The organism is Pseudomonas rhizozeae, assembly GCF_031583775.1.
In the GTDB taxonomy this organism is placed as follows: Bacteria; Pseudomonadota; Gammaproteobacteria; order Pseudomonadales; family Pseudomonadaceae; genus Aquipseudomonas.
On record NZ_JAVLSB010000042.1, the window covers coordinates 1 to 57671 of the forward strand.

Consider the following 57671-nt stretch of genomic DNA (forward strand, 5'->3'; position numbering starts at 1 on the left):
CCTTTGCTTACTTTGGGGCGTTTGCCAAAGTAAGGCGCCGTAAGGGCGCAACCCTAGGCAGCCGTTACCGCAGCAACGGATATGTACACCCAAAAAAGCCCCATCGACATCGCCAAGTCAAATCATCGCACCACAGCTCCCACAGGGATCTGAAGTGCGAAAAGCCACCTACCCCCGAATATCCAGCGGCGCCGACATAAACTCACTAATGCGCGAGCGCAACCAGCGCTCCGCCGGGTCGTTGTCATGCACCCCACTCCAGGCCATCGACAACTGCGCCGGCTCAATCGGAAACGGCGGATCCTCCGCGCGCAACGCACAGCCCTCCACCAAGGCACACGCTGCGTAATCCGGCACGGTCGCGATCATCTCGGTGCCCGCGAGCAACGCCCGCAACCCGCTGAACTGCGGCACGCCGAGCACCACCTGGCGACAACGCCCGACCTTGGCCAGGTCAAGATCGATATTGCCGCTCAAGTCACCGGAGAACGACACCATCGCGTGCGGTCGCGCGCAGTAGTCATCCAGCGTCAGCGCTCCGGGCCGCGAGTCGCCGCGCAAGACCTTGCAGCCGATATCGCGCAAGGTTTTGCGCTTGGCATTCGCCGGCAGGTCGGTGGTGTAGCTGACGCCCACCGAGATTTCACCGGAGGCCAGCAGCGCCGGCATCAACAGGTAATTGGCGCGGCGCACCACGACGATGATCCCCGGTGCTTCCTCGCGCAGGCGACTGAGCAGCGGTGGAAACAGGCCAAACTCGGCGTCGTCCGAGAGGCCGATGCGGAACACGTCGCGGCTGGTGGCGGGGTCGAATTCCTTGGCCCGGCTGACCGCGCCGGAGATCACGTCCATCGCCGGTTGCAGTTCTTTGAGAATGCCCAGCGCCCGTGCGGTCGGTTCCATGGCCCGGCCGTTGCGCAGCAGCAACGGGTCATCGAACAGATCGCGCAAGCGGGCCAACGCGGCGCTGACCGCCGGTTGGCCCATGAACAGTTTTTCGGCGACGCGCGTCAGGTTCTTTTCGAACATCAGGGCTTCGAAAATCACCAACAGGTTCATGTCAACGCGGCGGAGGTCGTTTCGGTTCATCGGCGCAATCCTGGCGATTAGAGAAGTGTGCGGGGCGCCTACTCTACCAACGGAACGTGAGCAGCGCGCTGGTAAGGACCCTATTCAACCGGCAGCCATTGGAAATGCCCATTTCGAACAGCGCGGGGCGTTGCCGCTTGCGACGGCCAACAGCAGGCTGCAACCGCCAAGTAGGGAAGCAAAGGAATGTCGCATGGGATCGCCTGTGTGAGTGGGATTGCCTGGCCACCGGGGCGGCGCTCGAGCCCCCGCAGACTGAACGAATTCGTCACCGCTGACTTGCAAGGATGTGCTGAGTTGAAGCGCCGGCCGGAGAATTAACAACGATTAACTCGCGCCCCGAGGCGGTCGACGCCAAGAATGAAAGCCAGCGTACAGCGCTTCCCTACGGCTACACGGGAAGCCCACTGACCGAGGGCCGATCCGCCCGTGCCTTCCCCCGACGACGGACAGTTGCCATGGCTCAACGACTTCCCACCACCCTCACCCCTTCGCCCACGCTTGAGCCGCTGCCCTCTGGCGCGCGCGTCGCCGGCGCGCTCAGTCCGTGGCGCGAGCAACTGGTCAAACGATTGATTCTCGAAAGGCTCGGCGAGAGCCTGGAAGTCAGTGAATTGGCGCGGGCCTGCGCCTTGTCGCGCAGCCATTTTTCCCGGGCATTCAAGCGCAGCACGGGGGTGTCGCCGCAGGACTGGATTCGCGATCAGCGCCTGGCGCGGGCCAAGCACATGATTCAATCCACCGACCTGACCCTCACGCAAATCAGCCTTGAGTGCGGCTTTTGCGACCAGGCGCATTTCTGCCACATCTTCACCCGCAGCGAAGGCGTCAGCCCGTTTGCGTGGCGGTGTCGGCGGGTGCGGTTGTCGTCGTGCAACCCGCCCTGTGGGAGCGAGCCTGCTCGCGAAGAGGCCATCACCGTCAACATCAATGTCGACCGTTACAGCGCTTTCGCGAGCAGGCTCGCGCCCACCATTGAACGGTGTTAATTACACCAACGGCGAAAGTCGCTCCAACGCATCCGCCACGCCATGCCCATAGGCCTGGTCAGCCTTGGTGCAGTTGTCGATGTGCCGTTGCCGAATGGCGCGCGGCACGCCGGCCATCGCCCGTGCGGTGTTGTCGAACAGCAGTTGCTGGCGCTCCGGGGTCAACAGGCGGAACAGGTTGCCCGGTTGCTCGTAGTGGTCCTCTTCCAGGCGATGGTCGTAGTGCTGGGCAAAGCCTTCCAGCGCCAGTGGCGGCTCGGCCTGTTCCGGTGAGTCCGGCCACTCGCCGACACTGTTGGGGAAGTAACTGGCGGTGCCGCCGAGGTTGCCGTCGGTGCGCATGGCGCCGTCGCGGTGGTAGCTGTGATGCGGGCAGCGCGGGGCGTTGACCGGGATGTGATTGAAGTTGACGCCGAGGCGATAGCGCTGGGCGTCGCCATAGGAAAACAACCGCGCCTGCAGCATGCGATCGGGCGAGAAGCTGACGCCCGGCACCACGTTGGCCGGCGAAAACGCCGCTTGTTCGATTTCGGCGAAGTGGTTCTCGGCGTTGCGGTTAAGCTCCATCACGCCGACTTCAATCAGCGGAAATTCGCCGTGCGGCCAGACCTTGGTCAGGTCGAACGGATTGTGTCGATAGTTCAGCGCCTGCGCTTCTTCCATCACCTGGATGCACAGTTTCCAGCGCGGGAAGTCGCCGTTTTCGATGGTCTCGTAGAGGTCGCGCAGGTTGCTTTCGCGGTCCTGGCCAACCACCGTCGCCGCTTCGGAATCCGACAGGTTCTGGATGCCTTGCTGGCAGACAAAGTGAAACTTCACCCAGACCCGCTGGTTGTCGCGATTGATCAGGCTGAAGGTGTGGCTGCCGAAACCGTGCATGTGGCGGAAACTGGTGGGGATACCACGGTCGCTCATGACGATGGTCACTTGATGCAGCGCCTCCGGCAGCAAGGTCCAGAAGTCCCAGTTGCTGGTGGCGTTGCGCAGGCCGGTGCGCGGGTCGCGTTTAACCACGTGGTTGAGGTCAGAGAAACGCAGCGGGTCGCGGAAGAAGAACACCGGGGTGTTGTTGCCGACGATGTCCCAGTTGCCTTCGTCGGTGTAGAACTTCACGGCAAAACCCCGGATATCACGCTCGGCATCCGCCGCGCCGCGCTCACCGGCCACCGAGGAAAAACGCACGAACAGCGGGGTCTGCTTGCCGACCGCGTTGAAGATGCTGGCCTTGGTGTAGCGGCTGATGTCGTTAGTCACGGTGAAGGTGCCGTAGGCGCCGGCGCCTTTGGCGTGCATGCGGCGTTCGGGGATCACTTCACGGTCAAAGTGGGCAAGTTTTTCCAGTAACCAGATGTCTTGCAACAGCGCCGGGCCACGAGGACCGGCAGTCTGAATATTCAAGTTATCGACTACCGGCGCGCCGGTGGCGTTGGTCAACTTCTTCATGGTCGGGTGCTCCGTTGGGGGTGTAAAACCCTGAAAGGCCCGCCGTTCGCGGGACCGATCTACGTCGGGCGCGGGGCGAGCCAGGCAAGGGGTTCATCAGGCCACGAGGAAGGCTAGCAGATCTTCGTTCGATTGCTTTTCTGTGAGCGACGCGGCTGCACCTGGTCGAGCGGGCCTTGAAGGGCGACAGTTTTGGGCGTAGACCAGAACCGGCACGAGTTAAATGTTGTTAAATTTGTCGTGACCCTACGGTGTCGGTGCTTAAACCTGAGAACATGGCTGGATAACGCGAAATAGACGCCCGCCAGCCACCCGCAACGGGCGCATCTGCCCTCCTTCGCCGGAGGCTGAAAACAAGTTCGACAGGAGCGAGTGTTTGAGTTTTCCCACCGAGCAGGCCGTGCGGTTCGGCCCCTACCGGATTTATCCTGACCAACGCCGAGTGCTGGAAGGCGATCAGCCGCTGCGCCTCGGCCGGCGGGCGCTGGACATTCTATTGGTGCTGCTGGAACACGCCGGCAGCGTAGTCAGTAAGCAGGTGTTATTGGCGCGGGTCTGGCCCACCAGCGTGGTTGAGGAGATCAACCTGCGGGTGCACATGGCGGCGCTGCGCAAGGCCCTCGGCGATGGCCAGGCCGGTCAGCGCTACATCATTACCATCGCCCAGCGCGGCTACAGTTTCGTCGCGCCGATTGCCCTCGAACACGCCGAGCCCGCCCCCGCGCCGACACTGCCCAGTCCATCGCGACACAACCTGCCGCTGCGCCGCACCCGGATGATCGGGCGCCAGCCGCTGGTCGACAGCCTGATGGCGCAACTGGCGCGGCAACGGTTGGTGACCCTGGTCGGCCCCGGCGGCATCGGCAAGACCACCGTCGCCCTGCGGGTTGCCGAACAATTGCTCGACCGTTATCGCGACGGCATTCGCCTGCTGGACCTGTCGCCGATCACCGACCCGGCGCTGATCGCCGGGCACCTCGCGGCGCTGTTCGAATGGTCGCTGGACGACGATGACGCCTTGGGTAGCCTGTCGAATTTGCTGCACGGGCAACACCTGCTGCTGGTGATCGACAATTGCGAGCACTTGATCGACAGCGTCGCGATGCTCTGCGAACAACTGCTGCGCGCGGCGCCACAGGTGCACATTCTGGCCACCAGTCGCGAAAGCCTGCGCGCCGAAGGCGAGTTTGTGCAGCGCCTGGACGCCCTCGACTGCCCGCCACCCAGCAGTGCACCGGACTGCGACGAGGCGCTGGGGTTCTCCGCGCTGCAACTGTTCGTGGAACGGGCGATGGTCAGCCACGAGGGCTTTGAACTCAACGACGCAGCGCTGCCGCAAGTGATCGAGATTTGCCGGCGCCTCGACGGTATTCCGCTGGCCATTGAACTGGCGGCGGCGCAGGTCGGGCAGCTGGGCCTGGACGGTTTGCTGGTGCGGTTACTCGGCAGCTTCCGCCTGAACGGCCCGGGGGACTCCAGCAGCCAGGGCCGCCATCAGACCTTGCGTGCCACCCTCGACTGGAGCTTCGAACTGCTCAACTCTTGCGAGCAAACCTGTCTGCGACGGCTGGCGGTGTTTCGCGGCGGTTTCACCCTGGAATCGGCAGCAGCGGTGATTGTCGGCCAGCACATCGCCCCCGGTGAAGTGCTGGGATCGATCACGCAATTGGTCGCCAAGTCCCTGCTGACGGTCGAGGTGGGCGACGAAGAAGTGTTCTATCGCCTACTCGACACCACTCGCCGCTATGCCCTGGAAAAACTTCGCGATGCGGTGGAGCTGGCCGAAACCCTCGACCGTCATGCCGAGCGTTGCCTGGCGCTGATGCATCAAGCGCAGAACGACTGGCCGCACACGGCGACGCGGACGTGGATCGAGCGTTACAGCCGCAGCCTCGAAGACCTGCGCGCCGCCCTCGACCGCGGCTTGGGCGCTAACGGGCCGCATGGCCTGGCGATCCGCTTGACGGCGGTTTCAACGCCGCTGTGGCAGGAATTGTCGTTGCTCAAGGAACACGGCAATTACGTGCGCCGGGCCCTGGCGCTGCTGCTCGCCAGCGCCGCGCCCTGCCCGCGCCTGACAATCAATTTGAAGCTCGCGTTGGGCAGTTCCTGCTATCACAGCCAGGGCGGCAGCGCCGAGACGGTCGAGGCGTTTGTCAGCGCCAAGGCCCTGGCCGATGAACACCTCGACACCGCCGGGCAATTGCGCGCGGTGTCCGGACACATGGCGGTCAACCTCAGTTGCGGGCGGTATCAAGAGGCCCTGGCACAGAGCCTTGAATTCGATCGGCTGGTGATGCACGGCGACGCGCTGGTGGCCCTGAGCACTCACCGTTTGCGGGTATTGGCGCTGCATTTCGCCGGCCAACAAACCCTGGCCCGCAGCAACGCCGAGCAGGTGTTGCAACGGATGGCGCAAAGCGGCCACCTCAACCGCTTTACCCACGGCTTTGGCGTGCAGTACGACCAGAGCGTTGCGGCGTTGACCATCCTGGCGCGCATCCTCTGGCTGCAAGGCCAGCCGCAACGGGCCTGGCTGACCGCGCGCCAGGCGTTGGACATCGCCCTGCAGATCAATCACGGCACCTCGATTTGCTACACCCTGGCGCTGGCCGGGTGCCTGATCGCTCACTACAACGGCGATGCGCCGACTGCCCGCGAGTTGCTACGCCTGCTGCTGGAGCAATCGCAGAAACATTCGGTGCCGCTGTTCCAGCTTTGGGCGCGGCACTATGCGCAGGTCATCGACCCCGAGGCCGAGCACCCGGCGCCGACGCACGGGAGTGGACTGGTCAGGGACGTCATGGTCACCCTCGATCCGCGCCGCGTCGATTACGTGTTGCTGGCTCGAGCCGAAGATGGCAGCGCCGGTTGGAGCAGCGCGGAGATTTTCCGCGCCGAAGCCGAGCGCGTGTTGAGCCACAACCCGACGCAGGCCGAAGCGCTGCTGCAACGCTCGCTGGCGGTGGCTCGCCAGCAAGGTGCGCGGGCCTGGGAACTGCGCAGCGCCACCTCGCTGGCGCGCGTGTGGCAAAGCCAGGGCAATGCCCCGCAAGCGTTCGCACTGCTCGCCCCAGTCTATGCCGGATTCACTGAAGGCTTGGCCACGCCGGACGTGCTCGCCGCGCAGCAAGTGCTCGAGCCGCTACACGGTCAGCGGCGGGCTTGAGGCGTGGCGCTGGCGGCTGAGGTAGCGCGAATGGCGTTGTTCCAGCGTGCGTAACTCGCCACTGTGCTCAAGCCTTTCCACGGCGTAGCAACGAGTGGTCTTGAGCAAGCGAAAACGCTGGCTGCCGTGAACCTGTTCCACCGTCAGCAACGACTGATCCGCCAGGCGTTCGAGCGCCTGGCGCACGGCACTGGGCGGCAACGCGGCGCAACTGATGACGGCGATTACCGCATCAAGGGTGAAGGCCACTTTGAACACCGCCAGACGTTGCAAAACGGTTTGCTCCAACGCGCTCAACCGCTGGTAGCTCCAGTCCAGCGCCGCTTTCAACGACTGGTGCCGCGCCACCGCCGTGCGCCGACCGTGGCTCAGCAGTTCGACACAGTTATCCAGTTGCGCTTGCAGCCCGACCAGGGCAAAGGCGTCGATTTGCGCAGCAGCCATTTCAATGGCCAACGGCAAACCATCGAGCCGCCGGCAGATATCACGCACGATGGGCAAATCCTGCTCACGCAAGGTGAACCACTGTTGCCGCGCACGAATCCGCCCGACCAGTAATTGCACGGCGGAATAACTCATCACGTCCTCGACCCGCTGCAGCGCCGACACGGGCGGAATCGCCAGGCCGGGCAAGCGCTGCACAAACTCTTCGGCGAGGCGCAACGGCGCACGGCTGGTCGCCAGAATCGACAGCCGTGGGCAGGCCTTCAGTAGTGCGGCGATGGTCTCGCGGCAGGTGTCGAGCAGGTGTTCGCAGTTGTCCAGCACCAACAGGACGTGATGTTTTTGTAGCGCATCGCACAGCGCCGCCAACGACAGATCGGCGCCCAGCGACAGGCTGCGCGCCAACTGCACGACCACCTGTTGTGGCGCCTGCGAAGTGGAAAGATCGATCAACCACACGCCATCCTGATAATGCTCCAACAGCAATTCCGCAACCCGCAAAGCGACTGTGGTTTTGCCGATGCCGCCCGGGCCGGTCAGGCTGAGCAGGCGACGGCGCGGCACTTGTCGCACGAGGCTGCCGACCAGGCCATCGCGGCCGATGATTGAAGTCAGGCGTGCGGGCAGGTTGTGCGGGATGGGTAGCGCACCGGTGACGGTGGTCGGCGGGTTTCCTTGCGGTCCGGCGATGGCCCGTTGCACCGGGGCGATGAAGCAGTAGCCGCGCTGCGGCACGTTGACGATGTAGCGCTGGCCGTTCTGGCCGTCGCCGAGCGCGCGACGCAATGCGGCGATGTGCACGCGCAGGTTGGCCTCCTCAACCACCGAACTCGGCCACACATGCGTGATCAGGGTTTGCTTGCTGACCACGCTACCGGCGCGCTGCAGCAGCAATTGCAGAATGTCGAGCGCCCGCCCGCCCATCGCCAGGGGTTGGTCCCCGCGCAAGATCAGGCGCTGCCGGCCATTAAACTCATAAGGGCCGAACCGCAGCACTTCGTCATGGTTAAAAGTTGTCAGGCTGTTCATCGGCTACACCCGCTTTGATCCACAGACGCCAAAAGGCTGCATTCGGCAGTCGATCGGCGTCCCAGGGCTGCGCATTCTCCTTTGCCACGCGTCCACGGCTATCTTGGCAGCTGCTGAAGACGGTACAACGGTCTAGGGCGGAACGGTACGGCCAATTCGATGCCCGAGACGGACAACCGGGCGCTAACTGAACTGTTCACGGTACTGCGTGGGGTTGAGGCCGAGTTTTTCACTGAACAGAAAGCGCATGTGCCGCACGCTGCCAAACCCGCTGCGGTAGGCCACGGTCTTCAGTGGCAGCTCGGTGGTTTCCAGCAGGTTGCGGGCAAAATCGACACGAGCGTTTTGCAGGAACGCCATCGGCGTCATGTTCAGTTCGCGGGCGAACAGCCGGGAAAAATGCCGCGGGCTCATGCTCACCAGCGCCGCCATGCGTTCGACGGTGAAGGTTTCGTCGAGGTGGTCCAGCACGTAATGCTGCACCCGGGTGACAGCGGTTTCCTGCGGCGCGACGGCGGCCATCAGCGGGCTGAACTGCGCTTGCCCGCCCTGGCGCTTCATCACCACCAACAGCACTTTGGCCACGTCCTGGGCGACTTTTTTGCCGTGGTCTTCAGCGACCACCGCCAGCGCAAGGTCGATCCCGGCCGTGACCCCGCCGGAGGTGATCAGGTTGCGGTCGAGCACGTAGATCTGGTCGGTTTCGACTTGGGCGCCGGGGAAGCCTTTGATCAGCCGTTCGGTGTAGTGCCAGTGGGTGGTTACGCGATAGCCGTCGAGCAGCCCAGCAAATCCCAGCACAAACGCCCCGGTGCAGATCGAGCCGTAGCGTTTGGCCCGCCGCGTGGCATCCGGCAACCAGGCCTGCAGCGGCGGGCATGGCTCGTTGTAAGCGCCGGGGCCGCCGGGTATTAGTAGCAAGTCATAGGCTGCGGTGGCCTGCTCGAGGTACAGATCGGGTTGCACGCTGACCCCGTTGGACGCGCGCAACGCGCCGGGCTCGGTGCCGATGGTCGATAGCTGATAAGCATCCTGCGGCGCCAGGTAGCGGTTGGCGATGGAAAACACCTCCATCGGGCCGGCCATGTCGAGCAGCAGGAAATCCGGGAACAGCACCATGGCTATGGTTTTCATGGGATGGGCATCGCTGAGGGCAAAAAATAACGGTGAACACTGCCCAATGTGGGAGCGGGCTTGCTCGCGAAAGCGTTCTATCCATCACCAGAGATAGTGAATGTGCCGACGCCTTCGCGGGCAAGCCCGCTCCCACAGGGACTGTGGTTCGACTCAAGAATTGTTGCAGCATACCTGACTCTGCCCTGCACCACTGTCAACCGCAAAGGGACAGTGTTACGGATTCCACCTACTTATTGCATGCCTCAGTAACCATTAACCTTCTCCTCACTCGGACGAATTCACGTCCTGACAGGAGATTTCATCATGCTGACCCTTCGCAAAGCAGCCGATCGCGGCGCGGCCAATCACGGTTGGTTGAAGTCGTTCCACACCTTTTCCTTCGCCAACTACCGCAACCCGCGGGAACAGGGTTTTTCCGACCTGTTGGTGATCAACGATGACCGCGTCGCCGCCGGCAAAGGCTTCGGCCAGCACCCGCACCGTGACATGGAGATTTTCTCCTACGTACTTGAAGGCGCTCTGGAACACAAAGACACCCTGGGCACCGGATCGGTGATCCGCCCCGGCGACGTGCAACTGATGAGTGCCGGCAGCGGCGTGGCGCACAGCGAGTACAACCATTCGGCCACCAAACCGGTGCACTTCCTGCAAATCTGGATCGTGCCCGAAGTCAGCGGCGCCAAACCGCGCTACCAGCAGGAGCACTTCAGCCAGGAACAGAAACGTGGCCAACTGCGCCTGATCATCTCGCCGGACGGCAGCAACGGCTCGCTGAAAGTGCGCCAGGATGCGCGGGTCTACGCCGGGCTGTTCGACGGCAACGACACCGCCACCCTGAAACTCGGTGAGCACCGCTACGCTTACGTCCACGTGGCCCGAGGCAGCGTGCAGCTCAACGGCGAGCAACTGCAGGAAGGCGACGGCGTGCGCGTCCGCGAAGAACAACTGCTGACCCTGAGCAACGGCGTTGACGCCGAAGTGCTGGTGTTCGACCTGCGGCCACAGGAATTGCCTGAGATGCCTTGATTGGCATCAAAAAATGCAGGAGCAGGAACGCTCCTGCTCGCCGGACAATCCACCTTGCTCGCGATCGCCTTTCTTTCATTGCCTTATGAACTGGCTTGGAGAACGTTATCGCGGGCAAGTCCGCTCCCGCAGTGGAGTTGTGCTTGGCCACGGCTCACCGATCACCACTAAACCCTGTGGGAGCGGGCTTGCCCGCGATGGCGTCCGTTGATTCAGCACATCAGTAACTGTTCTCGAGCAACACCCTCTCAGGCGCTTGACGCCGCAAACTCCTCCACAATCACTTCAATCACCGCGCGCACTTTGGCGGTGTGGCGCAGGTCGGCGTGGGTGACGAGCCAGACGTCGTAGGGCAATGGCCGGGTTTGTTCGGGCCAGAGCCGGACCAGGCCGTCGCGCTCGCCCATGTACACCGGAATCTCCCCCAGGCCGATACCGGCTGCGATCGCCCGTCGTACCAGCAGGCCGGAGCTCAGGCTGGAAACGATGCGTCCGCGGGTCAGCGGTTCAGAGACCAGGGTCAGGTCTTTGTTGCTTTGCAGGTACGGCTGATAGACCACCAGGTCATGCCCGTCAAACGCTGAACCTGGCGCGGGCACGCCGTTCGTATCGACATAAGCCTGCGAGGCGAACAAGCCCACCGGCCAGCGCGCGATGCGTCGGGCGATCAGGTCGGGATTGTCGGGGCGGGTATTACGCACAGCGATGTCGGCCTCGCGCTTGGCCAGGCTGAGAATCTGCGCCGAGGCGTCCAGTTGCACGCGCACGTCTGGATGGCGCTGGTGCAAGCGGGCGATGGCCGGGATCAGGAAGTCGATGGCCATGGAGTCGGTGGTGCTGACGCGTACGATGCCGGTCAGGCGATCATCGAGACCTTGTATCTGCCGTTGCAACTCCAGCGCCGAGCGCTCCATTTTCTCCACCGAGTGCAATGCCGCTTCGCCAACCGCGGTGAGTGCATAGCCTTCCGATGTGCGCAGGAACAAGGTCGCGTCGAGGGATTTTTCCAGCGCCACAATCCGCCGCCCCACCGTGGCCTGGTCCACCCCCAACACCCGCGCCGCGCCGCGCAATGTCGACTCACGGCAGACCGCCAGAAACACCCGAGCGTCATCCCAATTCATAGCGTTATCCCGCCAATGCAAATTTGCATCACTCTAACGCGGAATCGCTGCGATTGCGCATCGAGCTTCGTGGGTATGCTGGAGGTCAGAGAAATTCCACAGGACTGATCCGATGCACCACTCGACGCTCCACACCGCTCCACCGCGCAGCGCGATCTGGCTGCCGATCATTGCCGGCCTGTGCGCCAGCCTGGTCAGCATCGGCCTGGCACGTTTTGCCTACACGCCGTTGATTCCTTCACTGATCCAGGCGCACTGGTTTTCCGCCAGCGACGTGGTGTACCTCGGCGCCGCCAACCTGGTCGGTTACCTGGTTGGCGCACTGATCGGCCATCCCCTCGCCCGGCGAGTTGGCAACGCCACGGCCCTACGATTGATGATGGCCGCGGTAACCCTGTCGTTTTTCGCCTGTGGCTTTCCGCTGTCGGTGAGCTGGTTCTTCGGCTGGCGCCTGCTGTCGGGGATTGCCGGCGGCGCGATCATGGTGCTGGTGGCCGCCACCGTGCTCCCGCATGTTCCGGTCAACCGTCGCGGTTTGGCCAGCGGCGCGATTTTCCTGGGCATCGGTTTGGGCATCGCCGCGTCTGGCACGCTGGTGCCGCCGCTGCTGAGCCTGGGTTTACAAAACACCTGGTTCGGTCTTGGTTTGCTGGCGTTGATGTTGACCGCCGCCAGTTGGTTTGGCTGGCCGCGTGCCGTAACGCCGGCCGTTGCCGTGGCGACTGAACACAGCCAGCAATCGCCGACCCCGCCGGCCCTGTACCTCCTGTTCGCGCAGTACGCGTTTATGGCTGCGGGCCTCGTGCCGGCCATGGTGTTTCTGGTGGACTTCGTCGCTCGCGGCCTCGGTGCCGGGGCGCATGTCGGCGCGCTGATCTGGGTGATGTATGGCCTGGGGGCGATTGTCGGGCCGGTCAGCTACGGTTTTCTCGCCGACAAACTCGGTGCACGCTTGAGTATTCGAATCGTGTTGGTGGTGCAAGCGATCACCTTGGGGCTGCTGGCGATCTCCCACGGCTTCCTCGCCCTGGCCTTGCTGGCGGTGATCCTCGGCTCGTTTCCGCCGGGTATCGTGCCGCTGGCCCTGGCGCGGGTGCACGAACTGGTGCCGAACCATCATCAGCAACAGATTGCCTGGAGCCGTGCCACCGTGTCGTTCGCCACCTTTCAGGCGGTTTCCGGGTTCGCTTATTCGGCGCTGTTCAACGCCAGCGGCGGGCAGCACGCGCTGCTGTTCGAAGTGGCCGGCGGGGCGATTGTCGTGGCGTTGTTGTTGGAACTGGCGCTGCGGTTCATGAATCAGACAGGGACTTGCCACCGAGCACAAATCGCCTGAGTACACCCAATTTCTTGGGAGCGAGCCTGCTCGCGAAGACGGCGGTTTAGCCCGCATTCATGTCGCTGACAGGACGCTTTCGCGAGCAGGCTCGCTCCCACAGGGGCTCGACCTTTTTTTCCAAGGAATTCAAACATGCCATTGCCGCAAACCATGACCCACATTGAAATCACCCAACCTGGCGGCCCCGATGTCCTGCAGCCGCGCGAGGTTCCTGTACCGCGCCCCGCTGCCGGTGAAGTGCTGATTCGCGTGCATGCTGCCGGGGTCAATCGCCCAGACGTACTGCAGCGTGCGGGCCACTATCCGATGAAACCCGGCATGAATCCGATCCCTGGTCTGGAAGTGGCGGGCGACGTGGTTGCGGTCGGTGATGGCGTCAGCACGTATAAGGCGGGCGACAAAGTCTGCGCGCTGACCAACGGCGGTGGTTACGCCGAGTACTGCGCGGTGCCCGCCGGCCAAGTGTTACCGATGCCGCAGGGTGTGGATTACGTCAGCGCGGCAGCGATTCCAGAGACCTTCTTTACCGTGTGGGCCAACCTGTTCGGCCTCGGTGGCGCCAGCAAAGGCCAGCGCGCCTTGATCCACGGCGGCACCAGCGGCATCGGCACCACCGCGCTGATGCTGTGCCGCGAGTTCGGCATCGAGACCTTTGCCACCGCCGGCAGTGCCGATAAATGTGCGGTGATCGAAAGCCTGGACGCTACGGCAATCAATTATCGGGATGAGGATTTCGTTCAGGCCATTCAGGCGCAGACTGCGGGTAAAGGGGTCAATGTGATCCTCGACATCATGGGCGGTTCGTATTTGAACCAGAACATTGCGGCCCTGGGCATGGACGGACGGTTGGTGATGCTGGGCTTCCTCGGTGGCGCCAAAGCCAATGATGTCGAGTTGCTGGCGATCATGGCCAAGCGCGCCAGCATCACTGGCTCGCTGCTACGCCCGCGCACGGATCAGGAAAAAGCCGCGATCGCCGCGCAACTGCGCGAAAAAGTCTGGCCGGCACTCAGCGCCGGGCGGTGCCTGCCGATGATCGACCAGGTGTTCGAACTGAAAGACGTCGCCAAGGCCCATACGCGGATGGAGGCTGGGGATCATGTCGGCAAGATTGTCTTGCGGGTGATTTGAGCTGAGTGTCGGGCGCTATCTTTGCTGAATGACAGGGCTTCTTCGCGAGCGAGCCCGCTCCCACAGGGTTTTGGGCTGGACGCGATTCCCGGATCACCTCAATAACCTGTGAGAGCGGGCTTGCCCGCGATGGCGTCAGGTCAGTCAGTACATCATTCGCTGACCCACCGCTTTCGCGAGCAGGCTCGCTCCCACTGGGGATTGTGTGGATGGCTGCGATTCCCGGATCACTGACCTTAATAGGCACTATTGGCACAGGTGTTTTTTCATCGTGGGCGGCGGGTTTTAAAGTGGCGACATCTTCCCGACTTAACCGCTTCCCTTTGAACGATGGAGTCCATCATGAAAAACATTCTTGGTTTGAGCTTCGCGCTCACTGTGCTCGCCGCCACTTCCGCTTACGCTGCGCCGTCCCAGACGCAGATCAGCTCGCAGGCCGTTGCCGCGTTCAACGTCGACCAGCAGGCCGTGCAGAACTTCGACACCGTTAGCCTCGACCGCCAGAACAGCGAAAGCAAAAACCCAATGCTGCGCCCACCGGCCGAGTCGGAACTGACTGTTGCCGAGAATCGCCCCGAGTTCGGCTCCAAATATCAGCGCTATTGATGAACCTGCCTTGAGCCGCCGCACACCTTGAACCCCGCGTTGGAAAGACCAACGCGGGGTTCTTGCATTCCACCTCCCCGCTCCAATCCCCCGAGTTGCTGCTTTACTTAGGTTCTTCGCCCATCGAGGTAGCCGGAATGAACCGCAACGACCTGCGCCGCGTTGACATGAACCTGCTGGTGATATTCGAAGTGCTGATGTTCGAGAAGAACCTGACCCGGGCCGGGGAAAAGCTGTTCCTCGGGCAACCGGCGGTCAGCGCTGCGTTGGCGCGCTTGCGCGATCTGTTCGACGACCCGTTGCTGGTGCGCAATGGCCGGGTGCTGGAGCCAACGCAGCGCGCGCTGGCGATCCTGCGGGAGTTGCAACCGGCCATGGATACGATTTCCGGCGCGGTCAGCCGGGCCAAGGATTTCGACCCGTCGATCAGCCGCGACGTATTCCGCATCGGTTTGTCCGATGACGCCGAATTCGGCCTGTTCCCGCCGCTGCTCAACCAGATCCGCGAAGAGGCGCAAAACGTCGTGGTGGTGGTGCGGCGGGTGAATTTCCTGTTGATGTCGTCGATGCTCAGTACCGGGGAGATTTCCGTGGGTGTGAGCTACACCACAGAGCTGCCGGCCAACGCCAAGCGCAAAAAACTGCGCGACCTGGGCTGCAAGATCCTGCGCGGCGACAATCGCCCCGGCCCGCTGACCCTTGACGAATACTGCGAACGGCCCCACGCACTGGTGTCGTTTTCTGGAGACCTGAGCGGCGCCATCGACAACGATCTGGCGCGCATCGGTCGCTCCCGCCGGGTGGTGCTGGCGGTGCCGCAGTTTTCCGGGCTACGGGCTTTGCTCGCGGGCACCGAAATGCTGGCCACGGTGCCGGATTACGCGGCCTGCGCGCTGATCGACGGCAGTGACGTGTTACGAGCCGACGAGCCGCCCTTCCCGATTGTGCTGTCGGAATTGTCGATGGTCTGGAACGGCGTCAACGACAACGATCCGGCCGAGCGCTGGCTACGGGCGCGGATTGCTGAGCACATGGCAGTCGAACTGCCGATTCCCTAACGTCCGGGAAACTCTTGGTGCACATCCCGCAAAAACACCGGCAAATCGGTAAAGGGCGGGCGCGCCGGGATTTCGAAATACATCTGGCAGATCCACCCTCGGTGGTAGCTGGCGTGGTTGACCACATGCAGCAGCATCGCCCCGGCGCTCATGACGCCGGGCGCACCGGATAGAAAGGTGAAGTCCACCGGATGGGTCAGCGACTCATCGCTCTGGTCCTGGGTCCAGTCGCGGAACCAGCGGTTGAGTTCGCCTTGGGCCAATTGCAGGTCGTTAAGCTCGGCGTGGGACGTTTCGTGGGAGGTTTTGTAAGGATGCGCCTGGCCTTGCAGGTGCGCCTGCCAGATGCGATCCACCGCGTAGATATGATTGAGGGTGCCCACCATGTTCTTGAACACCGATTGGCGCTCCCTGACCACTTCTTCGCGGGGCAACTCAGCAAGGCTGGTAAACATTTGCTGATCGGCCCATTCCTTGTACTCGGCCAGCAGGCAGGCAGTGTGTAGATTGATCATCAGACGTCTCCGAGGACTGGGCGCTCAAGGGCGTACTCACCAAGGATAGACCCTGTGCCGACGAACGGGAGCAGCGCTGATAACCGGCGCGGCGGTTAACGATACCAGATGTGTCGATGAACGCTTCGGGCTCCTTAAGCTCGGCGGTGTCGCGCCACGCAGAAAGCTTTATCATGGCCGCAGTTTTGCTGACCGAGTCCGTTATGAAGTTCGCCATCGCGCTGTTTTCTGCCGCCCATGCGCCCTCCTCGCGCCGCGCCTTGCTGTTCGCCCAGGCCGCGCTGGCCGGTGGGCATGAAATCGTCCGGCTGTTTTTCTATCAGGACGGCGTCTACAACGCCTCGAACAGCGTGGTCACACCTCAGGACGAACAGGACCTGCCCGGGCAATGGCGGGCCTTCGTCGATCAGCATCAGCTCGACGGCGTGGTGTGCATCGCCGCCGCTTTGCGCCGTGGCGTGCTGAATGACGAGGAAGCCCAGCGCTATCAGCGCAACGCCGTGCAGGTTGATAGGCCGTGGGAATTGTCCGGACTCGGCCAATTGCACGACGCGGTGCAAGACGCCGACCGCCTGATCTGCTTTGGAGGCGCGTGACATGGCCAAATCCTTATTGTTGATCAGCCGCCAGGCACCCTGGTCCGGCCCCGGTGCTCGCGAAGCGCTGGACATCGTGCTGGCCGGCGGCGCCTTCGACCTGCCCATTGGCCTGCTGTTTCTCGACGACGGCGTGCTGCAACTGGCCGCCGGGCAAAAGGCCAGAGCGTTGCAACAGAAAGACCTGAGCGCCAACCTGCAGGCGCTGCCGATGTTTGGCGTCGAGGAGCTGTTCGTTTGTGCTGCGAGTGCCGCCGAACGCGGGCTCGACGCCTCGGCCCTGGCGCTGGATGAAGTGCAGGCCCTCGATGCCGGGCAAATCCGCGAGCTTATTGACCATTACGACCAGGTGATGACCCTCTGATGTCGACTTTGCATGTGTTGTCCCATTCGCCGTTTGGCGACAGCCGCTTGAGCAGTTGCCTGCGCCTGCTCGGCGATACCGATGCGCTGCTGCTCAGCGGTGACGCGGTGTATGCGTTGCGCCCTGGCACCGCGCCCTATGCAGCGCTGCAAGCGCAGGGCGAGCTGAGCCTCTACGCACTGGCCGAAGACGCCGAGGCCCGCGCCTTGGCGATTCCCGCCTGGGCGACCGCCATCGACTACGCGGCGTTCGTCGAGCTGTCGCTGCGCCACCCCAAGGTCAACAGTTGGCTATGAACGCCCTGACCGTCGGCGCCCGCGCCATCGAACTGGACAAGGACGGCTTTCTGGTCGATCTCAACGACTGGTCCGCCGAGGTCGCTGCCGGCCTCGCCGCCGCCGAACAGATCGAGCTGACCGCCGAGCATTGGGAAATCCTCGAACTGCTGCGCGCCTTCTATCAGGAATTCCAGCTGTCGCCGGCCACCCGCCCGCTGATCAAGTACACCGCGCTGAAACTCGGCGCGGACAAAGGCAACAGCCTGCACCTGAACAAACTGTTCAAAGGCACCCCCGCCAAACTCGCCGCGAAACTGGCGGGCCTGCCCAAACCGACGAATTGCTTATGACCGACTTCCCCCCGCTGACCCTCGACACCCCGGCCGAACATCCCTTCGCCCAGTTCGTGCGCATTCTCGGCAAGGGCAAGCGTGGCGCCCGCAGCCTGACCCGCGAAGAAGCGCGGGAAGCCATGGGCATGCTGCTCGACGGCAAGGTCGAAGAATCGCAACTGGGTGCCTTCCTGATGCTGCTGCGGCACAAGGAAGAAAGCGCCGAAGAACTGGCCGGGTTCACTGAAGCCCTGCGCGAACGCCTCAGCGCGCCAGCGCTGGCGGTCGACCTCGATTGGCCGACCTACGCCGGCAAAAAACGTCACCTGCCGTGGTACCTGCTGGCGGCCAAGTGCCTGGGGCAGAACGGCGTGCGCATCTTCATGCACGGCGGCGGCGCCCACACCGCCGGGCGGTTATACAGCGAACAACTGCTGCACACTCTGAACATCCCACTGTGCCGCGACTGGTCCCAGGTCGGTAGCGCACTGGACAACGGCGGCCTGGCCTTTATGCCACTGGTGGATTGGGCGGCGCCGCTGCAACGGATGATCGATCTGCGCAATACGTTGGGCTTGCGCTCGCCGATCCACTCGCTGGCGCGGATTCTCAATCCGCTGGGCGCGCGCTGCGGCCTGCAAAGTATTTTCCACCCCGGTTACCAAGCGGTGCATCGCGATGCCAGCGGCTTGCTGGGTGACACGGCAATCGTGATCAAGGGCGATGGCGGCGAAATCGAGATCAACCCGGACGCCGACAGCCATTTGTACGGCACCACGGCTGGGCAGAGTTGGGATGAAGAGTGGCCACAACTATCGGCCCAGCGCCACGTCAAACCGGCGAGCCTTGACCCTGAGCACCTCAAAGCGCTGTGGCGCGGCGAGGTCGAGGATAGTTACCCGCAAATGGCCCTGATCGCGACCATGGCCCTGGCCTTGCGCGGCCTCGGTCAGCCCCGCGAGCAAGCCTTCGAAACCGCCCGGCAATACTGGAACGCACGGGATAAATCGATTTAATCGATCATAATCCCGCAACCTTTGCGCTTTTTGTTCGAACTCATAGGACTAGACTCGGCTCCAACGTTTATCAGTTCTGGAGCAGTCGAAATGGGTTTATTAGTCGAAGGTAAATGGCACGACCAGTGGTACGAAAGCAGCAAGGACGGCGCCTTCCAGCGTGAACAGGCACAGCGCCGCAACTGGCTGACCACTGACGGCAGCGCCGGCCCGACCGGTGTCGGTGGCTTCGCCGCCGAAGCCGGGCGCTATCACCTCTACGTGTCCCTCGCCTGCCCCTGGGCGCACCGCACGCTGATTATGCGCAAGCTCAAAGGCCTGGAAAGCCTGATCGACGTGTCGGTGGTCAGTTGGCTGATGCTGGAAAACGGCTGGACCTTCGACCGCGACTACGGCTCGAGCGGCGACAAACTCGATGGCCTGGATTTCATGCACCAGCGCTACACCGCTGACACCGCCGACTACACCGGCCGCGTCACCGTGCCGGTGGTCTGGGACAAACAGCAGCAACGCATTGTCAACAACGAATCCTCGGAAATCATCCGCATGTTCAACAGTGCGTTTGATCACCTGACCGGCAATGACCTGGACTTTTACCCGCCGCACCTGCGCAGTGAAATCGATGCGTTGAACGAGCGCATCTACCCTGCCGTCAACAACGGCGTGTACCGCGCGGGCTTCGCGACGTCGCAGAAGGCCTATGAACAGGCGTTCGACGAGGTGTTTGCCGAACTCGATCACCTTGAAGGCTTACTGGATGAGCGTCGTTACCTGGCGGGGGAATACCTGACCGAAGCGGATATCCGTCTGTTCACCACGCTGATTCGTTTCGATGCGGTGTACCACGGCCACTTCAAGTGCAACCTGCGGCGCATCAGCGACTACCCGAACCTGTCGAACTGGCTGCGTGAGTTGTATCAGTGGCCGGGGATTGCCGAAACCGTGGACTTCACCCACATCAAGAACCACTACTACGGCAGCCACAAGACCATCAATCCGACGGGCGTGGTGCCGAAAGGGCCGGAGCAGGACTTCAGCGTGGCGCATGACCGGGATCGATTGAGCGGCAAAGGGGTTTGGCGTAAGGCCTGAAATTGATGTCGCGGGCCAGACGCTTTCGCGAGCAGGCTCGCTCCCACAGAGGAATGGTGTTCTTCAGTGGGAGCGAGCCTGCTCGCGAATGGATGCTACTCGATGTTTAGACCTGCGACTGCGCCCCTTCGAACCACGCCAGTTTCTCGCGCAGTTGCACCACTTCACCGACGATGACCAGGGTCGGGGCATGGACTTCATGCTCTGCCACCAGTTGCGGCAAATTCGCCAGGGTGCCAGTGAAAACCCGCTGGTTTGAGGTAGTGCCCTGCTGGATCAGCGCCGCCGGAGTATCGGCGGCGCGGCCGTGGCGGATCAGTTGTTCGCAAATGATCGGCAACCCGACCAGGCCCATGTAGAACACCAGGGTTTGCGCTGGCGCCACCAGGTCGGCCCAAGGCAAGTCGCTGGTGCCATCCTTGAGGTGACCGGTGATGAAACGCACCGACTGCGCGTGGTCGCGGTGGGTCAGCGGAATCCCGGCATACGCCGCGCAACCGCTGGCGGCGGTGATGCCCGGCACCACCTGGAACGGGATGCCATGGGCCGCCAGTTCTTCGATTTCTTCACCACCACGGCCGAAGATGAATGGATCGCCGCCCTTCAACCGCACCACGCGTTTGCCGGCCTTGGCCAAGTCGACCAGTTGCTGGTTGATTTGCTCCTGCGGCACCGCGTGTTCGGCGCGGCGCTTGCCGACGTACACCCGCTCGGCATCGCGGCGGCACAGTTCGAGAATCGCCGGCGCCACCAAGCGGTCGTACAGCACCACATCGGCTTGCTGCATCAGGCGCAAGGCGCGGAAGGTCAGCAGGTCGGGATCGCCCGGCCCCGCGCCCACCAGGTAGACCTCGCCGGTGCCGCTCGGCGCTTCACCGTTGATCTTGTCCAGCAACAAGCGCTCGGCTTCAGCCCCCTGCCCGGCCAGTTGCCGGTCGGCAATCGGCCCTTGAAAGACTTCTTCCCAGAACGCCCGACGCTTTTGCACATCCGGCAGCAGGGTCTTCACCTGATGGCGGAACCGCGCGGCCAGTCCGGCCAGTTGCCCGTAAGTCGACGGAATCCAGGTTTCCAGTTTGGCGCGAATCAAGCGTGCCAGCACCGGCGCGTCGCCACCGCTGGACACCGCGATCACCAGCGGCGAACGGTCGACAATCGCCGGGAAGATCACGCTGCACAGCGCTGGCGCATCGACCACGTTGACCGGCACGCAGCGCCGATGGGCGTCGGCAGACACCTGGGCGTTGAGCGGTTCGTCGTCGGTGGCGGCAATGATCAGGCCGCAGCCATCCAGGTCGCTTTCAAGGTAACCGCGCAGCAGGCAGTCACCGCCGCTGGCGGCGACCAGCTCACTGAGCTGCGGCTCAATCTCGGGAGCGACCACCCGCAGCAGCGCACCGGCATCGGCCAGCAGGCGGGATTTGCGCAAGGCAATCTCCCCCCCACCGACGACCAACACACGACTGCCGCGCAGGTTGTGGAACAGCGGCAGAAATTCCATTTAACCGATGACCTCGAGGCCACCCATGTACGGCTTGAGCACGTCTGGCACGCGGATCGAACCGTCGGCCTGCTGGTAGTTTTCCAGCACCGCGACCAGGGTACGACCGACCGCCAGGCCGGAGCCGTTGAGGGTGTGCACCAGCTCGGGCTTGCCGGTTTCCGGGTTGCGGAAACGAGCCTGCATGCGCCGTGCCTGGAAGTCGCCGCAGTTGGAGCACGAAGAAATTTCGCGGTACTTGTCCTGGCTCGGGATCCACACTTCCAGGTCGTAAGTCTTGACCGCGCTGAAGCCCATGTCGCCGGTGCACAGCGCCAGGGTGCGGTAAGGCAATTGCAGCAGTTGCAGGACTTTCTCGGCATTGGCGGTGAGGCCTTCGAGGGCTTCCATGGAGGTCGATGGCTCGACGACCTGGACCATCTCGACCTTGTCGAACTGGTGCTGGCGGATCATGCCGCGAGTGTCACGGCCCGATGCGCCGGCTTCACTGCGGAAGCACGGGGTGTGGGCGACGAACTTGATCGGCAGCAGTTTCGCGTCGACGATTTCGCCGGCGACGATGTTGGTGAGCGACACTTCGGCGGTCGGGATCAGGTACAGATCGGCCTCGCCTTCGCGGCTGATCTTGAACAGGTCTTCTTCGAATTTCGGCAACTGGCCGGTGCCTTGCAACGCCGGCGCCTGCACCAGATAAGGCGTGTAGGCCTCTTCATAGCCATGTTCGCTGGTGTGCAGGTTGATCATGAATTGCGCGAGGGCGCGATGCAGACGAGCGATCGGGCCGCGCAACAGGGCAAATCGGGCGCCGGACAGCTTGGCGGCGGTTTCGAAGTCGAGCCAGCCGAACTTCTCGCCCAGGGCCACATGGTCCAGAACCGGGAAATCGAACGCGGTCGGCGTGCCCCAGCGGCGCACTTCAACGTTATCGTCTTCATCTTTACCCACCGGCACCGATTCGTGCGGCAGGTTGGGGATACCCAGCAGGATCGAATCCAGATCGGTCTGGATCTGGTCCAGTTCGACCTTGCCGGCGCTCAACTCGTTGGCCATGCGCTCGACGTCAGCCATCAACGGGGCGATGTCTTCGCCGCGCTGCTTGGCCTGACCGATGGATTTGGAGCGCGCGTTACGTTCAGCCTGCAGGGCTTCGGTGCGGGTCTGGACGGTCTTGCGCTGTTCTTCCAGCGCTTCGATGCGCGCCACATCCAGCACAAAGCCACGGGATGCGAGGCGGTCCGCTACGTCCTGGAGGTTGCTACGTAACAGTTTGGAATCGAGCATGTCGGTCTCTCGTTTATCAAAGTTTGGTCAAGGACAGGCCGGCCCAGGTCGCGAGCAGCCCGCCGAACACGCTGACGGCCAGATAACCGAAGGCTATCGCGGCCTGGCCGCTTTCCAGCAAGCGCAGCGTGTCCAGTGAAAAGGATGAAAACGTGGTCAGGCCGCCGACAAAACCGACGATCAGACCCGCGCGAATTTCAATCGGCACTTCCGGGCGCAGCAAAAACCAGCCGTACAGCAAGCCGATGATCAGGCAGCCAACGAGGTTCACGGCCAGGGTTGCGGTGTAGAAATGACGCGGCCAATTGGCGCTGACCCAAGTCCCGGCGGCGAAACGCAGTAATGTACCAGCGATACCGGCCACCGACACCGCAAGAATGGTCTGAATCACTATTTTCTCCGCTGTCTGGGGCTGAGCCGGTCAAGTTGGGCAAGGTGGTTGAGTTTTTCGCCGATCTTCAACTCCAGGCCGCGGGGCACTGGCTGGTAGAAATGCAGCGGTTCGAGTTCTTCAGGGAAGTAGTCTTCGCCGGCGGCGTAAGCGTCCGGTTCATCGTGGGCATAACGATACTCTTCGCCGTAGCCCAACTGCTTCATCAGCTTAGTGGGTGCGTTGCGCAGGTGCAGCGGCACTTCCAGCGAGCCGTATTGTGCGGCGCTGCTCAGCGCGGCCTTGAAGCCCATGTACACCGCGTTGCTTTTCGGCGCGCAGGCCAGATAGGTAATAGCCTGGGCCACAGCCAACTCGCCTTCCGGGCTGCCGAGCCGCTCCTGCACTTCCCACGCTGCCAGGCACAGGCTGAGGGCTCGAGGGTCGGCGTTGCCGATGTCTTCACTGGCCATGCGCACCACGCGCCGGGCCAGGTACAGAGGGTCGCAACCGCCATCGATCATCCGCGCGAACCAGTACAGCGCGCCGTCCGGGTTGGAACCACGCACTGATTTGTGCAGCGCGGAAATCTGGTCGTAGAAGGCTTCACCGCCCTTGTCGAAACGCCTCCGGGTATCGCCGAGCAAGCTTTGCAGGAGCTCGATACCGATCTCGCTGTCGTCTTCGGCGAGGTCCGAGGCGTTTTCCAGCAGGTTGAGCAGACGCCGACCATCGCCATCCGCCGCCGACAGCAGCATCTGGAAGCCTTCATCGCTCAGAGTCAGGTAGCGCTTGCCGAGACCACGTTCTTCAGTCAGCGCACGTTGCACCAGTTTGCGCAGGGCGGTTTCGTCGAGGCTCTTCAGCACATAAACCCGCGCCCGCGAGAGCAAGGCATTGTTGAGTTCGAACGAAGGGTTTTCGGTGGTGGCGCCGATGAAGATCAGCGTGCCGTCTTCGACGTAGGGCAGGAACGCGTCCTGCTGGGATTTGTTGAAGCGGTGCACTTCGTCGACGAACAGGATGGTCCGTTTGCCGTACTGGCCGGCCTGCTGCTTGGCGATTTCCACGGCCTGGCGAATTTCTTTCACGCCCGCCAGCACCGCCGACACGGTCTCGAAGTGTGCGTCGCTGACTTCCGCCAACAACCGCGCCAGGGTGGTCTTGCCCACGCCCGGCGGCCCCCAGAAGATCATCGAATGCAGGGCGCCCTGCTCCAGGGCCTCACGCAACGGTTTGCCGCGAGCCAGCAGGTGTTCCTGACCGACGTACTCGTCCAGATTGGCCGCACGCAAACGGGCGGCCAGGGGTTGAGCGATTGGGGCGCGGCTGAACAGATCCATGACTACTTATGAAACCTCACAGGTGCTATGTCCTGCTATTTATTCCTGGATCACGTCGGCACCCTTGGGGATGTCGAACTTGAACTTGGAGGCCGGGATTGGCTCGTTGGCCTTGACCCCGGTAAACAGGATGTTGGTGCGCTGGCCGACGCTGTCGATCAGTTGCATGTCGTTGATCAAGCCTTTGCGGAACGACAGGCGCAGGCTGTCGAACAGGGTGTCCTTGGTTTTCGGCTTGAGCGTGAAATCAATCACGTCGCCGGCTTCCTTGGCGCTGATGTCGAAACTCTGATTGATCTTCGACACGTCACCGGACAACAACAGGGCCGGGGTCTGGGTCAGGCGCACGTCGAGGGTCTTGATGGTGACCTGCTCCAGGTCCGGGTCCCACAGGGAGACTTTCTTGCCATCGGACACCACCAGGGTTTCGTTCGGTGCGTCGGTGTGCCAGTTGAACAGGCCCGGGCGCTGCAGGGTCATTTCGCCGGTGGTGTCCTGCAACTGGGTGCCGCCACCATCCAGCGTTAATTGCGAGAAGCGCGCGGTCAGCGTCTGGGATTTTTCCAGCAATTGGGTCAGACGCGCCACGTCCTTGTCATCGGCGTGGGCCGAGAGCGTGGTCAAAGCCAGTACCGGCAGCAACAGCATGCGGATAAGACGCATGGGAGTCCTCATAACATTCGTGGGAGTGTGGGCGGCAGTTATCGGGCCACCCTTGTCAATTCTGGTCAGTCGCGAACGGGCCCCGGGGCCAAAACCTCACGGGAACCGTTGGTGTTCATGGACGTGACGACCCCGGCCATTTCCATGGCTTCGATCATCCGTGCGGCGCGGTTGTAGCCGATCTTGAGCTTGCGCTGTACCGCGGAAATCGAGGCCCGGCGGCTTTCCAGGACGAACTGCACCGCTTCGTCGTAGAGCGCGTCGGACTCGCTGTCCTCGTCGCCACCGCTGCTGCCGCCGTCGAACCCGCTTCCGGGTTCCTCGACACCGGCGAGGATGTCGTCGTTGTATTCCGGGGCGCCGCGCAGTTTCCAGGCCTCGACCACGCGGTGAACCTCATCATCGGAGACAAACGCACCGTGGACGCGGATCGGCAGGCTGGTGCCGGGCGGCATGTAGAGCATGTCACCGTGGCCCAGCAATTGTTCAGCGCCGCCCTGGTCGATGATGGTCCGCGAGTCGATCTTGCTCGACACCTGGAACGCCATGCGGGTCGGGATGTTGGCCTTGATCAGACCGGTGATCACATCCACCGACGGGCGCTGGGTCGCGAGGATCAAGTGAATGCCCGCCGCCCGCGCCTTCTGGGCAATACGCGCGATCAGTTCTTCAACCTTCTTGCCGACGATCATCATCATGTCGGCGAATTCGTCGACGACCACGACAATGGTCGGCAGTTTGTGCAGCAGCGGCGCTTCGTCGTGAATGCTTTCGCGTTTGTACAGCGGATCGGTCAGCGGCGTGCCGGCGTCCTCAGCTTCCTTGACCTTGTGGTTGAAGCCCGACAGGTTACGCACGCCCATCTTCGCCATCAGTTTGTAGCGGCGCTCCATCTCCGCCACGCTCCAGCGCAGGGCGTTGGCCGCGTCTTTCATGTCGGTGACTACCGGGCACAGCAGGTGCGGAATGCCTTCGTAGATCGACAGTTCCAGCATTTTCGGGTCGATCATGATCAGCTTGGCGTCTTCCGGGCCGGACTTGAACAGGATCGACAGGATCATCGCGTTCACGCCCACCGACTTACCGGAACCGGTGGTACCGGCGACCAGCAGGTGCGGCATTTTCGCCAGGTCGGTGATGACCGGTTTGCCGCCAATGTCGTGACCCAGGGCCAGGGTGACCGGCGACTTGAAGTTGTCGTATTCCGGCGACGACAGCACTTCGGAGAAGCGCACGATCTGTCGGTCTTCGTTGGGAATCTCGATACCGACCGTGGTCTTGCCCGGAATCACTTCCACCACCCGCACGCTGGTCACCGCCAGCGAGCGCGCCAGATCCTTGGCCAGGTTGGAAATACGGCTGACCTTGACCCCGGCCGCCGGTTGAATCTCATAACGCGTAATCACCGGGCCTGGATGGATCGAATCCACCGATACTTCAACGCCGAATTCCTTGAGTTTGATTTCCAGCAGGTGGCCGACAGCCGCCAGGGATTCAGGCGAGTAATTGAGTTGTTTCTTTTCCGCCGGGTCGAGAATCGAGATCGGCGGCAAGGTGCCTTCGACGGCACTGTCGACGAACAACGGCGCCTGTTTTTCTTTCTGCACACGCTTGCTGGGTTCCGGCGGCCGCGCCGGTGCTGGAGCGATGACCGGTGGCACCTGTTTCTCGCGCTCGGACATGTGCTTGCTCAGCGCCTGTTCGCGCTCGATCAGGCGCTCCTTGACCTTGGCCTGCTCGCGTTTGTCCGGCACCGTTGGCGCCACCACGTCGTGCACGCGGTCGTCGACTTCACGCAGTTGCGCGACCAGTTGCTTGCGCTCGGTACGCGCCGACCACCAGCGGTTGGCGGCGCCCTGGAACAGTTCGAACAGGTCGAGGGTGATCTTGCCGGTGACGTCCATCACCTTGAACCACGACAGATCGGTAAACACCGTCAAACCGAACAGGAATAGTGCGATAAAGAGCAAGGTGCTGCCCTGGATATTCAGGGCATTGCGTGCCAGGTCGCCAAGACTTTCGCCCAGTGCGCCACCCGCGCCCGCCGGCAGGCCGGTCGGGGTATGGAAATGGATATGCGCCAGGGCCGCGCCTGACAACACCAGGAACACCAGGCCGATCAGGCGCCAGGAAAACAGCCAGCCGCTCCACTGCCATGGTTCGTGACGCTGACGGAAGATCTGGTAAGCCTTGACCGCCAGCAACAGCGGGAAGATGTAAGCGAAGTAACCCAACACCATGAACAGAATGTCGGCGCTGTACGAGCCGGCCGGGCCGCCGAAATTCTGTACGTCGTCGATCTTGCTGTTGTGGCTCCAGCCTGGATCGTCCTTGCCGTAGGTGAGCAAAGCCATCATCAGGAACAGGCACAGGGCGCCGATGGCAATCAGTGCACCTTCCTTGAGCCGGTAGTGCAAGTGTTGACGCCAAAGCGGAACGACTGTGTTTTTAGGTATTACGGTGGATTTCTTCAAAACGCGTCTTTTCCTGCGCCTACGGCGCGTCCATCTGTTGAATGACGATAAAAAACTGCCCAATCCAGGCAGGTAACAACGTTAACGCGCACAGCCGGGACTACTTTTAACACTCCGTCAGCGCTTTTCGAAGCTCACGATCGGCCGCACCCGGCATTGTACGGGTTTGCCAGATCGTTGCCAGAACCTGCCGCCTAAGTAACAGCATAGCCAAACGGTCACGACACGCCGTTCAATTTGAGCACGCATTGTCTTTGCTGACAAAGGCTTATGTGGTGTTTCTGACAACGAGGCATAACATGGCCAGCAAAATATTGAATGGATTTCCCCATGCGCGCAGTGCTTTGCCGTATCGATGCTCTACGACCGCGTTTGTTGCGCCAAGTTGCAGGCACCGCGCTGAGCGCATCCGGCCCAGCCGACACCGCTTGCCGCCAAGAAATTTCTGGACGACATTGGCGTTTGACGATTCACTGCCCGGCGAGCAAAGCTGCCGCCACTGCCCTCCCCTTCCGTAAGCCTGACTGCCATGCTGACTTGGTTACAACGCGACTCCCTCACTTTTCCACCGCTCGCGAAAGCCATGCGCGATCCCAATGGGTTGCTCGCGGCGGGCGGTGACTTGTCCGCCGATCGCCTGGTTCAGGCTTACCGACACGGTTGTTTCCCTTGGTTCTCCGAAGGCCAGCCGATCCTCTGGTGGTCGCCGGACCCGCGCACCGTGGTGTTTCCCGACGAAGTGCACATCTCGCGCAGCCTCAACAAACTGCTGCGCCAGCAGCGTTACCGCGTGACTTTCGACCAGGATTTTGCCGCGGTCATCCAGGCCTGCGCCGCGCCGCGGGACTATGCCGACGGCACCTGGATCACCGACGCCATGCAAACCGCTTATCTGGAACTGCACCGCCGTGGCCACGCGCACTCGGTGGAAGTCTGGGACGGCGAGACGCTGGTCGGCGGGCTCTACGGCTTGGCCATGGGGCAACTGTTCTTTGGCGAATCAATGTTCAGCCGCGCCGACAACGCCTCCAAATTCGGCTTCGCGACCCTGGTGCGCCACCTTCAGGACTGGGGTTTCGTGATGATTGATTGCCAGATGCCCACCGATCACCTGCACAGCCTCGGCGCTCGCGCCATTCCCCGCAGCCAGTTCGCTGACTACCTGGCCCGGCACCTGGACGCGCCGAGCCAGGCCACGTGGGTTTGCTAAGCGACTTTTGCCGGTGTGGCTTACACTTATTCAAACGCTTTATTTCGAGGGTTGATCATGACCGAGTTGGCGCGCTTGAAGTTCTATGCCACTCAGCCCCACTCTTGCAGTTATCTGCCGGAGGAGCAGGCCACGACCCTGTTTCTTGACCCTAGCCAGCCCATGGATGTGCATGTCTACGCCGACCTGTCGGAAATGGGTTTCCGCCGCAGTGGCGATCATTTGTATCGCCCGCACTGCCAAAACTGTAACGCCTGCGTGCCAGCGCGCATCCCCGTGGCGCAGTTCAAGCCCAACCGCCAGCAGAAACGCATTTTCAAACGCAACGCCGACCTGCAGATACGCCCCGCCAAACCCTGCTTCAGCGAAGAATATTTCGACCTTTATCAGCGTTATATCGAGCAACGCCACGCCGACGGCGACATGTACCCGCCGAGCCGTGACCAGTTCTCCACCTTTCTGGTGCGCGACCTGCCCTTTTCCCGGTTCTATGAGTTTCGCCTCGAAAGTCGACTGGTGGCGGTGGCGGTAACCGACTTGCTGCCGAACGGTTTGTCAGCGGTGTACACCTTCTACGAACCGGCGGAAGAACGTCGCAGCCTTGGCCGTTATGCCATCTTGTGGCAGATCGGCGAGGCCCAGCGCCTGGGCCTTGAAGCGGTCTATCTGGGCTACTGGATCAAGAACTGCAAAAAAATGAACTACAAGACCCAATATCGGCCTATCGAACTGCTAATAAACCAGAGATGGGTTGTCCTGAACTAAGGCCTTGGCTTAAACCCCATTTTTCGGGCACAATGCACGCCGCTTTTGCCTGGCGCAGTTGCACCGGGCCATTCATTGGATACCGAGGGCTTTACTGCATGTCGAAAGAAGACAGCTTCGAAATGGAAGGCACTGTCGTCGACACCCTGCCCAACACCATGTTTCGTGTGGAGTTGGAAAATGGGCACGTCGTAACCGCGCATATTTCCGGCAAGATGCGCAAGAACTACATTCGTATTCTTACCGGTGACAAAGTGCGCGTCGAGCTGACGCCCTATGACTTGAGCAAAGGGCGCATCACTTACCGCGCTCGCTAATCAAGTCAATACAGAACGCCCGGCACTGCCGGGCGTTTTTGTTTGTGCGCGATTTACCAGTCGATGAAGATAACTGTGGGAGCGGGCTTGCCCGCGATGAGGCCATCACTACCGATAGAGGTATGGCGTCTGACCCACTGCTATCGCGGGCAAGCCCGCTCCCACAGGGTTTCGGGTTAGTGCCGGAGTAATAGCCAGGCAATAAAAAGGCGCCTCGCGGCGCCTTATGTTTTACAGCATCAAGCGTCAGGCCATCTCAGCCGTGGTCTCGAAGTCGAACGTCAGTTCACCGTCCTTGATGTCGATGTGAACCACACCGCCATGTTCGGACAACTCGCCGAAGAGGATTTCCTCCGCCAGCGGACGCTTGATCTTATCCTGGATCAGGCGCGCCATCGGACGAGCGCCCATGGCCGAGTCGTAACCACCGGCCGCCAACCAGCCGCGTGCGGCGTCGGTAACCTCCAGCAACACACGCTTGTCTTCCAACTGCGCCTGCAGTTCGGTGAGGAACTTGTCCACCACGCTTTTGATGACCTCATGGCTGAGGCGACCAAACTGGATAATGGTGTCCAGACGGTTACGGAATTCCGGCGTGAAGCTCTTCTTGATCACTTCCATCGCATCGGACGAGTGGTCCTGATGGGTGAAACCAATCGAAGCGCGAGCCGCTGTTTCGGCGCCGGCGTTGGTGGTCATGATCACGATCACATTGCGGAAATCCGCCTTGCGCCCGTTGTTGTCGGTGAGCGTCCCGTGGTCCATGACCTGCAGCAGCAGGTTGAAGACTTCCGGGTGCGCCTTCTCGATTTCATCGAGCAAGAGCACGCAGTGCGGCTGCTTGGTGATCGCTTCGGTCAACAGACCGCCCTGGTCGAAACCGACGTAGCCCGGCGGCGCACCGATCAGACGCGATACGGTGTGGCGCTCCATGTACTCGGACATGTCGAAACGCACCAGCTCAATGCCCAAGGCCTTGGCCAACTGCCGCGCGGCTTCGGTCTTGCCGACACCGGTCGGGCCGGCAAACAGGAACGAACCTACAGGCTTGTCCGGCGACTTGAGGCCGGCACGAGACAGTTTGATCGCAGTCGACAGCGAGTCGATCGCGGCATCCTGGCCAAACACCGTGAGCTTGAGGTCGCGCTCCAGGTTGCGCAGCAGTTCCTTGTCGGAGCTGTTGACGTGCTTTGGCGGAATCCGCGCAATCTTCGCCACGATGTCTTCGACTTGCGGCACTTCGATGCGCTTCACGCGCTTCTCGACCGGCTGAAGGCGCTGGAAGGCACCCGCTTCGTCAATTACGTCGATGGCTTTGTCCGGCATGTGTCGGTCGTTGATGTAGCGCGACGCCAGTTCAGCCGCAGCGCGCAACGCTTCATCGCTGTACTCGATGCTGTGGTGTGCTTCGAAACGGCCTTTCAAGCCGCGCAGGATACCGATGGTGTCTTCGACCGACGGCTCCGACACATCGACTTTCTGAAAGCGCCGCGCCAAGGCCCGGTCCTTCTCGAAAATCCCGCGGAATTCCTGGAAGGTGGTCGAACCGATGCAGCGGATATCACCCGACGACAGCAGCGGCTTGAGCAGGTTCGAGGCATCCATTACGCCACCGGACGCGGCACCCGCACCAATGATGGTGTGGATTTCGTCGATGAACAGAATGGCCTGCGGGCGTTTTTTCAGCTCGTTGAGCAACGCCTTGAAGCGCTTCTCGAAATCGCCCCGGTATTTGGTCCCGGCCAACAAGGCACCGAGGTCAAGGGAGTAGACGACGCTGTTGGCCAGCAAGTCGGGGACCTGGTTGTCGACAATACGCTTGGCCAGGCCTTCGGCAATCGCGGTTTTACCCACGCCCGCCTCGCCGACCAGCAGAGGATTGTTCTTGCGCCGACGCGCGAGAATCTGCGCGACACGCTCGACTTCCATTTCACGGCCAACCAGCGGATCGATGCGACCCTGGCGCGCGAGTTCATTGAGGTTGCTGGCATACGCATCCAGCGGATTGCCCGAAGAAGAAGACTCACCGCCCTCGTCGTCCTGCATATCTTGCTCACCCTCGGAATGATCGCCGTGCCCCGGCACTTTCGAGATGCCATGGGCGATGTAATTGACGACATCGATGCGCGCTACGCTCTGCTGTTTCAGCAGGAACACAGCCTGACTCTCTTGCTCACTGAAGATGGCGACCAGCACGTTGGCGCCGGTCACTTCGCGCTTGCCCGAGCTCTGCACATGGAAGACAGCACGCTGCAATACACGCTGGAAGCCCAGGGTTGGCTGGGTTTCGCGATCCTCGTCATGGACGGGAATCAGCGGCGTGGTGGAGTCGATGAACTCCTGCAGGTCATGCTTGAGTTTGTCGAGGTTTGCGCCACAGGCACGCAAAACGGTGGCGGCAGCCTCATTATCCAGTAGGGCCAGCAGGAGATGTTCGACGGTCATGAACTCATGACGCTTCGAACGGGCCTCCTTGAAGGCTAGATTGAGGGTGACTTCGAGCTCGCGGTTTAACATAGCTTCACCTCATACCCAAGTGGTCGGCGTTAACCGTCCTTCTCGATTTCACAGAGTAGCGGATGCTGGCTTTCCCTGGCGTACTGGTTGACCTGCATGGCCTTGGTCTCGGCGATGTCGCGGGTAAACACTCCACATACTGCCCGCCCTTCTGTATGGACGGCCAGCATGACCTTGGTCGCCAGCTCGCGATTCAGGTTAAAAAACACCTCGAGCACTTCGACGACGAAATCCATCGGTGTGTAGTCATCGTTGAACAAAACCACCTTGTACATCGGCGGTGCCTGTAAAGCAGGCTTGGCCTCCTGAACAGCAATGCCTGCGGAATCGTCGTCGTGTAGATCCGGGCGATCCTGATTGAATGTTAGTCGAATCTGGCTGATTGCATGCATGGAAAGAAAGGTTCGTCAGTTGTGCGAATACAGTGGTGGGGGCGGCCATCGGCGATTTCAACTCCGAGCGCTTAGTCACCTTGACTAACGACAAATCGGTGTTACAACCAATAGAGCCCACAGTGGGTAAAAAAGGTCCGCGGAGTCAATCTTATTTGCAAGATTCGACTGCGGATGAACTGGATGATACTCCAGTGATGGAGTCTGTTGCAGAGGGATATGAGCATGGCAAGTGGCAAGGTGAAGTGGTTCAACAATGCCAAGGGGTACGGCTTCATCAACGAGGACGGCAAGAGCGAAGACCTGTTTGCCCATTACTCGGCGATCAAGATGGAAGGCTACAAGACGCTGAAAGCCGGACAACCGGTGAAGTTCGAGATCATCCAGGGGCCCAAGGGCCTGCACGCGATCAACATTGCGGCCAAGTCTGAATCGGACTCAACCCAGCTGGCACCAGGGGCTCAGACGGCTGAAGCGCAAGCCTGACCCCACCCACGATCATCCAGTCATAAAAAAACCGCCTCACTCGATGGATCGAGTCAGGCGGTTTTTGCGTTGCCACTACCCGTTTACATGTGGGAAATCATTGCGTCACCGAAGGCCGACGAAGACAGCAGCTTGGCGCCGTCCATCAACCGCTCGAAGTCATAGGTCACGGTCTTGGCGGAAATCGCGCCGTTGGTGCCCTTGATGATCAAGTCGGCCGCTTCGGTCCAGCCCATGTGGCGCAACATCATTTCCGCCGAGAGAATCAGCGAGCCTGGGTTGACCTGATCCTTGCCGGCGTACTTCGGCGCGGTGCCGTGGGTGGCTTCGAACATGGCCACGGTGTCCGACAGGTTGGCACCCGGCGCAATACCGATCCCGCCCACTTCCGCCGCGAGGGCGTCGGAGAGGTAGTCGCCATTGAGGTTGAGGGTCGCGATCACGTCATATTCCGCCGGGCGCAACAGGATCTGCTGGAGCATGGCGTCAGCAATGGCGTCTTTGACGATCACGTTCTTGCCGGTTTTCGGGTTCTTGAACTGCATCCACGGTCCGCCGTCGAGCAGGGTTGCGCCGAATTCCTCGGCCGCCACTTCATAGGCCCACTCTTTGAAGGCCCCTTCGGTGAACTTCATGATGTTGCCTTTGTGCACGATGGTCAGCGAGTCGCGGTCGTTGTCGACTACATATTGCAGGGCCTTGCGCGCCAGGCGCTTGGTGCCTTGCAGCGAAACCGGCTTGACCCCGATGCCGCAGTTTTCGTCGAAACGGATCTTGGTCACGCCCATTTCTTCTTTAAGGAACTTGATGACCTTGGTCGCTTCTGGCGAACCGGCCTTCCATTCGATGCCGGCGTAAATGTCTTCCGAGTTTTCGCGAAAGATCGTCATGTCGACGTCGCCAGGCTTTTTCACCGGGCTCGGTACGCCTTCGAACCAGCGTACCGGGCGCAGGCACACATACAGGTCGAGTTGTTGGCGCAGGGCCACGTTCAACGAACGGATGCCACCACCGACCGGGGTGGTCAGCGGGCCCTTGATGGACACCACGTAATCCTTGACGGCGTCGAGGGTTTCCTGTGGCAGCCAGGTGTCCTGGTCGTACACCTGAGTGGCCTTCTCCCCGGCGTAGACTTCCATCCAGGAAATCTTGCGCTCGCCGCCGTAAGCCTTTTGTACAGCAGCATCGACAACCTTGATCATGACCGGGCTGATATCAACGCCGATACCGTCACCTTCAATGAAGGGGATGATCGGGTTGTTAGGAACATTGAGAGAATGGTCCGCGTTGACGGTGATTTTTTCGCCGACGGCTGGAACCTGAATCTTCTTGTATCCCATGCTGAACTCCATTGTTTGATTAAACATCTGGCTTCATTCGAGCGTAACCCAGTTAAATCAGCACGCAAACCCAATGTTCCGGCGATCGGCGGCGATAACCGCTCATTGGCGATGTACAAGCCTGAAAGCAAAGGGAAAAGCGCCAAATATCAGCACGACGAACGTTTCTTGCCCCATCGCCCAGCTGCGACCTTTAGACCAATGGACGAGAATCGTTAACTATGAACCATCGGCAGATTGCCAGCTACCTATGTATAATGCCGCCGCTGACCACAGGGTCACGACGGCTGACCGCTCTATTACGAGTCTCTCCGCCAGAATAAAGCCGTGCTGTTACCGCAGTGCGACCGCTTGACGCTCGACTGATGCACCCAACATCACCGCGAAGAAATCTCGACATTCGGCTCATGGATGACTTTGAACGAACGCGCTTTACCCGGCGCATCTCGAGTTTCTGCGCACGCTTTCAGCAAAGAAGAGAGTTAATCCGAATATGCCCACCCGCTCGAAGATCATCTACACCTTCACCGACGAAGCCCCAGCCCTCGCCACCTATTCACTGTTGCCTATCGTAGAAGCGTTCACCGCTTCGGCTGATATCGCCGTTGAAACCCGCGATATCTCGCTTGCAGGGCGTATTCTGGCCAGCTTCCCCGAGCAATTGGGCGACAAAGCCGTAGCCGACCACCTCGCCGAACTGGGCGACCTGGCCGTTACGCCGGAAGCCAACATCATCAAGTTGCCGAACATCAGCGCCTCGGCTCCCCAGCTGCAAGCCGCGATCAAGGAACTGCAAGACCAGGGCTATGCACTGCCGGACTACCCGGAAACCGTGACCAGCGATGCCGACAAAGACGTCAAGGCGCGCTACGACAAGGTCAAGGGCAGCGCCGTGAACCCGGTTCTGCGCGAAGGCAACTCCGATCGCCGCGCCCCGCTGTCGGTCAAGAACTATGCACGCAAGCACCCGCACAAAATGGGCGCCTGGGCCAAAGACTCCAAGTCTCACGTTGCCCACATGAGCACAGGTGACTTCTACGGCAGCGAAAAAGCCGCCCTGATCGATGCCGCCGATGCGGTCAAGATCGAGCTGATCGCCCAGGACGGCACCGCCACCGTCCTGAAAGAAAAAACCAGCGTGCAAGCCGGCGAGATTCTCGACTGCGCCGTGATGAGCAAAAGCGCCCTGCGCAGCTTCATCGCCGCCGAAATCGAAGACGCCAAGGCCAAGGGCGTGCTGCTGTCGGTTCACCTGAAAGCCACCATGATGAAGGTCTCCGACCCGATCATGTTCGGCCAGATCGTGGCCGAGTTCTACAAAGACGCGCTGGCCAAGCACGCAGACGTGCTGGCGCAGATCGGCTTCAACCTGAACAATGGCATCGGCGACCTGTACGCTCGCATCAAGGCCCTGCCGGCCGAGCAGCAAGCGCAGATCGAAGCTGACATCCAGGCGGTGTACGCCGTTCGCCCGTCCCTGGCGATGGTCAACTCCGACAAAGGCATCACCAACCTGCACGTGCCGAGCGACGTGATCGTCGACGCCTCGATGCCAGCGATGATCCGTGACTCCGGCAAAATGTGGGGCACCGACGGCCAACTGCACGACACCAAGGCCGTGATCCCGGATCGCTGCTACGCCACCATCTACCAGGCAGTGATCGAAGACTGCAAGCTCAACGGCGCCTTCGATCCGACCACCATGGGCAGCGTGCCAAACGTTGGCCTGATGGCGAAGAAAGCCGAAGAGTACGGCTCCCACGACAAGACCTTCCAGATCAAGGCTGACGGCGTGGTTCGCGTCACCGACAGCAAGGGCAAACTGCTGCTGGAACAAACCGTCGAAGCTGGCGACATCTTCCGCATGTGCCAGACCAAAGACGCGCCGATCCAGGACTGGGTCAAACTGGCCGTCAACCGTGCCCGCGCCAGCGACACTCCAGCGATTTTCTGGCTGGACCCAATGCGCGCTCACGACGGCGTGGTCATCGAGAAAGTCCAGGCTTACCTGAAGGATCACGACACCGCCGGCCTGGACATCCGCATCATGTCCCCGGTTGAAGCCATGGCGTTCACCCTGACCCGCACCCGCGAAGGCAAGGACACCATCTCGGTGACCGGCAACGTACTGCGCGACTACCTGACCGACCTGTTCCCGATCATGGAACTGGGCACTAGCGCCAAGATGCTGTCGATCGTGCCGCTGATGAACGGCGGTGGCCTGTTCGAAACTGGCGCTGGCGGTTCGGCACCGAAACACGTTCAGCAACTGCTGGAAGAAAACTTCCTGCGTTGGGATTCCCTGGGCGAGTTCCTGGCCTTGGCCGCGTCCCTCGAACACCTGGGTGTGACCTACAACAACCCGAAGGCGCTGGTATTGGCCAAGACCCTGGACCAGGCCACCGGCCAGTTCCTGGACAACAACAAGTCGCCATCGCGCAAAGTCGGCAACATCGACAACCGCGGCAGCCACTTCTACCTGGCGCTGTACTGGGCCCAGGCCCTGGCCGCCCAGAGCGAAGACACTGCGCTGCAAGCGCAATTCGGCCAACTGGCCAAGACCCTGACCGAGAACGAAGCGACCATCGTTGCCGAGCTCAACGCCGTTCAGGGCAAGCCAGTGGACATCGGCGGTTACTACCACGCCGACGCCGAGTTGATCAGCAAGGCCATGCGTCCAAGCGCCACCCTCAACGCGGCGATCGCTGCGCTGGTGTAAGGTTGTAAGGAAGCAAAGAAGCCCCGGCCCCGTGCCGGGGTTTCTGTTTTCGGTGCGCAATGATTAGCACAAAAACCTGTGGGAGCTGGCTTGCCAGCGATGGCGGCTTATCATTCACCAATGATGGTGACTGACCTACGGCTATCGCTGGCGATCCAGCTCCCACAATGACCGCTGTTCAATGTTCAGAATCGAGGAAGCCTCATGGACTGGAAACCCCACATCACCGTCGCCACCATCGTCGAGGACAACGGCCGCTTCCTGATGGTCGAAGAGTCCAAGGGCGGCCGCGCGGTGCTCAATCAGCCCGCCGGGCACCTGGACCCGAACGAAACCCTGACCGAAGCCGCTGTGCGCGAGACCCTCGAAGAAACCGGCTGGGACGTCGAAGCCACCGGCATCGTCGGCATTTACCTGTACACCGCCCCCAGCAATGGCGTGACTTACCAACGCGTGTGCTTCACTGCCAAAGCCTTGAAACATCACCCCGACTATCAACTGGACGACGGCATCCTCGGCGCCAAGTGGTTGACCCGGGACGAATTAATGCTGCAGCGCGAACACTGGCGCAGCGAACTGATCATCCGCTGCATCGACGATTACCTGGCCGGCCATCGCTTCAGCCTCGAATTGATCCGACCTTCTCTTTAGCCTTGCGCGCGCCAGCCTGTTAGAATCGCGTCCTTTTTCAAGACACTCATTGAATCCCTATGCGTGATCCAGCCCCTTCTGACACCCCCAAGAAGCGCGTCATTGTCGGCATGTCCGGCGGCGTGGACTCTTCCGTTTCCGCTCTCCTGCTGATCGAGCAGGGTTATGAGGTGGAAGGCCTGTTCATGAAGAACTGGGAAGAAGACGATGGAACGGAATACTGCACCGCCATGGATGACCTGGCGGACGCCCAGGCCGTGTGCGACCGGATTGGCATCAAGCTGCACACCGCCAACTTCGCCGCCGAGTACTGGGACAACGTGTTCGAGCATTTCCTGGCCGAATACAAGGCCGGACGCACTCCGAACCCGGACATCCTGTGCAACCGCGAGATCAAGTTCAAGGCGTTCCTGGACTACGCCCTGATGCTCGGCGCCGACCTGATCGCCACCGGTCACTACGTGCGCCGCCGCGACATCGACGGCCGCACCGAACTGCTCAAGGGCCTGGACCCGAACAAGGATCAGAGCTACTTCTTGCATGCCGTCGGCGGCGAGCAGATCGCCAAGACTCTGTTCCCGGTCGGCGAGCTGGAAAAACCCGAGGTCCGCGCGATTGCCGAAAAGCACCAATTGGCCACCGCCAAGAAGAAGGATTCCACCGGGATCTGCTTTATCGGCGAGCGCCGCTTCAGCGACTTCCTCAAGCAATACCTGCCGGCCCAGCCGGGCGAGATCAAGACCACCGAAGGCGAGGTGATCGGCAAGCACCACGGGCTGATGTACCACACCATCGGCCAGCGCCAGGGGCTGGGCATCGGCGGCTTGAAAGACGCCGGTGAAGAGCCGTGGTACGTACTGGTCAAGGACCTCGAGCACAACGAGTTGATCGTCGGCCAGGGCAACGACCATCCGTGGCTGTTCTCCCGGGCCCTGCTCGCTTCGGACATCTATTGGGTTAACCCGATCGACCTCAGTGAGCCGCGTAAGCTCACCGCCAAGGTTCGTTATCGCCAGAGCGATCAGCCTTGCACCCTGGAAAAAACCGCCACCGGCTACCGCGCCACGTTCGATGACCCGCAACGCGCGGTCACGCCTGGCCAGTCCGTGGTGTTCTATGACGGCGACATTTGCCTGGGCGGCGGCGTAATAGAAGTCGCCGAGCCCTGGAGCAGCAAGGCATGAGCCCGACTCAGGAGCAACTGACGGCACTCGGCGGGGTGTTCCTCGCTGCGGTGCTGGTGGATAAAATCGCCAAAACCGGCCAGATCACCGAGGCGGGCCTGACCTGCATGCTCGGCAGCCTGTTGATCCGCGATCCCAAGGACACCCTGGAAGTTTACGGCGGCGACGATATCAACCTGCGCGAAGGCTATCGCGCGCTGGTCGGCGCCCTCGAACGGGACCCGAGCACCTTGCAGCGCGAGCCGTTGCGCTACGCCCTGTCGATGCTCGGCCTGGAGCGGCAGTTGGCCAAGCGCGACGACCTGCTCGACGAGATCGGCAAGCGCCTGCCGCAGATTCAGTCGCAGGTCGAGCACTTCGGCGCCGCCCACGAAAACGTGGTCGCCGCCTGCGGGGCGTTGTATCAGGACACCCTGAGCACCCTGCGCCAACGGATTCAGGTGCATGGCGACATGCGCAACTTGCAGCAGCCGAGCAACGCTTCGAAAATCCGCGCGCTGTTGCTGGCCGGGATTCGCTCGGCGCGCCTGTGGCGGCAACTGGGCGGCCATCGCTGGCAACTGGTGATCAGCCGCCGCAAGCTGCTCAAAGAGCTGTACCCGCTGATGCGCAGTGGCAACTGACGCACGCCCGCACACTGTTTTGTAGCTCGTAACGCGTAATACGCCGGTCAGTTGGCAACGGACCGGCGGATTTTTTCATGTATGATACGCGCCCCATTTCGTTGCCCGACTGTCCGAGAACACCCCATGCAGCTTTCTTCGCTCACTGCGGTTTCCCCTGTTGACGGCCGCTACGCCGGCAAAACCCAGGCCCTGCGCCCTATTTTCAGCGAGTACGGCCTGATCCGTGCCCGCGTTCTGGTTGAGGTGCGCTGGCTCCAGCGCCTGGCCGCTCATTCCGCCATCAGCGAAGTGCCGGCGTTCTCCGCCGAAGCCAACGCGGTGCTCAATGAACTCGCCGAGAACTTCGCCCTGGAGCACGCCGAGCGCGTCAAAGAGATCGAGCGCACCACCAACCACGACGTCAAGGCCATTGAATACTTGCTTAAAGAGCAAGCGGCCAAGCTGCCGGAACTGGCCAACGTCAGTGAGTTCATCCACTTCGCTTGCACCAGCGAGGACATCAATAACCTGTCCCACGCCCTGATGCTGCGCGAAGGCCGTGATGACGTGATGCTGCCGCTGATGCGCCAGACCGCCGAAGCCATCCGCGAGCTGGCGATCCGTTTCGCCGACGTACCGATGCTGTCGCGCACCCACGGCCAACCGGCCTCGCCGACCACCCTGGGCAAAGAACTCGCCAACGTGGTTTACCGTCTCGAGCGTCAAATCGCGCAAGTGGCTGCCGTGCCGCTGCTGGGCAAGATCAACGGTGCCGTGGGCAACTACAACGCGCATCTGTCGGCCTACCCGGAAATCGACTGGGAAGAAAACGCCCGCGCCTTCATCGAAGACGAGCTGGGCCTGGGCTTCAACCCTTACACCACGCAGATCGAGCCGCACGACTACATCGCCGAGCTGTTCGACGCCATCGCGCGCTTCAATACCATCCTGATCGACTTCGACCGTGACATCTGGGGCTACATCTCCCTGGGTTACTTCAAGCAGCGCACCATCGCCGGCGAAATCGGTTCGTCGACCATGCCGCACAAGGTCAACCCGATCGACTTCGAAAACTCCGAAGGCAACCTGGGCATCGCCAACGCGTTGTTCCAGCACCTGGCGAGCAAACTGCCGATCTCCCGCTGGCAGCGCGACCTGACCGATTCCACCGTACTGCGCAACCTCGGTGTCGGCTTCGCCCACAGCGTGATCGCCTACGAAGCCAGCCTCAAAGGCATCAGCAAACTCGAGCTGAACGCGCAGAAAATTGCCGCCGACCTCGATGCCTGCTGGGAAGTGCTGGCCGAGCCGATCCAGACGGTGATGCGCCGCTACAACATCGAAAACCCGTACGAAAAGCTGAAAGAGTTGACCCGCGGCAAGGGCATCAGCCCTGAAGCGCTGCAGACTTTCATCGACGCGCTGGACATGCCCGCCGAAGCCAAGGCCGAGCTGAAAAAGCTGACCCCGGCCAGCTACATCGGTAACGCTGTAGAGCAAGCCAAGCGCATCTGATCGACCGCTTTACCCGTTTGAGACGCCCGGCAGCGCCGGGCGTTTTTATTCCCGTCTGGAAAGTGCTTTTTTTCAATAGGTTACACATGAATCCTGATATCCCTCTTCAACTCCTGGGCGGCATCACGGCACGGGAGTTCCTGCGCGACTACTGGCAGAAAAAACCGCTGCTGATCCGCCAAGCGATTCCTGATTTCGAAAGCCCGATCGACGCCGACGAACTGGCCGGCCTGGCCCTGGAAGAAGAAGTCGAATCGCGCCTGGTGATCGAGCACGGCGAGCGTCCCTGGGAATTGCGCCGCGGCCCGTTTGCCGAAGACGAATTCAGCAAGCTGCCGGAGCGCGAGTGGACCCTGCTGGTGCAAGCAGTGGATCAGTTCGTGCCGGAAGTCAGCGAACTGCTGGAGCACTTCCGCTTCCTGCCGAGCTGGCGCATTGATGACGTGATGATCAGCTTCGCCGCCCCTGGTGGCAGCGTTGGCCCGCACTTCGACAACTACGACGTGTTCCTGCTGCAAGGCCACGGCAAGCGCAACTGGAAGATCGGCCAGATGTGCGACTCCGAGAGCCCGCTGCTGCAGCACGCCGACCTGCGCATCCTCGCCGACTTCGACGCGACCGAGGAATGGGTGCTGGAACCGGGCGACATGCTCTACCTGCCGCCGCGCCTGGCCCATTGCGGTGTCGCGGTTGACGATTGCATGACCTACTCGGTGGGCTTCCGCGCCCCGAGCGCTGCTGAAGTGCTGACGCACTTCACCGACTTCCTGAGCCAGTTCCTGCCGGACGAGGAGCGCTACACCGACGCCGACGCGCAACCAGCGGCCGATCCACACCAGATTCAGCACGACGCCCTCGATCGCCTCAAAGGCCTGCTGGCCGAGCACATGAGCGACGAGCGCCTGCTGCTGACCTGGTTCGGCCAGTTCATGACCGAGCCGCGCTACCCGGAATTGGTGGTCGGCCCGGAAGAGGTCGAAGAAGAGGACCTGCTCAGCGCCCTGCAACAGGGCGCGGTGCTGATCCGCAACCCGAGCGCACGCCTGGCCTGGTCCGAAGTCGATGACGATCTGCTGTTGTTCGCCAGCGGCCAGAGCCGTTACCTGCCGGGCAAACTGCGAGAGCTGTTGAAACTGATTTGCGCCGCTGACGCACTGCACGTCGACAATCTGGGGAACTGGTTGAGCGACGAAGACGGCCGCGGCCTGCTGTGTGAACTGATCAAGCAAGGAAGCCTGGGGTTTGCTGATGAATAAAATCCACGTACGTGTCGCAGACTGGCAAAAGGACAACGCCGAGATCCGGCGCATTCGTGAGACGGTGTTTATTGCCGAGCAATGCGTTCCACCCGAGCTGGAGTGGGACGCGGATGACGCAACCGCCGTGCATTTCCTGGCTTTCGAAGGCGACTTTCCCATCGGCACTGCACGCCTGTTGCCCGACGGGCACATTGGTCGGGTGTCGGTGTTGAAAGACTGGCGCGGCCTGAAGGTCGGCGATGCGCTGATGCAGAACGTCATCCAACAAGCCGAAGCTCGGGGGCTGAAGCAGCAAATGCTCAGCGCCCAGGTGCAGGCCACAGCGTTCTACGAACGCCTGGGCTTCAGCATCGTCAGCGCGGAATTCCTCGAAGCCGGGATTCCGCATGTGGACATGGTGCGCGATTCGGTTTGACACCGAGTCGCGGCTTTCGCGAGCAGGTTTTTCGGGTGTTGCCAGATTGCAGCACACCGTTGATCAATGTAGGAGCGAGCCTGCTCGCGAATAAGCCCGAAAGAACACGCAAAACGCCCCGCCATCTAACGATGCCGGGGCGTTTTACTGTCTAGCATTCAACTTGCCCCACCCTGGGCCGACAAACTGGCACTATCAACACTTTCAAGTTGGCGGAGATAACGGACATGTCCCTACGCACCCTGCTCACCACGCTGCTGCTGACCACCAGTTTTTCGGTCATGGCGGCGACCGAGATCGTGCCCCTGAAGTACCACACCAGCGCCGATATGTTGCCGGTCGCGCAGGATTTCATCGGCAAGGATGGCCAGGTCAGCGCCTACGGCAACCAGCTGATTGTCAACGCCGAGCCCAGCAAGATCGACGAACTTAAGGCCTTTCTGTCGCAACTCGACACCCAGCCGAAACGCCTGCTGATCACCGTCGACACCAACGAAAACAACGGTCGTGGCGATCAGGGTTATTCGGTCAATGGCGCCGCGCCCAACCAGACCCGCATCATCAGCCGCAGCACCACCAGTCGCGAAGGTGGCGTCCAGCAAGTGCAGACCAGCGAAAACACCCCGGCGCTGATCCAGGTCGGCCAGAGCGTGCCGCTGACCAGCAGCCGCAGCGATGGCTATGGCGACCTGCAAAGCGAGACCCAATATCGCAACGTGACCCAGGGGTTTTACGTCACGGCGAGCGTCACCGGTGAGATCGTTCATCTGTCGATCAGTACCAACCGTGACCGCATGAGCCAGGAACGTCCCGATGTAGTGAACGTACAAAGTACCGACACAACCGTCACCGGGCGGCTGGGAGAATGGATCACCCTGGCCGGGGTCAATCGCCAGACTCAAGCCGACAAACAGGGCCTGAGCCGCAGCTACTCTACTCAGGGCCGGGATGACATGACGTTGCGGGTGAAAGTCGATGCGCTGGACTAAAGCACCGAAAACTGACTGACTAGTCGTATCAGAGCAAAAATGTAGTGGCTTAAAAAAAGCACTACAAAACGTTTGACGAGCCAAAAAACCGAAGGCATGATGGCCTCGCTCCCGCTAATCAGGGGCCCTGGCAAGGGCCTTCGGATTGCCGCTCGCACTTACCCCGCGAGCCGATTCGTGTCTGTACCGCCCACAAGGTGTGTTTGACGAGGTTGCGACTGGAACGAAGTTGTCCCGAGGGACGGAAGCGTAACTGGTAACCCGGCATCACACTGTTGCACGCCCCAAGGCCCACGACGCCCCAATGCGCCCGCAGTCCGCCCTTACCTGCTCACTTTCCCCTCGAGCCCATCGTTCATCCCGTCGCCTACCCCGCCGAACCCGACTTGACCGCCTAAGCTTCTGGTCAGCGAGCAGCCGTCTACGCCAATGAGTGGCGTATGGCAGGAGCAGGAATTTTCCACCCCAGACCTATGCGACGAGGTTTATCTCCATGGCACTGACACGCGAACAGCAAATTGCAGCCCTTGAAAAAGACTGGGCTGAAAACCCACGCTGGAAAGGCGTGACTCGCGCTTACTCCGCTGCTGACGTCGTCCGTCTGCGTGGCTCGGTTCAACCTGAGCACACCTTTGCAAAACTCGGCGCCGAGAAACTGTGGAACCTGGTGACCCAGGGCGCCAAGCCGTCCTTCCGCCCAGAGAAAGATTTCGTCAACTGCATGGGCGCCCTCACCGGCGGCCAGGCTGTGCAACAGGTCAAGGCCGGCATCCAGGCTATCTACCTGTCGGGCTGGCAAGTCGCGGCGGACAACAACTCCGCCGAATCGATGTACCCCGACCAGTCGCTGTACCCGGTGGACTCGGTTCCAACCGTGGTCAAGCGCATCAATAACTCGTTCCGCCGCGCCGACCAGATCCAGTGGAAAGCCGGCAAAGGCCCGGGCGACGAAGGCTACATCGACTACTTCGCGCCGATCGTTGCTGACGCCGAAGCCGGTTTCGGCGGCGTACTGAACGCTTACGAACTGATGAAGAGCATGATCGAAGCCGGCGCCGCAGGCGTGCACTTCGAAGACCAACTGGCGTCCGTGAAGAAATGCGGGCACATGGGCGGCAAGGTTCTGGTGCCTACCCAGGAAGCCGTGCAGAAACTGACCGCTGCGCGCCTCGCGGCCGACGTGGCTGGCACGCCGACCATCATCCTGGCCCGCACCGACGCCAACGCGGCAGACCTGCTGACGTCCGATTGCGACCCGTACGACCAACCGTTCGTGACCGGCGAGCGCACCCAGGAAGGCTTCTATAAAGTACGCGCCGGTCTCGACCAGGCGATTGCCCGCGGCCTGGCCTACGCGCCGTACGCCGACCTGATCTGGTGCGAAACCGCCAAGCCAGACCTGGACGAAGCCCGCCGCTTCGCCGAAGCGATCAAAAAGGAATACCCGGACCAACTGCTGTCGTACAACTGCTCGCCTTCCTTCAACTGGAAGAAAAACCTGGACGACGCAACCATCGCCAAGTTCCAGCGCGAACTGTCCGCCATGGGCTACAAGCACCAATTCATCACCCTGGCCGGCATTCACAACATGTGGCACAGCATGTTCAACCTGGCGCACGACTACGCCCGCAACGACATGACCGCCTACGTGAAACTGCAAGAGCAGGAATTCGCTGACGCTGCCAAGGGCTACACCTTCGTGGCTCACCAGCAGGAAGTGGGCACTGGCTACTTCGACGACATGACCACCGTGATCCAGGGCGGCACCTCGTCGGTCACCGCGCTGACCGGCTCGACTGAAGAAGAACAGTTCCACTGATCCACTTCACCGGAACAGACGGCCTTGGCGGACCGATGAAAAGCTAACCGCCAAGCCGCTACGCTGACGCCCCGACTAGTTCGGGGCGTTTTTTTGTCTGTAATGTCGCGCCGGGACACCCACGTCGACATCCGGTGATACGACCAATCCTTGATCCAGAGCGGCAGCCTATCGGTAAAAAGTAGGTAAAACGTCGACATCCACTACTTGCAGTAACCGACATATAAGACAACTTCCCATTCACCCCCGCTCCGCTCCCGCCAAATGATATTGATTTCTATTTGGCGCCAACTTCTTTCATTACCCAGCGAAAGAAACATAATTAACAAAACCCCGGCTAATGCCCACGGGGCTTGGGGTACGGGGGGCTGGAGGCGGCGTATGTCCTTATTCCTATAAATAATTTCGCTATAGGAATTTTACTTGCCCGGTGTTTAGCCATAAAATCACCGAGATTGATTGCACTGCGACATATCGTCACTGCATCGTTACTTTTTCAAGCTCAGAGACCTTTGCTCTCTGTTAAGGATTTCCAGCATGCCCGAAGCGACAGGACTCATGGCCCACAACTGGGGCTTTGCCATTTTCCTTCTGGGCGTTGTCGGCCTGTGTGCCTTCATGCTCGGCGTCTCCAGCCTCCTTGGGTCAAAAGCCTGGGGCCGCAGCAAAAACGAACCGTTCGAGTCGGGCATGCTACCTACCGGTGGCGCCCGCTTGCGGCTCTCAGCCAAATTCTATCTGGTCGCGATGCTCTTCGTGATCTTCGATATCGAAGCCCTTTTTCTCTTTGCCTGGTCTGTGTCTGTGCGCGAAAGCGGCTGGACCGGATTCGTCGAAGCTCTCGTTTTCATAGCAATTCTGTTGGCAGGTCTTGTCTACCTATTTCGAGTGGGGGCGCTTGATTGGGCTCCGGAATCTCGTCGTAAGCGGCAGGCGAAGCTGAAACAATGAGGCTTTGGCAATGCAATACAATCTCACCAGGATCGACCCGGATGCTCCTAACGAGCAGTACCCGATCGGCAAACGGGAAACCGTTTCCGATCCGTTAGAAGATCAAGTCCACAAAAACATTTTCATGGGCAAGCTCGAAGACGTGCTGAGTGGCGCGGTCAACTGGGGTCGCAAGAACTCCCTGTGGCCGTACAACTTCGGCCTTTCGTGCTGCTACGTGGAAATGACCACCGCCTTCACGGCACCCCACGACATCGCACGCTTTGGCGCCGAAGTGATCCGGGCTTCGCCACGCCAGGCGGATTTCATGGTCATCGCCGGCACCTGTTTCATCAAGATGGCGCCGATCATCCAGCGTCTCTATGAGCAAATGCTCGAACCGAAATGGGTTATCTCCATGGGTTCGTGCGCCAACTCCGGTGGCATGTACGACATCTATTCCGTCGTTCAAGGGGTGGACAAGTTCCTGCCCGTGGACGTCTACGTGCCTGGCTGCCCGCCCCGCCCTGAAGCTTTTCTGCAAGGCTTGATGCTGTTGCAGGAGTCGATTGGCCAAGAGCGTCGCCCGCTTTCCTGGGTCGTCGGTGACCAAGGCGTGTATCGCGCCGAGATGCCGTCGCAAAAGGAACAGCGCCGCGAACAGCGAATCGCAGTCACCAACCTGCGCAGCCCCGACGAAGTCTGATCCAGCTCTGCTTCTTCTATGGAACGAGAAACTGGCTTCATTCTTTACGTTGACCGAAAGCGATAAATAACCATGACTACAGGCAGTGCTCTGTACATCCCGCCTTACAAGGCAGACGACCAGGATGTGGTCGTCGAACTGAACAACCGTTTTGGCCCTGAGGCGTTCTCCGCCCAGGCGACCCGTACCGGCATGCCGGTGCTGTGGGTTGCCCGGGCAAGACTCGTCGAAGTCCTGACTTTCCTGCGCAACCTGCCCAAGCCGTACGTCATGCTCTATGACCTGCACGGCGTGGACGAGCGTCTGCGCACCAAGCGTCAAGGGCTGCCGAGCGGCGCCGATTTCACCGTGTTCTACCACCTGATGTCGCTGGAGCGTAACAGTGACGTCATGATCAAAGTCGCCCTGTCCGAGAGCGACCTCAGCCTGCCGACCGTCACCAGCATCTGGCCCAACGCCAACTGGTACGAGCGTGAAGTCTGGGATATGTACGGCATCGATTTCAAAGGCCACCCGCACCTGTCGCGCATCATGATGCCGCCGACCTGGGAAGGTCACCCGCTGCGCAAGGACTTCCCGGCCCGCGCCACTGAGTTCGACCCGTTCAGCCTCAACCTGGCCAAGCAACAGCTCGAGGAAGAAGCCGCGCGTTTCAAGCCGGAAGACTGGGGCATGAAGCGCTCGGGCGCGAACGAGGACTACATGTTCCTCAACCTCGGCCCGAACCACCCTTCGGCCCACGGTGCGTTCCGCATCATCCTGCAGCTCGATGGCGAAGAGATCGTCGACTGTGTCCCGGACATCGGCTACCACCACCGTGGCGCCGAGAAAATGGCCGAGCGCCAGTCCTGGCACAGTTTCATTCCGTACACCGATCGCATCGATTACCTCGGTGGCGTGATGAACAACCTGCCGTATGTGCTCTCGGTCGAGAAGCTGGCGGGCATCAAAGTGCCGGAGAAGGTCGACGTCATCCGCATCATGATGGCTGAGTTCTTCCGCATCACCAGTCACCTGCTGTTCCTGGGTACCTACATCCAGGACGTCGGCGCGATGACCCCGGTATTCTTCACCTTCACCGATCGCCAGAAGGCGTACACGGTGATCGAAGCCATCACCGGTTTCCGTCTGCATCCGGCCTGGTACCGCATCGGTGGCGTCGCTCACGACCTGCCGCGCGGCTGGGAAAAACTGGTCAAGGAATTCGTCGACTGGCTGCCAAAACGCCTCGACGAGTACACCAAGGCTGCCTTGCAGAACAGCATCCTCAAAGGTCGTACCATCGGCGTTGCCCAGTACAACACCAAAGAGGCCCTGGAATGGGGCGTCACCGGTGCCGGCCTGCGTTCGACCGGTTGTGATTTCGACCTGCGTAAGGCGCGCCCGTACTCCGGCTACGAGAACTTCGAGTTCGAAGTGCCGCTGGCCGCCAACGGCGATGCCTACGACCGTTGCATGGTTCGCGTCGAAGAAATGCGCCAGAGCATCAAGATCATCGACCAGTGCCTGCGCAACATGCCGGAAGGCCCGTACAAGGCGGATCATCCGCTGACCACGCCGCCGCCCAAAGAGCGCACGCTGCAACACATCGAGACCCTGATCACGCACTTCCTGCAAGTTTCGTGGGGCCCGGTCATGCCGGCCAACGAATCCTTCCAGATGATCGAAGCGACCAAGGGCATCAACAGTTATTACCTGACGAGCGATGGCGGCACCATGAGCTACCGCACCCGGATTCGTACCCCAAGCTTCCCGCACCTGCAGCAGATCCCTTCGGTGATCAAAGGCAGCATGGTCGCGGACTTGATCGCGTACCTGGGTAGTATCGATTTCGTTATGGCCGACGTGGACCGCTAAGCATGAACAGCACGCTTATCCAGACAGACCGTTTCGCCCTCAGCGAAACCGAGCGCTCGGCCATCGAGCACGAGCTGCATCACTACGAAGACCCGCGCGCGGCGTCGATCGAAGCCCTGAAGATCGTTCAGAAGGAACGCGGCTGGGTGCCGGACGGCGCCTTGTACGCGATTGGCGAAATCCTCGGCATCCCGGCGAGCGACGTTGAAGGGGTGGCGACGTTCTACAGCCAGATCTTCCGTCAACCGGTCGGCCGCCACATCATTCGCGTCTGCGACAGCATGGTCTGCTACATCGGCGGCCACGAGTCGGTGGTCAGCGAAATCCAGAGCAAACTCGGCATCGGCCTGGGTCAAACCACCGCTGACGGTCGTTTCACCCTGCTGCCGGTCTGCTGCCTCGGCAACTGCGACAAAGCGCCGGCGTTGATGATCGACGACGACACTTTCGGTGATGTGCAGCCTGCCGGCGTTGCCAAACTGCTCGAGGGCTACGTATGACCCTGACTTCCTTCGGTCCTGCCAACCGCATCCAGCGTTCGGCCGAGACCCACCCGCTGACCTGGCGCCTGCGCGACGACGGCGAAGCCGTGTGGCTCGACGAGTACCAGGCCAAGAACGGTTACGCCGCCGCGCGCAAAGCCTTTGCTGACCTGAGCCAGGACGACATCGTCCAGACCGTCAAGGATGCCGGCCTCAAGGGTCGCGGCGGTGCAGGCTTCCCCACGGGCGTGAAGTGGGGCCTGATGCCGAAAGACGAATCCATCAACATCCGCTACCTGCTGTGCAACGCGGATGAAATGGAGCCGAACACCTGGAAAGACCGCATGCTGATGGAGCAACTGCCCCATCTGCTGATCGAAGGCATGCTGATCAGCGCCCGCGCGCTGAAAACCTACCGTGGCTACATCTTCCTGCGCGGCGAATACACCACCGCCGCCAAGCACCTCAACCGTGCCGTGGAAGAAGCCAAGGCGGCCGGCCTGCTGGGCAAGAACATCCTGGGCAGCGGCTTCGATTTCGAGCTGTTCGTCCACACCGGCGCCGGGCGTTACATCTGCGGTGAAGAAACCGCGTTGATCAACTCCCTCGAAGGCCGCCGCGCCAACCCGCGCTCCAAGCCGCCCTTCCCTGCCGCCGTTGGCGTCTGGGGCAAGCCGACCTGCGTGAACAACGTCGAAACCCTGTGCAACGTGCCGGCAATCATTGGCGACGGCGTCGATTGGTACAAATCCCTGGCCCGCGAAGGCAGTGAAGACATGGGCACCAAGCTCATGGGCTTCTCCGGCAAGGTCAAGAACCCTGGCCTGTGGGAATTGCCGTTCGGCATCACCGGCCGCGAGTTGTTCGAAGACTACGCGGGCGGCATGCGCGACGGCTTCAAGCTCAAGGCCTGGCAGCCAGGTGGTGCCGGTACCGGTTTCCTGTTGCCCGAGCACCTCGACGCGCAAATGTACGCCGGCGGCATCGCCAAGGTCGGTACCCGCATGGGCACCGGCCTGGCGATGGCGGTGGACGACAGCGTCAACATGGTCTCGCTGCTACGCAACATGGAAGAGTTCTTCTCCCGCGAGTCGTGCGGTTTCTGCACCCCGTGCCGTGATGGTTTGCCGTGGAGCGTCAAGCTGCTGCGCGCGCTCGAAAACGGTGAAGGGCAAGCCGGCGACATCGAGACCCTGCTGGGTCTGGTCGGTTTCCTCGGCCCAGGCAAGACCTTCTGTGCACACGCACCGGGTGCCGTGGAGCCGTTGGGCAGCGCCATCAAATACTTCCGTCCAGAGTTCGAAGCCGGCATCGCGCCTTCCAGCGCCGTCGTCCCGCCCCTGGCCAGGCCGATCGTAATCGGCGCGTAACGCTTAAAAAGGCGAAGGGTCCGTGCCCTTCGCCTGTCGTGCGATGACGCCTTTACCGGCTGTTTGGATTCGCACGAACAACAAGATTCCATTAGCCACGCCCGCTGACACCGGGCCAACGAAGAACTTTGAACCATGGCCACTATCCACGTAGACGGCAAAGAGCTCGAAGTCGATGGCGCAGACAACCTGTTACAGGCATGTCTGTCGCTAGGCCTCGACATTCCTTATTTCTGCTGGCACCCCGCCCTTGGCAGCGTTGGCGCCTGCCGCCAGTGCGCGGTCAAGCAGTACACCGACGAGAACGACAAGCGTGGTCGGATCGTTATGTCCTGCATGACCCCCGCCACCGACGGCAGCTGGATCTCCATCGACGACGAGGAAGCGAAAGTCTTTCGCGCCAGCGTCGTCGAATGGCTGATGACCAACCACCCGCACGACTGCCCTGTGTGCGAAGAAGGCGGTCACTGCCACCTGCAAGACATGACGGTGATGACCGGCCACAACGAGCGCCGTTATCGCTTCACCAAGCGCACCCACCAGAACCAGCAACTGGGCCCGTTCATTTCCCACGAAATGAACCGCTGCATCGCCTGCTACCGCTGTGTGCGCTTCTACAAGGACTACGCCGGCGGCACCGACCTCGGTGTGTTCGGCGCCCACGACAACGTGTACTTCGGTCGCGTTGAAGACGGCACCCTCGAAAGCGAGTTCTCCGGCAACCTCACCGAGGTCTGCCCGACCGGTGTGTTCACCGACAAGACTCACTCCGAGCGCTACAACCGCAAGTGGGACATGCAGTTCTCGCCGAGCATCTGCCATGGCTGCTCCAGCGGTTGCAACATCTCCCCGGGCGAGCGTTACGGCGAACTGCGCCGCATCGAAAACCGTTTCAACGGTTCGGTAAACCAATACTTCCTGTGCGACCGTGGCCGTTTCGGTTATGGCTACGTCAACCGCGAAGACCGCCCGCGCCAGCCCTTGCTGGCCAACGGCGCCAAGCTGAGCCTCGACGAAGCGCTGGATAAAGCCGCTGACCTGCTGCGCGGCCGCAACATCGTCGGCATCGGCTCGCCCCGCGCCAGCCTCGAAAGCAACTACGCGTTGCGCGAATTGGTGGGTGCCGAGCACTTCTACTCCGGTATCGAAGCCGCTGAGCTGGAACGCATTCGACTGGTCATGCAGGTGCTCAAAGACAGCCCGCTGCCGATCCCGAACATGCGCGACATCGAAGACCACGACGCGATTTTCGTCCTCGGCGAAGACTTGACCCAGACTGCAGCACGCATGGCCCTGGCCCTGCGCCAGTCGGTCAAAGGCAAGGCCGAAGACATGGCCGACGCCATGCGCGTCCAGCCGTGGCTCGACGCCGCCGTGAAGAACATCGGCCAGCACGCGCTGAACCCACTGTTCATCGCCAGCCTCGCCGACACCAAGCTCGACGACATCGCCGAAGAATGCGTGCACGCCGCGCCGGACGACTTGGCGCGCATCGGTTTCGCCGTGGCTCACGCCCTCGACGCCAGCGCTCCAGCCGTCGCCGGTCTGGACGCTGAAGCCGTTGAACTGGCCCAGCGCATCGCCGACGCCCTGCTCGCCGCCAAGCGTCCGCTGATCATTGCCGGCACCTCCCTGGGGTCCAAGGCACTGATCGAAGCCGCCGCGAACATCGCCAAGGCCCTGAAGCTGCGCGAGAAGAACGGTTCCATCAGCCTGATCGTGCCAGAGGCCAACAGCCTCGGCCTGGCCATGCTCGGTGGTGACTCGGTGGACGCCGCGCTGCAAGCGGTCATCGAAGGTTCCGCCGATGCCATCGTGGTGCTGGAAAACGATCTGTACACCCGCACCGACAACGCCAAGGTTGACGCAGCATTGAGCGCCGCCAAGGTGGTGATCGTCGCCGACCACCAGAAGACCGCCACCAGCGAACGCGCGCACCTGGTCTTGCCTGCGGCGAGCTTCGCCGAAGGCGACGGTACGCTGGTCAGCCAGGAAGGCCGCGCCCAGCGCTTCTTCCAGGTGTTCGATCCGAAATACCTCGACGCCAGCATTCTGGTGCACGAAGGCTGGCGCTGGCTGCATGCCCTGCGCGCCACCCTGTTGAACCAGCCGATCGACTGGACGCAGTTGGACCACGTCACCGCCGCCGTGGCTTCGAGCACGCCGCAACTGGCGCGCATCGTCGATGCCGCGCCGTCCGCCGCGTTCCGCATCAAGGGCATGAAACTGGCCCGTGAACCGCTGCGTTACTCCGGTCGTACCGCCATGCGCGCCAACATCAGCGTGCACGAACCGCGTACTTCGCAAGACAACGACACCGCGTTCGCCTTCTCCATGGAAGGTTACTCGGGCTCGGTCGAACCGCGTCAGCAAGTGCCATTCGCCTGGTCGCCGGGGTGGAACTCGCCGCAAGCCTGGAACAAGTTCCAGGACGAAGTCGGTGGTCATATCCGCGCTGGCGACCCGGGCACCCGCCTGATCGAAAGCAGCGGTGATTCGCTGAACTGGTTCGCCAGCGTACCGCGCGCCTTCAACCCGGCGCCGGGCACCTGGCAGGTTGTGCCATTCTTCCACCTGTTCGGCAGCGAAGAGAACTCTTCGAAAGCCGCCCCGGTGCAGGAACGCATCCCGGCCGCCTACGTGTCCCTGGCCAAATCGGAAGCCGATCGCCTGGGCGTCAACGACGGTGCCCTGCTGAGCTTGAACGTGGCCGGCCAGACCTTGCGTCTGCCGCTGCGCATCAACGAAGAACTGGGCGCCGGCCTGGTGGCGCTGCCTGCGGGCATCGCCGGCATTCCACCGGCGATTTTCGGCCACTCCGTTGACGGTCTGCAGGAGGCAGCGCAATGACCTGGTTCACCCCTGAAGTGATCGACACGATCATTGCGGTCGTCAAGGCCATCGTCGTGCTGTTGGCGGTGGTGGTGGCGGGCGCCCTGCTCAGCTTCGTCGAACGTCGCCTGCTGGGCTGGTGGCAGGACCGCTACGGTCCGAACCGCGTTGGCCCGTTCGGCATGTTCCAGATCGCCGCCGACATGTTGAAGATGTTCTTCAAGGAAGACTGGACCCCGCCGTTCGCCGACAAGGTGATTTTCACCCTGGCACCGGTCGTGGCCATGAGCGCCTTGTTGATCGCCTTCGCCGTCATCCCGATCACCCCGACCTGGGGCGTCGCGGACCTGAACATCGGCCTGCTGTTCTTCTTCGCCATGGCCGGTCTGTCGGTCTATGCGGTGCTGTTCGCCGGCTGGTCGAGTAACAACAAGTTCGCCCTGCTGGGCAGCTTGCGGGCCTCGGCACAAACGGTGTCCTACGAAGTGTTCATGGGCCTGGCGCTGATGGGCATCGTGGTGCAGGTCGGCTCGTTCAACATGCGCGACATCGTCGAGTACCAGGCGCAGAACCTGTGGTTCATCATTCCGCAGTTCTTCGGCTTCTGTACCTTCTTCATCGCTGGCGTGGCCGTGACTCACCGTCACCCCTTCGACCAGCCGGAAGCGGAGCAGGAACTGGCCGACGGTTACCACATTGAATACGCCGGCATGAAATGGGGCATGTTCTTCGTTGGCGAGTACATCGGCATCATCCTGATCTCGGCATTGCTGGTGACCCTGTTCTTCGGTGGCTGGCATGGCCCGTTCGGCATCCTGCCGCAACTGGCGTTTGTCTGGTTTGCCTTGAAGACCGCGTTCTTCATCATGCTGTTCATCCTGCTGCGCGCTTCCATCCCGCGCCCACGCTATGACCAGGTAATGGACTTCAGCTGGAAATTCTGCCTGCCGCTGACCCTGATCAATTTGCTGGTGACCGCTGCGGTTGTGTTGTTGAACACGCCAGCGGGCGCGGTTCAGTGAGGATTTGACCCATGTTCAAATATATTGGCGACATCGTTAAGGGTACTGGTACCCAATTGCGCAGCCTGGTGATGGTGTTCGGTCACGGCTTCCGCAAACGCGACACCCTGCAATACCCGGAAGAGGCGGTGTACCTGCCGCCGCGCTACCGTGGCCGTATCGTCCTGACCCGCGACCCCGATGGCGAAGAGCGCTGCGTGGCCTGCAACCTGTGCGCCGTGGCGTGCCCGGTGGGCTGCATCTCGCTGCAGAAAGCGGAAACCGACGACGGTCGCTGGTACCCGGAGTTCTTCCGCATCAACTTCTCGCGCTGCATTTTCTGCGGCCTCTGCGAGGAAGCCTGCCCGACCACCGCGATCCAGTTGACCCCGGATTTCGAAATGGCCGAGTTCAAACGTCAGGACCTGGTGTACGAGAAAGAAGATCTGCTGATCTCCGGCCCCGGCAAAAACCCTGATTACAACTTCTATCGTGTTGCAGGTATGGCGATTGCCGGTAAGCCAAAAGGCTCCGCGCAGAACGAAGCCGAGCCGATCAACGTGAAGAGCTTGCTGCCTTAAGGAAGAACGATGGAATTCGCTTTCTATTTCGCATCGGGTATCGCGGTGGTGTCCACGCTTCGAGTGGTCACCAACACCAACCCTGTGCACGCCCTGCTCTACCTGATTATTTCGCTGATCGCCGTGGCGATGACCTTCTTCAGCCTTGGCGCGCCGTTCGCCGGGGTCCTGGAAGTGATCGCCTACGCCGGCGCCATCATGGTGCTGTTCGTGTTCGTGGTGATGATGCTCAACCTCGGCCCGGCCTCGGTGCAGCAAGAGCGCGTGTGGCTCAAGCCCGGCATCTGGATCGGTCCGGTGGTGCTCGCGGCGCTGTTGCTGGCTGAACTGCTGTATGTGCTGTTCAGCCATTCCAGCGGTGCAGCCATCGGTCAAACCACCGTGGACGCCAAGGCCGTGGGCATCAGCCTGTTCGGTCCGTACCTGCTGGTGGTCGAACTCGCCTCGATGCTGCTGCTCGCCGCAGCCGTCACGGCGTTCCACTTGGGCCGCAACGAAGCCAAGGAGCAATGACGATGCCTGCTATCCCTCTGGAGCATGGTCTGGCCGTCGCCGGCATCCTGTTCTGCCTCGGTCTGGTCGGCCTGATGGTCCGCCGCAACATTCTGTTCGTGCTGATGAGCCTGGAGGTGATGATGAATGCCTCCGCCCTGGCCTTCATCGTCGCGGGCGCGCGCTGGGCGCAGCCGGATGGACAGATCATGTTCATCCTGGTGATCAGTCTCGCAGCCGCCGAGGCCAGTATTGGCCTGGCGATCCTGCTGCAGCTGTATCGCCGCTTCCACACGCTTGATATCGACGCTGCCAGCGAGATGCGCGGATGAATCTTCTCTTTCTGACTTTCGTATTTCCCCTGATCGGGTTCCTGCTGCTGTCGTTCTCACGCGGCCGCTTCTCGGAAAACCTCTCGGCGCTGATCGGCGTCGGCTCCATCGGCCTCTCGGCCATCGTCGCGGCTTACGTGATGTGGCAATTCCACATCGCGCCGCCGGAAGGTGGCGCGTATGTGCAGGTGCTGTGGCGCTGGATGTCGGTGGAAGGCTTCCAGCCGAATTTCGCCCTGCACCTGGATGGCTTGTCGGTGACCATGCTCGGCGTGGTGGTGGGCGTGGGTTTCCTGATCCACCTGTTCGCCTCCTGGTACATGCGCGGTGAAGCCGGTTACTCGCGCTTCTTCGCCTACACCAACTTGTTTATCGCCAGCATGCTGTTCCTGATCCTGGCCGATAACCTGTTGTTCGTGTACTTCGGCTGGGAAGGCGTGGGCCTGTGCTCGTACCTGTTGATCGGTTTCTACTACAGCAATCGCAACAACGGTAACGCAGCCCTCAAGGCTTTCATCGTGACCCGCGTCGGCGACGTGTTCATGGCCATCGGCCTGTTCATCCTGTTCCAGCAACTGGGCACGCTGAACATCCAGGAACTGCTGGTGCTGGCGCCGCAGAAATTCCAGGCTGGCGACTTCTGGATCGTCCTGGCGACCCTGATGCTGCTCGGCGGTGCCGTCGGTAAATCCGCGCAACTGCCGTTGCAAACCTGGCTGGCGGATGCGATGGCCGGCCCGACCCCGGTATCGGCACTGATCCACGCCGCGACCATGGTGACCGCCGGTGTCTACCTGATCGCCCGTACCCACGGCCTGTTCACCCTCGCGCCGGACATCCTGCATCTGGTAGGCATCGTCGGTGGCGTGACCCTGGTGCTGGCCGGTTTCGCCGCGCTGGTACAGACCGACATCAAACGTATCCTCGCCTACTCGACCATGAGCCAGATCGGCTACATGTTCCTGGCGCTGGGTGTTGGTGCCTGGGATGGCGCGATCTTCCACCTGATGACCCACGCCTTCTTCAAGGCGCTGCTGTTCCTCGCGTCCGGTGCGGTGATCGTTGCGTGCCACCACGAGCAGAACATCTTCAAGATGGGCGGCCTGTGGAAGAAACTGCCACTGGCCTACGCCAGCTTCATCGTCGGCGGTGCCGCGTTGTCGGCCCTGCCACTGGTGACCGCCGGTTTCTACTCCAAGGACGAAATCCTCTGGGAAGCCTTCGCCAGCGGTAACCACGGTCTGCTGTACGCCGGTCTGGTGGGTGCGTTCATGACGTCGCTCTACACCTTCCGCCTGATCTTCATCGCGTTCCATGGTGAAGCGAAGACCGAAGCCCACGCCGGCCACGGCATCGCTCACTGGCTGCCACTGTCGGTGCTGATCGTGCTGTCGACCTTCGTCGGCGCGATGATCGTGCCGCCGCTGCACGGCGTACTGCCAGAAAGCGTCGGGCATGCCGGCGGCGAAGCCAAGCACAGCCTGGAAATCGCCTCG

At 61.4% G+C, this 57671-nt stretch carries 52 protein-coding genes (1 of these 52 running past the window's edge); 37 read left to right on the forward strand and 15 right to left on the reverse strand.

The genetic code is table 11. The features are described 5' to 3' along the window. Positions 1–168: 168 nt before the first annotated feature. A complete protein-coding gene (locus tag RG836_RS13000; RefSeq protein ID WP_310845938.1) occupies positions 169–1089 on the reverse strand; it encodes a LysR family transcriptional regulator in 921 nt (306 codons plus the stop codon). 458 nt (positions 1090–1547) lie between these two features. On the opposite strand from RG836_RS13000, the gene RG836_RS13005 reads away from it, so the two are divergent. Further along, positions 1548–2078 carry an AraC family transcriptional regulator gene (locus RG836_RS13005; protein WP_310845939.1) on the forward strand — a complete coding sequence of 177 codons (531 nt, stop codon included), beginning with the start codon at positions 1548–1550 and terminating at the stop codon, positions 2076–2078. Here the strand turns inward: RG836_RS13005 and RG836_RS13010 are convergent, their stop codons facing one another. Beyond that, entirely contained in the window at positions 2079–3521 is a 1443-nt protein-coding gene (locus RG836_RS13010) for a catalase (protein ID WP_310845940.1), read from the reverse strand. Positions 3522–3897: 376 nt separating this feature from the next. On the opposite strand from RG836_RS13010, the gene RG836_RS13015 reads away from it, so the two are divergent. Next, positions 3898–6690, forward strand: coding sequence for an ATP-binding protein (locus RG836_RS13015; RefSeq protein WP_310845942.1), 2793 nt, complete (start codon positions 3898–3900; stop codon positions 6688–6690). Here RG836_RS13015 and RG836_RS13020 read toward each other — a convergent pair. Both RG836_RS13020 and RG836_RS13025 read right to left on the reverse strand, forming a co-directional pair. Continuing rightward, the gene (locus tag RG836_RS13020) at positions 6667–8163 is read right to left on the reverse strand and encodes an ATP-binding protein (RefSeq protein WP_310845943.1); all 1497 of its coding nucleotides are present in this window, start codon (positions 8161–8163) and stop codon (positions 6667–6669) included. The two genes, RG836_RS13015 and RG836_RS13020, sit on opposite strands and share 24 nt — an antisense overlap. 183 nt (positions 8164–8346) lie before the next feature. Next, complete coding sequence (locus tag RG836_RS13025; protein WP_310845945.1) at positions 8347–9297, reverse strand: GlxA family transcriptional regulator; 951 nt, start codon at positions 9295–9297, stop codon at positions 8347–8349. A 306-nt stretch (positions 9298–9603) separates the two neighbouring features. Between RG836_RS13025 and RG836_RS13030 the strand changes: the two genes are divergently transcribed. Beyond that, positions 9604–10326: a pirin family protein gene (locus RG836_RS13030; protein WP_310845946.1), complete on the forward strand. Its 723-nt coding sequence runs from the start codon at positions 9604–9606 to the stop codon at positions 10324–10326. Between the two features lie 248 nt (positions 10327–10574). Here the strand turns inward: RG836_RS13030 and RG836_RS13035 are convergent, their stop codons facing one another. Continuing rightward, on the reverse strand, positions 10575–11450 hold the full coding sequence (locus tag RG836_RS13035) for a LysR family transcriptional regulator (RefSeq protein WP_310845948.1): 876 nt from the start codon (positions 11448–11450) through the stop codon (positions 10575–10577). 112 nt (positions 11451–11562) lie between these two features. Here RG836_RS13035 and RG836_RS13040 point away from each other — a divergent pair, with 112 nt between their 5' ends. The 4 genes from RG836_RS13040 (at position 11563) to RG836_RS13055 (ending at position 15584) form a co-directional block, all read left to right on the forward strand. Continuing rightward, positions 11563–12786: a YbfB/YjiJ family MFS transporter gene (locus tag RG836_RS13040; RefSeq protein WP_310845949.1), complete on the forward strand. Its 1224-nt coding sequence runs from the start codon at positions 11563–11565 to the stop codon at positions 12784–12786. A 135-nt stretch (positions 12787–12921) separates the two neighbouring features. Next, on the forward strand, positions 12922–13920 hold the full coding sequence (locus RG836_RS13045) for an NAD(P)H-quinone oxidoreductase (RefSeq protein ID WP_310845950.1): 999 nt from the start codon (positions 12922–12924) through the stop codon (positions 13918–13920). Positions 13921–14262: 342 nt separating this feature from the next. Further along, complete coding sequence (locus tag RG836_RS13050; RefSeq protein ID WP_310845952.1) at positions 14263–14526, forward strand: hypothetical protein; 264 nt, start codon at positions 14263–14265, stop codon at positions 14524–14526. Between the two features lie 137 nt (positions 14527–14663). Then, on the forward strand, positions 14664–15584 hold the full coding sequence (locus RG836_RS13055) for a LysR substrate-binding domain-containing protein (protein ID WP_310845953.1): 921 nt from the start codon (positions 14664–14666) through the stop codon (positions 15582–15584). Here RG836_RS13055 and RG836_RS13060 read toward each other — a convergent pair. Further along, the gene (locus RG836_RS13060; RefSeq protein WP_310845954.1) at positions 15581–16099 is read right to left on the reverse strand and encodes a DinB family protein; all 519 of its coding nucleotides are present in this window, start codon (positions 16097–16099) and stop codon (positions 15581–15583) included. The two genes, RG836_RS13055 and RG836_RS13060, sit on opposite strands and share 4 nt — an antisense overlap. A gap of 203 nt (positions 16100–16302) precedes the next feature. Between RG836_RS13060 and tusD the strand changes: the two genes are divergently transcribed. From tusD to RG836_RS13090, 6 genes are all read left to right on the forward strand, one after another. Continuing rightward, a complete protein-coding gene (gene tusD, locus RG836_RS13065) occupies positions 16303–16695 on the forward strand; it encodes a sulfurtransferase complex subunit TusD (RefSeq protein ID WP_310845955.1) in 393 nt (130 codons plus the stop codon). Position 16696: 1 nt separating this feature from the next. Beyond that, positions 16697–17059 carry a sulfurtransferase complex subunit TusC gene (gene tusC, locus RG836_RS13070; protein ID WP_310845957.1) on the forward strand — a complete coding sequence of 121 codons (363 nt, stop codon included), beginning with the start codon at positions 16697–16699 and terminating at the stop codon, positions 17057–17059. Next, on the forward strand, positions 17059–17355 hold the full coding sequence (gene tusB, locus RG836_RS13075) for a sulfurtransferase complex subunit TusB (RefSeq protein WP_310845959.1): 297 nt from the start codon (positions 17059–17061) through the stop codon (positions 17353–17355). The genes tusC and tusB overlap by 1 nt, the downstream gene beginning before the upstream one ends. Continuing rightward, on the forward strand, positions 17352–17687 hold the full coding sequence (locus RG836_RS13080) for a TusE/DsrC/DsvC family sulfur relay protein (RefSeq protein WP_310845961.1): 336 nt from the start codon (positions 17352–17354) through the stop codon (positions 17685–17687). Before tusB ends, RG836_RS13080 begins: the two co-directional genes overlap by 4 nt. Then, positions 17684–18685 (forward strand): glycosyl transferase family protein, encoded by a 1002-nt coding sequence (locus RG836_RS13085; protein ID WP_310845962.1) that lies wholly within the window; start codon positions 17684–17686, stop codon positions 18683–18685. Before RG836_RS13080 ends, RG836_RS13085 begins: the two co-directional genes overlap by 4 nt. Before the next feature lie 90 nt (positions 18686–18775). Continuing rightward, positions 18776–19777 (forward strand): glutathione S-transferase family protein, encoded by a 1002-nt coding sequence (locus RG836_RS13090; protein ID WP_310845964.1) that lies wholly within the window; start codon positions 18776–18778, stop codon positions 19775–19777. Positions 19778–19883: 106 nt separating this feature from the next. Here the strand turns inward: RG836_RS13090 and cysG are convergent, their stop codons facing one another. The 6 genes from cysG to ftsK all read right to left on the reverse strand — a co-directional run bounded on the left by cysG (position 19884) and on the right by ftsK (position 27409). Then, positions 19884–21278: a siroheme synthase CysG gene (gene cysG / locus RG836_RS13095; protein WP_310845965.1), complete on the reverse strand. Its 1395-nt coding sequence runs from the start codon at positions 21276–21278 to the stop codon at positions 19884–19886. Further along, positions 21279–22559 (reverse strand): serine--tRNA ligase, encoded by a 1281-nt coding sequence (serS, locus tag RG836_RS13100; RefSeq protein ID WP_310845966.1) that lies wholly within the window; start codon positions 22557–22559, stop codon positions 21279–21281. It abuts the gene before it with no gap. Positions 22560–22575: 16 nt separating this feature from the next. Further along, positions 22576–22950 carry a fluoride efflux transporter CrcB gene (gene crcB, locus RG836_RS13105; RefSeq protein ID WP_310845968.1) on the reverse strand — a complete coding sequence of 125 codons (375 nt, stop codon included), beginning with the start codon at positions 22948–22950 and terminating at the stop codon, positions 22576–22578. Next, the gene (locus tag RG836_RS13110; protein WP_310845970.1) at positions 22950–24272 is read right to left on the reverse strand and encodes a replication-associated recombination protein A; all 1323 of its coding nucleotides are present in this window, start codon (positions 24270–24272) and stop codon (positions 22950–22952) included. The genes crcB and RG836_RS13110 overlap by 1 nt, the downstream gene beginning before the upstream one ends. A gap of 39 nt (positions 24273–24311) precedes the next feature. Next, positions 24312–24935 carry an outer membrane lipoprotein periplasmic chaperone LolA gene (gene lolA / locus RG836_RS13115; protein WP_310845972.1) on the reverse strand — a complete coding sequence of 208 codons (624 nt, stop codon included), beginning with the start codon at positions 24933–24935 and terminating at the stop codon, positions 24312–24314. A 65-nt stretch (positions 24936–25000) separates the two neighbouring features. After that, complete coding sequence (ftsK, locus tag RG836_RS13120; protein WP_310845974.1) at positions 25001–27409, reverse strand: DNA translocase FtsK; 2409 nt, start codon at positions 27407–27409, stop codon at positions 25001–25003. A gap of 529 nt (positions 27410–27938) precedes the next feature. Here ftsK and aat point away from each other — a divergent pair. The 3 genes from aat (at position 27939) to infA (ending at position 29701) form a co-directional block, all read left to right on the forward strand. Continuing rightward, complete coding sequence (gene aat / locus RG836_RS13125) at positions 27939–28619, forward strand: leucyl/phenylalanyl-tRNA--protein transferase (protein WP_310845976.1); 681 nt, start codon at positions 27939–27941, stop codon at positions 28617–28619. Between the two features lie 57 nt (positions 28620–28676). Then, entirely contained in the window at positions 28677–29384 is a 708-nt protein-coding gene (locus RG836_RS13130) for an arginyltransferase (RefSeq protein WP_310845978.1), read from the forward strand. A 98-nt stretch (positions 29385–29482) separates the two neighbouring features. Continuing rightward, positions 29483–29701, forward strand: a complete 219-nt coding sequence (gene infA, locus RG836_RS13135; RefSeq protein WP_002553999.1) for a translation initiation factor IF-1 — start codon at positions 29483–29485, stop codon at positions 29699–29701. Between the two features lie 246 nt (positions 29702–29947). Here the strand turns inward: infA and clpA are convergent, their stop codons facing one another. Further along, positions 29948–32218, reverse strand: coding sequence for an ATP-dependent Clp protease ATP-binding subunit ClpA (clpA, locus tag RG836_RS13140; RefSeq protein WP_310845979.1), 2271 nt, complete (start codon positions 32216–32218; stop codon positions 29948–29950). Between the two features lie 29 nt (positions 32219–32247). After that, entirely contained in the window at positions 32248–32610 is a 363-nt protein-coding gene (gene clpS / locus RG836_RS13145; RefSeq protein ID WP_015094394.1) for an ATP-dependent Clp protease adapter ClpS, read from the reverse strand. Between the two features lie 219 nt (positions 32611–32829). On the opposite strand from clpS, the gene cspD reads away from it, so the two are divergent. After that, positions 32830–33096: a cold shock domain-containing protein CspD gene (gene cspD, locus RG836_RS13150; RefSeq protein ID WP_310845983.1), complete on the forward strand. Its 267-nt coding sequence runs from the start codon at positions 32830–32832 to the stop codon at positions 33094–33096. A gap of 83 nt (positions 33097–33179) precedes the next feature. Here the strand turns inward: cspD and icd are convergent, their stop codons facing one another. Further along, positions 33180–34436, reverse strand: a complete 1257-nt coding sequence (gene icd, locus RG836_RS13155) for an NADP-dependent isocitrate dehydrogenase (RefSeq protein ID WP_310845985.1) — start codon at positions 34434–34436, stop codon at positions 33180–33182. A 493-nt stretch (positions 34437–34929) separates the two neighbouring features. On the opposite strand from icd, the gene RG836_RS13160 reads away from it, so the two are divergent. The 20 genes from RG836_RS13160 to nuoL all read left to right on the forward strand — a co-directional run. Next, complete coding sequence (locus tag RG836_RS13160) at positions 34930–37155, forward strand: NADP-dependent isocitrate dehydrogenase (protein WP_310845986.1); 2226 nt, start codon at positions 34930–34932, stop codon at positions 37153–37155. Positions 37156–37359: 204 nt separating this feature from the next. Further along, positions 37360–37806 carry an NUDIX hydrolase gene (locus RG836_RS13165; RefSeq protein ID WP_310845988.1) on the forward strand — a complete coding sequence of 149 codons (447 nt, stop codon included), beginning with the start codon at positions 37360–37362 and terminating at the stop codon, positions 37804–37806. Positions 37807–37865: 59 nt separating this feature from the next. Beyond that, entirely contained in the window at positions 37866–38990 is a 1125-nt protein-coding gene (gene mnmA / locus RG836_RS13170) for a tRNA 2-thiouridine(34) synthase MnmA (protein WP_310845990.1), read from the forward strand. Then, positions 38987–39613, forward strand: coding sequence for a high frequency lysogenization protein HflD (gene hflD, locus RG836_RS13175; RefSeq protein ID WP_310845991.1), 627 nt, complete (start codon positions 38987–38989; stop codon positions 39611–39613). The genes mnmA and hflD overlap by 4 nt, the downstream gene beginning before the upstream one ends. A gap of 126 nt (positions 39614–39739) precedes the next feature. Continuing rightward, positions 39740–41110 (forward strand): adenylosuccinate lyase, encoded by a 1371-nt coding sequence (purB, locus tag RG836_RS13180; protein WP_310845992.1) that lies wholly within the window; start codon positions 39740–39742, stop codon positions 41108–41110. Between the two features lie 86 nt (positions 41111–41196). Next, entirely contained in the window at positions 41197–42366 is a 1170-nt protein-coding gene (locus RG836_RS13185; RefSeq protein WP_310845993.1) for a ribosomal protein uL16 3-hydroxylase, read from the forward strand. Beyond that, positions 42359–42784, forward strand: a complete 426-nt coding sequence (locus tag RG836_RS13190) for a GNAT family N-acetyltransferase (RefSeq protein WP_310845994.1) — start codon at positions 42359–42361, stop codon at positions 42782–42784. Before RG836_RS13185 ends, RG836_RS13190 begins: the two co-directional genes overlap by 8 nt. Positions 42785–43011: 227 nt before the next feature. After that, positions 43012–43773, forward strand: coding sequence for a secretin N-terminal domain-containing protein (locus RG836_RS13195; RefSeq protein WP_310845995.1), 762 nt, complete (start codon positions 43012–43014; stop codon positions 43771–43773). Between the two features lie 493 nt (positions 43774–44266). Next, positions 44267–45592 carry an isocitrate lyase gene (gene aceA, locus RG836_RS13200; RefSeq protein WP_053121621.1) on the forward strand — a complete coding sequence of 442 codons (1326 nt, stop codon included), beginning with the start codon at positions 44267–44269 and terminating at the stop codon, positions 45590–45592. A gap of 537 nt (positions 45593–46129) precedes the next feature. Next, the gene (locus RG836_RS13205; protein WP_310845996.1) at positions 46130–46543 is read left to right on the forward strand and encodes an NADH-quinone oxidoreductase subunit A; all 414 of its coding nucleotides are present in this window, start codon (positions 46130–46132) and stop codon (positions 46541–46543) included. Between the two features lie 10 nt (positions 46544–46553). Then, entirely contained in the window at positions 46554–47228 is a 675-nt protein-coding gene (locus RG836_RS13210) for a NuoB/complex I 20 kDa subunit family protein (protein WP_213878669.1), read from the forward strand. 72 nt (positions 47229–47300) lie between these two features. Next, complete coding sequence (gene nuoC / locus RG836_RS13215; protein ID WP_310845999.1) at positions 47301–49085, forward strand: NADH-quinone oxidoreductase subunit C/D; 1785 nt, start codon at positions 47301–47303, stop codon at positions 49083–49085. A gap of 2 nt (positions 49086–49087) precedes the next feature. Then, on the forward strand, positions 49088–49585 hold the full coding sequence (nuoE, locus tag RG836_RS13220; protein ID WP_007970445.1) for an NADH-quinone oxidoreductase subunit NuoE: 498 nt from the start codon (positions 49088–49090) through the stop codon (positions 49583–49585). Further along, positions 49582–50937: an NADH-quinone oxidoreductase subunit NuoF gene (gene nuoF, locus RG836_RS13225; RefSeq protein WP_310846002.1), complete on the forward strand. Its 1356-nt coding sequence runs from the start codon at positions 49582–49584 to the stop codon at positions 50935–50937. The genes nuoE and nuoF overlap by 4 nt, the downstream gene beginning before the upstream one ends. A 135-nt stretch (positions 50938–51072) precedes the next feature. Continuing rightward, positions 51073–53787 carry an NADH-quinone oxidoreductase subunit NuoG gene (gene nuoG / locus RG836_RS13230; RefSeq protein WP_310846004.1) on the forward strand — a complete coding sequence of 905 codons (2715 nt, stop codon included), beginning with the start codon at positions 51073–51075 and terminating at the stop codon, positions 53785–53787. Continuing rightward, positions 53784–54791: an NADH-quinone oxidoreductase subunit NuoH gene (nuoH, locus tag RG836_RS13235; protein WP_310846005.1), complete on the forward strand. Its 1008-nt coding sequence runs from the start codon at positions 53784–53786 to the stop codon at positions 54789–54791. Before nuoG ends, nuoH begins: the two co-directional genes overlap by 4 nt. 11 nt (positions 54792–54802) lie before the next feature. Then, the gene (gene nuoI, locus RG836_RS13240) at positions 54803–55351 is read left to right on the forward strand and encodes an NADH-quinone oxidoreductase subunit NuoI (RefSeq protein WP_310846006.1); all 549 of its coding nucleotides are present in this window, start codon (positions 54803–54805) and stop codon (positions 55349–55351) included. A gap of 9 nt (positions 55352–55360) precedes the next feature. Beyond that, the gene (gene nuoJ / locus RG836_RS13245; RefSeq protein WP_310846007.1) at positions 55361–55864 is read left to right on the forward strand and encodes an NADH-quinone oxidoreductase subunit J; all 504 of its coding nucleotides are present in this window, start codon (positions 55361–55363) and stop codon (positions 55862–55864) included. 2 nt (positions 55865–55866) lie between these two features. After that, complete coding sequence (nuoK, locus tag RG836_RS13250) at positions 55867–56175, forward strand: NADH-quinone oxidoreductase subunit NuoK (protein ID WP_003180046.1); 309 nt, start codon at positions 55867–55869, stop codon at positions 56173–56175. Then, positions 56172–57671 carry the 5' portion of an NADH-quinone oxidoreductase subunit L gene (nuoL, locus tag RG836_RS13255; RefSeq protein WP_310846012.1) on the forward strand. Its footprint extends 354 nt past the window's final position, so the window shows 1500 of its 1854 coding nt (coding positions 1–1500); its start codon is at positions 56172–56174; the stop codon falls past the right edge of the window. Before nuoK ends, nuoL begins: the two co-directional genes overlap by 4 nt.

Coding starts and splice junctions, on each gene's coding strand:
- RG836_RS13000 (WP_310845938.1), bottom strand. CDS start 1,089: ATGAACCGAAACGACCTCCGCCGCGTTGACATGAACCTGTTGGTGATT.
- RG836_RS13005 (WP_310845939.1), top strand. CDS start 1,548: ATGGCTCAACGACTTCCCACCACCCTCACCCCTTCGCCCACGCTTGAG.
- RG836_RS13010 (WP_310845940.1), bottom strand. CDS start 3,521: ATGAAGAAGTTGACCAACGCCACCGGCGCGCCGGTAGTCGATAACTTG.
- RG836_RS13020 (WP_310845943.1), bottom strand. CDS start 8,163: ATGAACAGCCTGACAACTTTTAACCATGACGAAGTGCTGCGGTTCGGC.
- RG836_RS13025 (WP_310845945.1), bottom strand. CDS start 9,297: ATGAAAACCATAGCCATGGTGCTGTTCCCGGATTTCCTGCTGCTCGAC.
- RG836_RS13030 (WP_310845946.1), top strand. CDS start 9,604: ATGCTGACCCTTCGCAAAGCAGCCGATCGCGGCGCGGCCAATCACGGT.
- RG836_RS13035 (WP_310845948.1), bottom strand. CDS start 11,450: ATGAATTGGGATGACGCTCGGGTGTTTCTGGCGGTCTGCCGTGAGTCG.
- RG836_RS13040 (WP_310845949.1), top strand. CDS start 11,563: ATGCACCACTCGACGCTCCACACCGCTCCACCGCGCAGCGCGATCTGG.
- RG836_RS13045 (WP_310845950.1), top strand. CDS start 12,922: ATGCCATTGCCGCAAACCATGACCCACATTGAAATCACCCAACCTGGC.
- RG836_RS13050 (WP_310845952.1), top strand. CDS start 14,263: ATGAAAAACATTCTTGGTTTGAGCTTCGCGCTCACTGTGCTCGCCGCC.
- RG836_RS13055 (WP_310845953.1), top strand. CDS start 14,664: ATGAACCGCAACGACCTGCGCCGCGTTGACATGAACCTGCTGGTGATA.
- RG836_RS13060 (WP_310845954.1), bottom strand. CDS start 16,099: ATGATCAATCTACACACTGCCTGCCTGCTGGCCGAGTACAAGGAATGG.
- tusD (WP_310845955.1), top strand. CDS start 16,303: ATGAAGTTCGCCATCGCGCTGTTTTCTGCCGCCCATGCGCCCTCCTCG.
- tusC (WP_310845957.1), top strand. CDS start 16,697: ATGGCCAAATCCTTATTGTTGATCAGCCGCCAGGCACCCTGGTCCGGC.
- tusB (WP_310845959.1), top strand. CDS start 17,059: ATGTCGACTTTGCATGTGTTGTCCCATTCGCCGTTTGGCGACAGCCGC.
- RG836_RS13080 (WP_310845961.1), top strand. CDS start 17,352: ATGAACGCCCTGACCGTCGGCGCCCGCGCCATCGAACTGGACAAGGAC.
- RG836_RS13085 (WP_310845962.1), top strand. CDS start 17,684: ATGACCGACTTCCCCCCGCTGACCCTCGACACCCCGGCCGAACATCCC.
- RG836_RS13090 (WP_310845964.1), top strand. CDS start 18,776: ATGGGTTTATTAGTCGAAGGTAAATGGCACGACCAGTGGTACGAAAGC.
- cysG (WP_310845965.1), bottom strand. CDS start 21,278: ATGGAATTTCTGCCGCTGTTCCACAACCTGCGCGGCAGTCGTGTGTTG.
- serS (WP_310845966.1), bottom strand. CDS start 22,559: ATGCTCGATTCCAAACTGTTACGTAGCAACCTCCAGGACGTAGCGGAC.
- RG836_RS13110 (WP_310845970.1), bottom strand. CDS start 24,272: ATGGATCTGTTCAGCCGCGCCCCAATCGCTCAACCCCTGGCCGCCCGT.
- lolA (WP_310845972.1), bottom strand. CDS start 24,935: ATGCGTCTTATCCGCATGCTGTTGCTGCCGGTACTGGCTTTGACCACG.
- aat (WP_310845976.1), top strand. CDS start 27,939: ATGCTGACTTGGTTACAACGCGACTCCCTCACTTTTCCACCGCTCGCG.
- RG836_RS13130 (WP_310845978.1), top strand. CDS start 28,677: ATGACCGAGTTGGCGCGCTTGAAGTTCTATGCCACTCAGCCCCACTCT.
- infA (WP_002553999.1), top strand. CDS start 29,483: ATGTCGAAAGAAGACAGCTTCGAAATGGAAGGCACTGTCGTCGACACC.
- clpA (WP_310845979.1), bottom strand. CDS start 32,218: ATGTTAAACCGCGAGCTCGAAGTCACCCTCAATCTAGCCTTCAAGGAG.
- clpS (WP_015094394.1), bottom strand. CDS start 32,610: ATGCATGCAATCAGCCAGATTCGACTAACATTCAATCAGGATCGCCCG.
- cspD (WP_310845983.1), top strand. CDS start 32,830: ATGAGCATGGCAAGTGGCAAGGTGAAGTGGTTCAACAATGCCAAGGGG.
- icd (WP_310845985.1), bottom strand. CDS start 34,436: ATGGGATACAAGAAGATTCAGGTTCCAGCCGTCGGCGAAAAAATCACC.
- RG836_RS13160 (WP_310845986.1), top strand. CDS start 34,930: ATGCCCACCCGCTCGAAGATCATCTACACCTTCACCGACGAAGCCCCA.
- RG836_RS13165 (WP_310845988.1), top strand. CDS start 37,360: ATGGACTGGAAACCCCACATCACCGTCGCCACCATCGTCGAGGACAAC.
- mnmA (WP_310845990.1), top strand. CDS start 37,866: ATGCGTGATCCAGCCCCTTCTGACACCCCCAAGAAGCGCGTCATTGTC.
- hflD (WP_310845991.1), top strand. CDS start 38,987: ATGAGCCCGACTCAGGAGCAACTGACGGCACTCGGCGGGGTGTTCCTC.
- purB (WP_310845992.1), top strand. CDS start 39,740: ATGCAGCTTTCTTCGCTCACTGCGGTTTCCCCTGTTGACGGCCGCTAC.
- RG836_RS13185 (WP_310845993.1), top strand. CDS start 41,197: ATGAATCCTGATATCCCTCTTCAACTCCTGGGCGGCATCACGGCACGG.
- RG836_RS13190 (WP_310845994.1), top strand. CDS start 42,359: ATGAATAAAATCCACGTACGTGTCGCAGACTGGCAAAAGGACAACGCC.
- RG836_RS13195 (WP_310845995.1), top strand. CDS start 43,012: ATGTCCCTACGCACCCTGCTCACCACGCTGCTGCTGACCACCAGTTTT.
- aceA (WP_053121621.1), top strand. CDS start 44,267: ATGGCACTGACACGCGAACAGCAAATTGCAGCCCTTGAAAAAGACTGG.
- RG836_RS13205 (WP_310845996.1), top strand. CDS start 46,130: ATGCCCGAAGCGACAGGACTCATGGCCCACAACTGGGGCTTTGCCATT.
- RG836_RS13210 (WP_213878669.1), top strand. CDS start 46,554: ATGCAATACAATCTCACCAGGATCGACCCGGATGCTCCTAACGAGCAG.
- nuoC (WP_310845999.1), top strand. CDS start 47,301: ATGACTACAGGCAGTGCTCTGTACATCCCGCCTTACAAGGCAGACGAC.
- nuoE (WP_007970445.1), top strand. CDS start 49,088: ATGAACAGCACGCTTATCCAGACAGACCGTTTCGCCCTCAGCGAAACC.
- nuoF (WP_310846002.1), top strand. CDS start 49,582: ATGACCCTGACTTCCTTCGGTCCTGCCAACCGCATCCAGCGTTCGGCC.
- nuoG (WP_310846004.1), top strand. CDS start 51,073: ATGGCCACTATCCACGTAGACGGCAAAGAGCTCGAAGTCGATGGCGCA.
- nuoH (WP_310846005.1), top strand. CDS start 53,784: ATGACCTGGTTCACCCCTGAAGTGATCGACACGATCATTGCGGTCGTC.
- nuoI (WP_310846006.1), top strand. CDS start 54,803: ATGTTCAAATATATTGGCGACATCGTTAAGGGTACTGGTACCCAATTG.
- nuoJ (WP_310846007.1), top strand. CDS start 55,361: ATGGAATTCGCTTTCTATTTCGCATCGGGTATCGCGGTGGTGTCCACG.
- nuoK (WP_003180046.1), top strand. CDS start 55,867: ATGCCTGCTATCCCTCTGGAGCATGGTCTGGCCGTCGCCGGCATCCTG.